A 57,671-nucleotide genomic window follows, 5' to 3' on the forward strand; every position below is an offset into this window, starting at 1 on the left:
GCCGGCTGGTCGATCATCATTTTCCCCGAAGGCACGCGCAGCCAGACCGGCGAAATCGGTCCGTTCAAGAGCGGCCTTTACTGGCTGTCACGCGAGTTCCCGGATGTGCGGCTCGTACCCGTGCATCTGTCGGATCTCGTGCGCGCGATGCCGAAAGGCAAGCTGCTGCCTGTACCGATCAACTGCCAGGTCTCGTTCGGCGACCCGGTGCCCGGCGCGGCGACTCTCAGCAAAGACGAATTCCTTGACGTGGCGCGCAATGCCGTCATCCAGCTTCAACATTCGGTACGGGGATAGCGATGCCACATGTTTTCTGGATCACGATCGTCGACATTCTCGTGCTGCTGTCGCTGTTCACGGTGGCTGGGATCGTGCTACGCGCAAAACTGGATGCCGGCAACGCGACGATCATCAACATGAATCAACGCATCTGGGCATGGTGGGTGATGATCGCGATCGTCACCGTCGCGCTTTGGCTCGGACCGTATGCGACGCTGTTTCTGTTTTTTATCTGTTCGTTTTTTGCGCTGCGCGAATTCATCACGCTGACGCCGACCAAGCCCGCCGACTACTGGGCACTCGTGCTCGCCTATTACGTCGCGCTGCCGGTGCAGTATCTGCTGGTCGCGTTTCACTGGTACGGCCTGTTCACGATCTTCATGCCGGTGTACGTGTTCTTCGTGCTGTCGGCGGCCAGCGCATTCGCTCAGGACACCACCGATTTCCTCGAACGCAACGCGAAGATCCAGTGGGCGCTGATGGTGTGTGTCTACTCGCTGAGTTACGCGCCGGCTCTGCTGTTGCTGCCGTTGCCTCACTACTTCGATAACAACGGGCCGTTGCTGCTGTTCTTCCTGCTGGTCGTGCAATCGAGCGACGTCTTCCAGTATGTCTGCGGCAAGCTGTGGGGCAAGCACAAGCTGTCGCCGCTCGTGAGCCCGTCGAAAACATGGGAAGGCCTGATCGGCGGCGGTCTGCTCGCGATTTGCCTCGGTACGCTGCTGCATGGGCTCACGCCGTTCAATCTGTGGCAGGCCGCGCTGATGTCGGCGGTCACGGTGATCGGCGGCTTTATTGGCGGTCTCGTGCTTTCCGCCGTCAAACGGTCGATGGGCGCAAAGGACTGGGGGGTCATGATCGCCGGTCACGGCGGCATGCTCGATCGGGTCGATTCGATCTGCTTTGCCGCGCCGATCTTTTTTCATCTGACGCGGTACTTTCTCGTACCAACGAGCTGAAATTGCACCATCGGGCATGGACCAACCCGCAACAACAAAACATGCACACCATTCTCGTGATCGGCGGATACGGCTTTTTTGGCGAACGCATCTGCGAGGCGCTCGCGCGGCTCGAAGGTGTCCGTCTTCTGATCGGCGGCCGCGACATTGCGCGGGCCAGGATTGTCACCACGCGGCTCGGTCTTGAGCCCTCGCACGGCATCGCCATCGACGCCCGCGCAACGGAGCTCGCGCAGCGCTTTCGCGACCTCGGCGTCGACTCCGTGATCCACACGGCCGGGCCCTTTCAACGGCAGGACTATGCGGTGGCTCGCGCATCGATTGCCGCCGGCGCGAATTACATCGACCTGGCCGACGGCCGCGATTTTGTCGCCGGCATCGAGCAACTGAACGCCGAGGCCAGCGAACGCGGTGTATTCGTGACAAGCGGTGCGAGTTCGCTGCCGGCGCTGTCGTCGGCCGTCGTCGATCGCTATCTAAGCCGGTTCTCGCGTCTCGATTCGATCCGTCATGGCATCGGCTCCGGCGCAAGGTCTCCGGGGCTCGCGACGATGCAGGGCGTATTCGGGTATTGCGGAAAGCCGTTTCGCCGGCTGGTGGACGGGCATTGGCAAACTGCTCGCGGCTGGCTCGATTTGCGGCGTTATCCATTCCCCGAGCCTGTCGGCAATCGCCTTCTCGGCAGTTGCGATGTCCCCGATCTGGATCTGTTCCCGCGCCGTTATCCCGATGTGCGTACCGTCACGTTTCACGCCGGCTTCGCCAGCGCGCCCGGACACCTGGTCGTGTGGATGGCGTCGCAACTGGTGCGTGTCGGCCTGATTTCCAGCATCCTGCCGCTCGCAGCACCTCTACATGCGATAAGTCGCTGGCTCGAACCCTTCGTCAGCGACAAAGGGGGAATGTTCGTGTCGCTGGAAGGAGTCGGCCTCGACGGCAAGCCACAAAAACTCGATTGGCATCTCGTCGCGGCAAGAAACCACGGTCCGTACATTCCATGCGGCGCGGCCATCGCGCTCGCGCGAAAACTGGTGCGCGGAGATAGCTTGCCTCGCGGCGCGATGCCCTGCGTCGGTCTGCTCACCGTTGAAGACTACCTCGCCACGTTGCAGGAGTTCGACATTCACGAAGTGCCTGCATGAATACCTATCTCGTCCTCAAATGCATTCACATCCTGAGTTCGACCATTCTGTTCGGTACCGGAATCGGCATCGCATTTTTCAAGTGGATCACTGACCGCAGCGGGGACGTCAGAGCGATCCGCGTCGTAACAGAACGCACTGTGCTGGCTGACTGGGTTTTCACGACCCCTGCCGTCATCCTGCAACCGCTGACTGGTCTCGGCCTCGCTTATCCCGCCGGCTACGCGGTGTTCAGCGGATGGATCTTCTACGCAATTTGCCTGTATCTGCTCGCGGGATGCTGCTGGCTTCCGGTCGTGTGGCTGCAGATACGAATGCGCGATATGGCGCGGATCGCCGATGCAGGAAGTACCGCGCTCCCACCACAGTACTGGCGATACGCGCGCGCCTGGTTCTGGCTGGGCGTGCCGGCCTTCAGCGCTCTCGTCGGCGTGTATTGGTTGATGGTGTCCAAGCCCACGCTATGAATTCGGCTCGCGGCATACGCGTGCGGCAGAGCAAAGCAAAACGCCCCAACGGTAACCCGTTGGGGCGTTTTTTTCAGTCGGATATCGCAGTGGTTCGCGGCAAGCTACAGCAACGAACCACGCGAATCGAACTTGCGCGGATGAACCCGATTAACGCTGTGCAATCGGCTTCGCTTCACGCAGCGTCTCGCCGATGAACAACTGGCGCGGACGGCCAATCTTCTGCTCGGGATCAGCGATCATTTCGTTCCATTGCGCGATCCAGCCGACCGTACGTGCCATCGCGAAGATACACGTGAACATCGACGTCGGGATGCCCAGTGCACGCTGCACGATACCCGAGTAGAAGTCGACGTTCGGGTACAGCTTACGCGACACGAAGTATTCGTCTTCGAGTGCGATCTTTTCGAGTGCCATTGCGAGCTTGAACAGCGGGTCGTCGTGCAGACCCAGTTCTTCGAGCACTTCGTGGCAGGTCTCGCGCATCAGCTTCGCACGCGGATCGTAGTTCTTGTACACGCGGTGACCGAAGCCCATCAGCTTCACGCCCGAGTTCTTGTCCTTGACCTGCTTGATGAACTCAGGAATGTTGTCGACCGAGCCGATTTCTTCCAGCATGTTCAGCGCGGCTTCGTTCGCACCACCGTGCGCCGGGCCCCACAGACATGCGATACCGGCCGCGATACACGCGAACGGATTCGCACCCGACGAACCGGCCAGACGCACGGTCGACGTCGATGCGTTCTGCTCGTGGTCGGCGTGCAGGATCAGGATGCGGTCGAGCGCGCGCACCAGCACGTCGTTGACCTCATACTCTTCGCACGGATTCGAGAACATCATGCGCATGAAGTTCGCGCTATACGACAGGTCGTTCTTCGGATACACGAACGGCTGGCCGATGCTGTACTTGTACGCCATTGCGACCAGCGTCGGCAGCTTCGCGATCATGCGGATCGCCGACACTTCGCGGTGACGCGGATTGGTGATGTCGAGCGAGTCGTGATAGAACGCGGACAGCGCGCCGACCGCGGCGACCAGAATCGCCATCGGGTGCGCATCGCGGCGGAAACCGCGGAAGAAGAACTGCATCTGCTCGTGCACCATCGTGTGCTTCGTGACGGTGTTCACGAACTCTTCCTTCTGCGCGGCATTCGGCAGTTCGCCGTTCAGCAGCAGATAGCAGGTTTCGAGGAAGTCGGCGTTCTGCGCGAGGTTGTCGATCGGGAAGCCGCGATACAGCAGCTCGCCCTTGTCGCCGTCGATGTAGGTGATCGCCGAATTGCACGACGCCGTCGACATGAAGCCCGGATCGTACGTGAACTTGCCGGTCTGGCCGTACAGTTTGCGAATGTCGATTACGTCCGGGCCAATCGTGCCCTTGTAAATCGGCATTTCGACGCTCGGCGAATTGTCGCTGAACGATAGCGTGGCTTTAACATCTGACGGGGTCATAGCACATCCTCAATCGAAGTATGGATACAGGGTTTCGATAATTGCACGCCTGCAACAACGGACTGGCGGCGCTCAAGCGTGGCGCAGCAACTCCAGGACCCGAATCACGTCCGGGTCGGCAAGATCGCCCTCTGGTTCCGTGCGCACGAGCAGCAGGTCCATCAGGTCGTTATCGCTCAGCTCGAGCAGACGTGTGAGAGCGCCCACGTCGGCATCGCTGAGGTCATGCTCATATCGGCTGAAAAAACGCTCGAAAATCAGATCGTTTTCCAGCAGGCCCCGCCGGGAGCGCCAACGAAGACGCGCGCGGCGGAGGGGGTCGGACTGATGCGATGTTTCGTTCATGTCAGTAGCGTCCGGCCACTCCCAGCGATTGGCCGCCCTCTCGGGAAACAGCCAACGCCGGGAGCACCGGGCTATTCATCCTAGACAGTGCGGCGAACCATCAATTCCTTGATCTTGCCGATAGCCTTGGTCGGGTTCAGGCCCTTCGGGCAAACGTCGACGCAATTCATGATCGTGTGGCAACGGAACAGACGGTACGGATCTTCCAGGTTATCGAGACGCTCACCGGTCGCCTGATCGCGGCTGTCGGCGATGAAGCGATAGGCTTGCAGCAGACCGGCCGGGCCGACGAACTTGTCCGGATTCCACCAGAAGCTCGGGCACGACGTCGAGCAGCTCGCGCACAGAATACATTCGTACAGGCCGTCGAGCTCGTCGCGCTCTTCCGGCGACTGCAGACGCTCTTTTTCCGGCGGCGGCGTGTCGTTGATCAGGTACGGCTTGATCGAGTGGTACTGGTTGAAGAACTGCGTGAAGTCGCAGATCAGGTCACGCACGACGGGCAGGCCCGGCAGCGGACGCAGCACGATCTTCTGCGGCAGGTCGTTCAGGTTCGTCAGGCACGCAAGACCGTTCTTGCCGTTGATGTTCATTGCGTCCGAACCGCACACGCCTTCGCGGCACGAGCGGCGGAACGACAAGGTTTCGTCCACTGCCTTGAGCTTGACGAGCGCGTCGAGCAGCATGCGCTCGTGCGAGTCGATATCGATCTCGTACGTCTGCATGCGCGGTGCCGCGTCCTTATCCGGGTCGTAGCGGTAAATTTCAAATGTACGCTTGGCCATTTCTGAATTCCTTTGACTTGTGCCTTAGAAGGTACGCGCTTTCGGCGGCACCGATTCGACGGTCAGCGGTTGCATGTGAACCGGCTTGTAGTCGAGGCGATCGCTTTCGCTGAACCACAGCGTATGGCGCAGCCAGTTTTCGTCGTCGCGATGTTCGAAGTCGTTGTGCGCGTGCGCGCCACGGCTTTCCTTGCGCGCTTCGGCGGAGACCATCGTGGCGCGCGCCACTTCGATCAGGTTCGCCACTTCGAGCGCTTCGACACGGGCCGTGTTGAAGACCTTCGACTTGTCCTTCAGATGGATGTTGTCGACGCGCGCAGCCACTTCGCGGATCGCTTCGACGCCTTCCGACAGCAGGGCCGACGTACGGAACACGCCAGCGTGCTTCTGCATCGTGCCGCGGATGTCGTTCGCGACCGATTGCGCGTACTCGCCCGACGACGAGTTGTCCAGCTTCGCCAGACGCGACAGCGCGAAGTCGGCGGCATCGGCCGGCAGCGGCTTGTGTTCTTTCAGTTCCTTCACGTGCTTGACGATGTGGTTGCCGGCTGCGCGGCCGAACACCACGAGGTCGAGCAGCGAGTTCGTGCCGAGACGGTTCGCGCCGTGCACCGACACGCACGAGCATTCGCCCACTGCGTAGAAACCGTTGACCACTTCTTCGTGGCCGCTCGGCGTACCGACGACCTGACCGTGGATATTGGTCGGGATACCGCCCATCTGGTAGTGAATGGTCGGGATAACCGGGATCGGCTCTTTAATGCAGTCGACGTTCGCGAACTTCAGCGCGATTTCGCGGATCGACGGCAGACGCTTCATGATCGTCTCGGCGCCGATGTGCGACAGGTCGAGCAGCACGTGATCCTTGTTCGGACCCACGCCGCGGCCTTCCTTGATTTCCTGGTCCATCGAACGCGAAACGAAGTCGCGCGGCGCCAGATCCTTCAGCGTCGGCGCGTAGCGCTCCATGAAACGCTCGCCGTTCGAGTTGCGCAGAATGCCGCCTTCGCCGCGCACGCCTTCGGTAATCAGCACGCCCGCGCCGGCCACGCCGGTCGGGTGGAATTGCCAGAATTCCATGTCCTGCAGCGCGACACCCGAGCGTGCCGCCATGCCGAGGCCGTCACCGGTGTTGATGAACGCGTTGGTGGATGCCGCGAAGATCCGGCCCGCGCCGCCCGTGGCGAACAGCGTGGTCTTGCCTTCGAGGATGTAGACGTCGCCGGTTTCCATTTCCAGCGCGGTCACGCCGAGCACGTCGCCGTCGGCGTCGCGGATCAGGTCCAGCGCCATCCATTCGACGAAGAACTGCGTCTTGGCCGCGACGTTCTGCTGATACAGCGTGTGCAGCAGCGCGTGACCGGTACGGTCAGCCGCCGCGCAGGCGCGTTGCACCGGCTTTTCGCCGTAGTTGGCGGTGTGGCCGCCGAACGGGCGCTGATAGATCGTGCCGTCCGCGTTACGGTCGAACGGCATGCCGAAGTGTTCGAGTTCGTAGACGGCGTTCGGTGCTTCACGGCACATGAACTCGATCGCGTCCTGGTCGCCGAGCCAGTCGGAGCCCTTGATCGTGTCGTAGAAGTGATAGTGCCAGTTGTCTTCGCTCATGTTGCCGAGCGAAGCGCCGATGCCGCCCTGGGCAGCCACCGTGTGCGAACGCGTCGGGAACACTTTGGACAGCACGCAGACCGACAGACCGGCGCGCGCGAGTTGCAGCGACGCGCGCATCCCCGAGCCGCCCGCGCCGACGATGACCACGTCGAAGCGGCGACGCGGCAGAGAATTCTTGATTGCAACCATTCTTTTATACTCTCCACAGAATCTGCGCGGCGTAGCCCGCACATGCGAGCAGCCAGACGATCGTCAGCGCCTGAAGGGCGAGGCGGGTGCCAACGGGCTTCACGTAGTCCATCCAGATGTCGCGAATACCGACCCACGCGTGATAGAACAGCGACAGAAGCGTGACGAACGTCGCGAGCTTCATCCACTGGGTTGCGAAGATCGCTGCCCAGCCGTCGTACGAGAAGTTGCGCCCGGCAAAGAACCACACGAGCAGGATCACCGTGTAGATCGCCATGATGCAGGCGGTGATGCGTTGCGCGAGCCAGTCGCGCAGACCGTAGTGCGCGCCGACGACGAGACGCTTCGAACCGATTCGGTTATTGGCTGACATTTTTTAGAATGCTCCGAACAGTTTTGCCGCGAATGCGATGGTGAGCAGCGACGACACGACGAACACGACGACGGAGGTCGACTTGCCCTTCTCCTTCGACACCGCATCGTGGTTGGTATCCATCACAAGGTGACGGACGCCGGCGCAGAAGTGGAACAGGAAAGCCCACGCCAGAACGAGCGTGATCAGCTTGACGATGATGTTGGAGAGGAAGGCCTTGAAAACTTCGAAGCTAAGTTCGGAAGTCAGGCTTTGATCGAAGAGGTACAGCAGGAACGGAAGGAAAACAAACAACAAGGCACCGCTAGCGCGATGCAAAATCGACACGCGCCCCGCTAGCGGGAGACGGTACGCCGTCAATATTTGCCCAATACCGATGTTCCGGAATTCCGGCCTCGGTTTTTTTACGGCTTCTGCCATGCTAGACCCCTACTATGTAGTCACACTAATCCGCAATTTTAGCGCCTTTTTATATCGCGCTGCAGCGAAAACCACTGCTGGTCCATTGCGGCACGAGCAATAAAGCACCATCTACCTGACGGGCACGCGTGTGGGACGCCGCGCCTCGTTTCAGCCCGATTCAGCTCAGATCGTTCTGATAGTAATACCCGGTTGTGACATACCAACCTCGTCGGACTTCGACAGGCCGATCCCCATAGGTATAGGACACGCGGTCGACCGACAGCAGCGGAAAACCCGCCGGCACCCGCAGCAGGTCCGCCACGGAGGGCTCCGCGGCAACCGCGCGGATCTTTTCCGTCGCGCGAATCATGCGGGTGCCGAATTCCGTCTCGAACATCGCGTAGAGAGGCCCCTTGTACTCCGACAGCCGCTCGAGCGTGAGCCCGCGGAACACGGCGCCGGGCAGCCAGATTTCGTCGAGCACGGTGACTTCGCCGTCGAACTGCAGCAGACGCTTGATCAGTACGACAGGATCGGCCGGCTTCAGATCGAGTTGCCGGGCGATCTCGGCCGATGCACGCAGCCGCCGGCATTCGAGCAGCTGGCTCACGTGCGGATGCTCGGCGCCGTCGTCGGCGAGCAGCCTCAGGAAGCGGAACTGCGCGCGCTCTTCATTGTGCGTTGCAACGAAAGTGCCCTTGCCCTGACGGCGCACCAGCAGATTATCGGCGGCAAGTTCGTCGATCGCCTTGCGCACCGTACCTTGGCTCACCTTGTAGCGTGCCGCCAGTTCGACTTCACTGGGAATGATCTCGCCCGGCTTCCATTCGCCGCTTTCGAGGCCTTGCGTGATCAGCCCTTTGATCTGCTGATATAAGGGGCTGAAAGTAGGCGACGCGGCAGGAGCGATGACGGATACACCTTCGCCCGCGGCCCCCTGGCCATTCGGATTCACAGGATTCGCCGGGTTCGAATTCATCCGCGCATTTCATCATAAAGGGCTGGGGCACGTCTAGGGTTTTCCCCGCAATAGATGTGTCTTATATAAGACATAAGATACTGTTGACTTTGTCTTTGCCGACTCCTACACTCCTTGTCGAGCAAGGGTTTGCGGGGTTTTTCGGGCACTGTTTGTTGCAGTGCCGCGACGCTCTGGCAGCCACTCTGCACCATGCCGCTTCTTCCGCAGTTCAGGTTTCGATTCGCCGCCATCCGTTGTATTCACTGGCCAGGACGCTTGCCGAAACGCGCTGTTTGCAGGAGTCGGCATCATGCAGCGGCGCCCTCGGCATCGCCGTCCCGTCCCGCTCGGCAGTACAGGTTTCCGGCATGGCGGTCTTGCCGCGGCGCGCCGCCCGGTTTCCGGCCTATACCGGACCGCACGCGAATCGTGCAGTGAATTCCGCCGTGTTTCATAACGCTACGCTGAACGCGCATATAGAATGGCGTTTTTCCTAGCGTCTAACGCATCGTCCTGGAGATTTCTCAATGGCTAAGCCCGCAAAGCGTGTTGCCGTCACCGGCGCCGCAGGTCAAATCGCTTACTCCCTGCTGTTCCGCATCGCCAATGGCGATCTGCTCGGCAAGGACCAGCCGGTGGTCCTGCAGCTGCTCGATCTGCCGCAAGCGCAAGCCGCCGTCAAAGGCGTCGTGATGGAACTGGATGATTGCGCATTCCCGCTGCTGTCGGGCGTCGTGATCACGGACGACCCGAAGGTCGCGTTCAAGGACGCCGACATCGCTCTGCTCGTCGGCGCGCGTCCGCGTTCGAAGGGTATGGAGCGTAAGGATCTGCTGTCGGCCAACGCCGAAATCTTCACGGTTCAGGGCAAGGCGCTGAACGAAGTCGCCAGCCGCGACGTGAAGGTGCTGGTGGTCGGCAACCCGGCCAACACGAACGCGTACATCGCGATGAAGTCGGCTCCGGATCTGCCGAAGAAGAACTTCACGGCCATGCTGCGTCTGGACCACAACCGCGCGCTGTCGCAACTGGCCGCCAAGTCGGGCAAGCCGGTCGCTTCGATCGAAAAGCTGGCCGTGTGGGGCAACCACTCGCCGACCATGTACCCGGACTTCCGCGTCGCCACGGCAGAAGGTCAGGACCTGACCAAGCTGATCAACGACGAAGAATGGAACCGCAACACGTTCATCCCGACCGTCGGCAAGCGCGGCGCGGCGATCATCGAAGCGCGCGGCCTGTCGTCGGCGGCTTCGGCAGCTAACGCTGCGATCGACCACGTGCGTGACTGGGTTCTGGGCACGAACGGCAAGTGGGTCACGATGGGCATTCCGTCGGACGGCTCGTACGGCATTCCGGAAGACATCATCTACGGCGTGCCGGTCACGTGCGAAAACGGCGAGTACAAGCGCGTCGAAGGTCTGGCAATCGACGCGTTCTCGCGCGAAAAGATGGACGGCACGCTGCAGGAACTGCTCGAAGAGCGCGACGGCGTTCAACATCTGCTGGGCTAAGCACTCGATGCGGAAGAACCGGAACTCCGAAGCGGTATCGCGGCGGGTTCCGGTTTTTTTCGTGCGAATTGCCAGGCGAATTGCGGTTGAAAGACGGCAATTCGCATCTGATCCGAACGTGTTTTGCCGTTGCCCGACGGCGCTCACGCAGAGCACGTCCGGATCCGGTTTTCTCTAATCCTCACCCACGCCCCACACGCCGAAGATGCGCGTTCTGACACCCGCCGAAGTGCTGTTTGACGGCGAAGCGCCGCCTGCTGTGCTGCCTGCCTGCGATCACTACGCCGGCAGCGAAAAGCTGATGCTGAAGTCGCTCGCGTTGCAGCAGCAACTCGGCCCGGTGTTCGACATCACGCTCGATTGCGAAGACGGCGCTCAGGTCGGCCGCGAGGCCGAACACGCGGAACTGGTCGCGTCGCTGCTGGGCAGCGAGCATGACCGCTTCGGCCGCGTCGGCGTGCGGATCCACGACTTTGCTCACGCGCACTGGCGCGACGACGTGCGCCTGATACTGCGCGCCGCGAAGCGAGCACCTGCTTACATCACGCTGCCGAAAATCCGCAACGTGCCCGATGCCGCCGAAATGATCGCGTTCATCGAGGCGACGCGGCGCGAGCTCGGCATCGCGCAACCGGTGCCGGTGCAACTGCTGGTCGAAACCCACGGTGCGCTCACGCGCGTGTTCGACCTCGCCGCACTGCCGGGCGTCGAAGCGCTGAGCTTCGGCCTGATGGATTTCGTGTCCGCGCACGACGGTGCGATTCCCGATACCGCGATGCGCTCGCCGGGCCAGTTCGACCATCCGCTGGTGCGGCGCGCGAAGCTCGAAATCTCGGCGGCCTGCCATGCTTACGGCAAGGTGCCGTCGCACAACGTCAGCACCGAAGTGCGCGACATGAGCGTGGTCGCGAACGACGCACAGCGCGCCCGCAACGAATTCGGCTATACGCGGATGTGGAGCATCCACCCGGCGCAGATCGAGGCGATCGTCGCCGCGTTCGCGCCGCGTGACGAAGAAATCACGACGGCCACCGAAATCCTGTTGGCCGCGCAGTCCGCGCAATGGGGGCCGACACGTTACGGCGATACGCTGCACGATCGTGCGAGTTATCGCTATTACTGGTCGGTGCTGCGTCGCGCGCAAGCTACGGGGCGCGCCGTACCGCGGGAAGCGGCGCCGCTCTTTGCGAAAGTAGGTACTAACGGACAGTCCGTGGCATGAACGGCGTGGGGCAAACGGCGGCCACAAACCCGCGGATGAGCCAGCACACAGGAGAAGGCGGAAGATGAGCGAGACGACGAAAGCCACTGGCGCAGCAGACGGCAACGAAACGCAAAGCGGCTTCAAACCGAAGAAATCCGTCGCGCTGTCCGGCGTGACCGCGGGCAACACCGCGCTGTGCACGGTCGGCAAGACCGGCAACGATCTGCATTACCGTGGCTACGACATTCTCGATATCGCCGGCGCGTGCGAATTCGAGGAAATCGCTTATCTGCTGGTGCACGGCAAGCTGCCGAACCAGGCCGAACTGGGCGCTTACAAAACCAAACTGAAAGCGCTGCGCGGCCTGCCCGCGAACGTGAAGGCCGTACTCGAATGGATCCCGGCCGCCGCGCACCCAATGGACGTGATGCGCACCGGCGTGTCCGCGCTCGGCACCGTGCTGCCCGAGAAGGACGACCACAATCTGCCTGGCGCGCGCGATATCGCCGACAAACTGATGGCTTCGCTCGGCTCGATGCTGCTGTACTGGTATCACTACTCGCACAACGGCAAGCGCATCGAGGTCGAAACCGACGACGATTCGATCGGCGGCCACTTCCTGCATCTGCTGCACGGCGTGGAGCCGTCGAAGTCGTGGGTCGACGCGATGCACGTGTCGCTGAACCTGTATGCCGAGCATGAATTCAACGCATCGACGTTCACCGGCCGCGTGATCGCGGGCACGGGCTCGGACATGTATTCGGCGATCACCGGCGCGATCGGCGCGCTGCGCGGCCCGAAGCACGGCGGCGCGAACGAGGTCGCGTTCGAGATCCAGTCGCGCTACCAGACGCCCGACGAAGCAGAAGCCGATATCCGTCGCCGCGTGGAAAACAAGGAAGTCGTGATCGGCTTCGGCCACCCGGTGTACACGATCTCCGATCCGCGCAACAAGGTGATCAAGGACGTCGCGAAGAAGCTGTCGAAGGACGCGGGCAACACGAAGCTGTTCTCGATCGCCGAACGTCTCGAATCGGTGATGTGGGACGCGAAGAAGATGTTTCCGAATCTGGACTGGTTCAGCGCGGTGTCGTATCACATGATGGGCGTCCCGACCGCGATGTTCACGCCGGTCTTCGTGATCGCGCGCACAGCCGGCTGGAGCGCGCACATCATCGAGCAGCGCATCGACAACAAGATCATCCGTCCGAGCGCGAATTACACCGGACCCGAGAATTTAAAGTTCGTGCCGCTAAATAGGAGAAAATAGCGGCGCTGCGCGCTCCATAGCGCGTGCAGTTCACCCCGCGCGGCCGCCGGACCGGTCGTCCGCGCACTGCTCACTGATTTCAGATAGAAAGGTTTTCTCCATGAAAAAGCTGATGATCGCCGCTGTGATCGGCGCCCTGTCCACGACGATGCTGTCCGTCGCGACTGACGCCGCCGCAGCGGACACGGCCACCACCACGACCGCGAAAAAGCCGGTTGCGAAGAAGGCTGTCGCCAAGCGTCCGGAACCGCGCCGCCTGATCAAGCGCAAGCCGAATCCGGCGAAGGAAGCGAAGGTCGATCCGGTTCCGGAAGGCTCGGAAAAGTGGTCCTGCAAGGATGGCCTTGCTTTCGAAATGAAAGGCGACATGAAGCGTGACCAGATCGTCACGGTTCACTGGGCGGACAAGAACTACAACCTGCCGCGTGAAACCACCACGACCGGCGCGGACCGTTTCCACGACGCCGCCACCGGTATGGATCTGGTCGTGATCCCGACCAAGGCCATGCTGTTCCAGGACAAGGACAGCTCGCGTCTCGCCGACGAGTGCAAGACGGCTGCGATGGAACAAGGCGCGCCGGCTGCAACGCAATCGAACGCGATCAACAAGACCAGCAACTGATCCCGCCATCAGGAACGCTCCCCGATGTCTGCTCCGATCTCCAACGTACGACCCGCCCCGGACTCCGTCCTGGTCGACATCGTCGACTACGTGCTGGATTACCGGATCGACAGCGCACTCGCGCTGGAAACCGCGCGTCATTGCCTGATCGACACGCTTGGTTGCGGACTCGAAGCGCTCACCTACCCGGCCTGCACCAAGCTGATGGGACCGATCGTGCCGGGCACGATCGTCCCCAACGGCGCGAAGGTGCCGGGCACGTCGTTCCAGCTGGACCCGGTTCAGGCCGCCTTCAACATCGGCGCGATGATCCGCTGGCTCGACTTCAATGACACCTGGCTCGCCGCCGAATGGGGCCATCCGTCGGATAACCTGGGCGCGATTCTCGCAACGGCCGACTGGCTTTCACGCACCGCCATCGCAGCAGGCAAAGCGCCGCTGACGATGCAAGACGTCCTGATCGCGATGATCAAGGCGCACGAAATTCAAGGCTGCATCGCGCTCGAGAACTCGTTCAACAAGGTCGGCCTCGATCACGTGCTGCTCGTCAAGCTCGCTTCGACCGCGGTGGCCGGCCAGATGATCGGCCTCACGCGCGACGAGCTGATCAACGCGGTATCGCAGGCGCTCGTCGATGGGCAGGCGCTGCGCACCTACCGCCATGCACCGAACACGGGCTCGCGCAAATCGTGGGCCGCCGGCGACGCGACCTCGCGCGCGGTCCGCCTCGCGCTGATTTCGAAGACCGGCGAGATGGGCTATCCGTCGGTGCTCACCGCGAAAACGTGGGGCTTCTACGACGTACTGTTCAACGGCAACGCGTTCCAGTTCCAGCGTCCGTACGGCTCGTACGTGATGGAAAACGTGTTGTTCAAGATTTCGTTTCCGGCCGAATTCCACGCGCAGACCGCTGCCGAAGCGGCGCTCGCACTGCATGCACAATTGAACGCGGCGGGCAAGCGCGTCGAAGACATTCGCCGCATCACGATTCGCACGCACGAAGCGGCAATCCGCATCATCGATAAAAAAGGCCCGCTGAACAATCCGGCCGATCGCGATCATTGCATCCAGTACATGATCGCGGTGCCGCTGATTCACGGCCGCCTGACCGCCGCCGATTACGAAGATTCAGTCGCGCAGGACGCACGTATCGACACGCTGCGCGCCAAGATGGAATGCGTCGAAGACCCGCAGTTCACGAAGGATTATCACGACCCGGAGAAGCGTTCGATCGCCAATGCACTGACGATCGAATTCAACGACGGGTCGACATTCGATGAAGTCGTAGTCGAATACCCGATCGGTCATAAGCGCCGTCGCGAGGACGGTATCCCGTTGCTGGTCGAGAAGTTCAGGACCAACCTCGCGCGGCGCTTTCCGGTCAAGCAGCAACTGGCGATTCTCGACGTGTCGCTCGATCAGGCGAGGCTCGAAGCAATGCCGGTCAATGAATACGTCGATCTGTACGTCATCTAGGTTAAGTACTGTAGTTCCGCGATCCAAACCAAGGAAAACACCATGGCCCACAACCTCCACAAAACGCTCAAGGAATTCGACAGCGGTTCCGGCAAAGGCAAGTTCTACTCCCTGCCGCAACTCGGCAAGGCACTGAACCTCAAGATCGACCGCCTGCCGGTTTCGATCCGTATCGTGCTGGAATCGGTGCTGCGTAACTACGACGGCAAGAAGATCGCCGAAGAACACATCACGCAACTCGCGAACTGGAAGCCGACCGCATCGCGCGTCGACGAAATCCCGTTCGTCGTGTCGCGCGTCGTGCTGCAGGACTTCACCGGCGTGCCGCTGCTCGCCGACATCGCTGCAATGCGCGGCGTCGCAAAGGCCGTCGGCAAGAACCCGAAGTCGATCGAGCCGCTGGTGCCGGTCGATCTCGTCGTCGACCACTCGGTGCAGATCGACCACTTCCGCGAGAAGGGCGCGCTCGACCTGAACATGAAGCTGGAATTCCAGCGCAATAACGAGCGCTACCAGTTCATGAAGTGGGGCATGCAGGCGTTCGACACGTTCAAGGTCGTGCCGCCGGGCGTCGGTATCGTTCACCAGGTGAACCTCGAATACCTCGCACGCGGCGTGCACAAGAAGGCTGACGGCGCGGACACCGTGTACTACCCGGATTCGCTGGTCGGCACCGACAGCCACACCACGATGATCAACGGCATCGGCGTGGTCGGCTGGGGCGTGGGCGGCATCGAAGCGGAAGCCGGCATGCTCGGCCAGCCGGTGTACTTCCTGACGCCGGACGTCGTCGGCGTGAACCTGAAGGGCAAGCTGCGCGAAGGCGTGACTGCGACCGACCTCGTGCTGACGATCACCGAACTGCTGCGTAAGGAAAAGGTTGTCGGCAAGTTCGTCGAGTTCTTCGGCGAAGGCACGCGTTCGCTGTCGGTGCCGGACCGCGCGACGATCGGCAACATGGCGCCGGAATACGGCGCGACGATGGGCTTCTTCCCGGTCGACGAAAAGACCATCGACTTCTTCCACGGCACGGGCCGCACGGACGCAGAAATCTCCGCGTTCGAAAACTACTTCAAGGCGCAGGAGCTGTTCGGCATCCCGGCCGATGGCGACATCGACTACACGAAGGTCGTCACGCTCGATCTGGGCACGGTCGCGCCGTCGCTGGCAGGTCCGAAGCGTCCGCAAGACCGCATCGAAATCGGCAATGTGAAGTCGACCTTCTCCGACCTGTTCTCGAAGCCGGTCGCTGAAAACGGTTTCGCGAAGAAGCCGGCGGACCTCGATGCAACCTACACGACGAGCAACGGCGTCGACGTGAAGAACGGCGACATCCTGATCGCCGCGATCACGTCGTGCACGAACACGTCGAACCCGAGCGTGCTGCTGGCCGCCGGTCTGCTCGCGAAGAAGGCTGTCGAAGCCGGCCTGACGGTCGCTCCGCACATCAAGACGTCGCTGGCTCCGGGATCGCGTATCGTCACCGAGTACCTGACGAAGACCGACCTGCTGAAGTACCTCGACAAGCTCGGCTTCACGCTGGCCGCTTACGGTTGCACGACCTGTATCGGTAACGCGGGCGATCTGACGCCGGAACTGAACGAAGCGATCACGAAGAACGACATCGTCGCGGCAGCGGTGCTGTCGGGCAACCGTAACTTCGAAGCGCGTATTCACCCGAACCTGCGCGCGAACTTCCTCGCGTCGCCGCCGCTGGTCGTCGCCTACGCGATCGCCGGCAACATCACGCGCGACCTGATGACCGAGCCGGTCGGCAAGGGCAAGGGCGGCAAGGACATCTACCTGGGCGACATCTGGCCGACCAGCGACGAAGTCAACGCGCTGCTGAAGTACGCGATGGATGCCGACGTGTTCCGCAAGAACTACTCGCAGCTCACGAAGAAGGGTGACCTGTGGAGCAAGATCGAGGGCGAGGAAGGTCAGGTCTACGACTGGCCGAAGTCGACCTACATCGCCGAGCCGCCGTTCTTCGGCAAGGACTTCTCGATGACGCCGGCCACCAGCATCGAACAGGTCAAGGGCGCGCGCGCACTGGGCATCTTCGGTGACTCGGTGACGACCGACCACATCAGCCCGGCGGGCTCGATCAAGGAAGACTCGCCGGCAGGCAAGTGGCTGAAGGAAAACGGCGTGCAGAAGGCCGACTTCAATAGCTACGGCTCGCGCCGCGGCAACCACGACGTGATGATGCGCGGCACGTTCGCGAACGTCCGCGTCAAGAACCTGATGATCCCGGCGAAGGCGGACGGCACGCGCGTTGAAGGCGGCCTGACGATTCATCAGCCGAGCGGCGAACAGCTGTCGATTTACGACGCAGCGATGAAGTACATCGACGCCGGCACGCCGACCGTCGTGTTCGCGGGCGAAGAGTACGGCACGGGCTCGTCGCGCGACTGGGCCGCGAAGGGCACGCAACTGCTGGGCGTGAAGGTCGTGGTCGCACGCAGCTTCGAGCGGATCCACCGTTCGAACCTGGTCGGCATGGGCGTTCTGCCGCTGCAGTTCAAGGGCTCGGACAGCATCCAGTCGCTCGGCATCACCGGCGAAGAAACGTACGACATCGAAGGCCTCGGCGACGACTTCAAGCCGCAACAGGACGTCACGCTGGTGATCCACGGCAAGGACGGCAGCGAGAAGCGCGTGCAGGTGCTGCTGCGTGTCGATACGCCGATCGAAGTCGACTACTACAAGCACGGCGGGATTCTGCCGTTCGTGCTGCGTTCGCTGCTGGCTGCTTAAGCCTGGCCGCAACGCAAGCGGCCTTGCTGCTTTGCAGGGGCTGCGTCCTGTGGAGGGCGCAGCCGACTTTGAAGCCCGACTTCGGTCGGGCTTTTTTTATGGTCGGCTCGATAAAGATGTCGAATCCGGCGGCCCCCCGAGTGCTTCGCGTGCGCAAGCGCCCGATTAGAAAGACCTGGCGCATGGACACGACGTATATTCGCGTCAAAGGCGGATGGCGATATCTTTATAGGGTCGTGGAGATGGAAGGCAGCGCCATCGACTTTCCGCAGCTCGCGCATCGGGACAAGACTGCAGCTCGGCGGTACTTTGAGAAATCAATCGCGCAAAATGGCGCGCCTGAACCGGTGATCATCGACAAAAGCGGTGCCCCTCGCACCGCGCTCGAAGAGATCAATGTCAATCGTGAAACATCCATCAATATCCGCCAGTCGAGATATCCCAACAATCTGGTCGAGCAGGACCATCGTGCGATCAAGCTACGAACAGGAATCGTATTGGGTCAAGACTTTTCATTGTGCCCGAATTCGCCTGGCGGGAATCGAACTGATGCACATGCTCGCGAAAGGAAAGATGACGTGCGCTCGGGAACCCCATCCGTCAGCCGCTGATCAATTTTTCGACCTCGCAATACAAGTTGGACTTGGCGTATCCATCTCGCTCGACCATCGATCCCTACCGCGACAAAGCCGCTCAAACCGGGGCGGTCGTTCGCGCTAGCGGACGTTCAACGTCCAAGCCAAATTTGCGCTAGATCCTAATTGTTTGATCAACTATCCGGGCCTTAGCGATTTCACAACTTTCAAGTTCCAGCAAAACAAGTACTTCACACATGACGCCAATTTTCCTCCACTGCAAGTACTTGATATAGCAGGTCTGTGCTGGTGGATAGTGAGTCGGGAGGCGATGCCATCGCTCATTATTCGTCAAAATCCAGAGAATTCCCTCAAGCACGCTGCGAGGATGCCTACGTGGGCGGCCGGAACGCTGCACCTCATCATGAGGAAAGAGATGAGCTATTTTTTGCCAAGCCTCGTCGGAAATATAAGTGCGCTCATTCATACAGTTGATCGGTGAGTCCAAGTTTAGAAAACCCGATGACGATGAACTTGCGATGTGTCGCTGTAGCAATATCGCAGCTTCCGCAACCTCAGCGACAAGTTATATCCAGATGCTTAAAAAAAACAGGATTTCGATCACCATAAGGGGCAAAACGATGGTCCAAATTAGTGTTCGCCAGAGACGATCACTGTCTGAAGAAACGGCAGATAGGCGGTCGTTCATCTGACGATGCTGGCGACGACCAGCAAGCATCGAACGAGTGCGCATACATTCAGATTTGGACCTTTCACGAGTATTCAGCACTTCTTCCATGTCACTATTCAAATGCGGATGAATATGGACGGACAGCCTCATGAAGAGCCAGCTCGAACAGGCTCTTAGCGCGAGACCAGTCGAGCAAACATTCGCTCAAAAACTTCGTCGATTCTCATTCGCAAAAACGATCACGTTCTCGCCTTCGCAATGCTGCTCATCGCGTCGACACGCGATCGCGCTCCGATCCTCGACAGGAATTCAGTATTTCACGGGGCTTGATGTTCGTCAAATATATTTGACATAGATCAATCTGTGAGCATTTAAAAATACGTAGCGCTTCGAGAAAATCCGTTGTGCGCGTGTAACTGGAACGGTTCTAGCGAGCCAAGCGGTCGCAGTCGAGATCCTTACTCCAGCCGATCTGCTTCCACTGACCCCGCGGCCCGTGCAAAGAGGTCGCCAATGATCGGATCACCGTAGCGATTCGGACATGAGTCAAACGAAAATCCGCGAGTCGGTGTTGTGGTGTGCAGACGAGATGACGCGATAACAGTTGATATCGTTGATTCAAATCAATCGTCATCCCCCTTCTGGCGAGCTTAATACAAAGAGTGGGCAGCACTCGCGTGCCCTTAGCCAGACGACCATTCGTCTGCAACGCGAAGGCTGCCACAAAGCTCTGAACGGAAGGAGAAGGAAATGACTCCCCGACCGCAGCAACCTTCGATAGTTCGCCTCAGGTACTCGCCCTATGTGATGAACTACCCAACCCGGTACGAATGCCGCATGACGCTTAGGCGTTCTGCGGTTTGTCAAATACATTTGACTTGAAGAAAGCGGCATGAAATACTGGCGGATTCAACCGGTCGATGCAACGATTTGGTTAAATCGCTCAGCCGGCGTATCGAAGTCTAGTGTTTTTCGGGGACGTTCGTTGAGCCGCCTGGCGACGGCATCCAGTCCGGCCTGTGAGTAAGCAGACAGATCAGTACCCTTGGGGAAGTATTGCCTCAGAAGCCCATTCGTATTTTCGTTCGAACCGCGTTGCCAGGGATGATGTGGGTCGCAGAAATAGACCTCAATGTCGGTTGCAACGCTAAAGCGGTGGTGCTCCGCCATTTCCGATCCCCTGTCCCACGTCAGCGATCTATAGAGTTCTCTCGGGAGTTTGCTGGCGTGTCGTATCAGCGCGTCGACCACAGCCGCAGAATCCTTGCTGGGCACTTTTACCAGCATCACGAATCGACTTTGACGTTCGACGAGAGTTGCAATCTGGCTCGTCGCGTTGCCATACAGCAAGTCACCTTCCCAGTGCCCAGGTATTGCGCGATCCTCCGCCGTCGCGGGGCGTTCACTGATCGACACGGCGTCGCGAATGTTCGTGCGACCCTCAGTTTTCAGTGTGTGATGACGGGATCGGCGCATGGTTCGAAAGCGTCGCAAGTGCTCAAGCAGTTCTTTTTTCAGGGCACCACGAGCTTGAATATAGAGGCTCCGGTAGATTGTCTCGTGCGACACCAGATAGTCCTTGTTGACCGCATAAGCATGCCTGAGCCAACCGGCAATCTGCTCAGGGGACCACTGCAACTTCAGCTTTGCAGCGACAACTCGCGCCAGCGTCTGGTTTCGCATAAGTTTGCAAACCTTCGGCCGTCGTGCCCGCTGCCACGCGATCGCATCCGCCTGGCTTGCCCGATAGCCCTGGCTGCCCCCGTTGCGCTGCAACTCACGACTTATAGTGGAAGGGGCGCGTCCCAGCCTGGCTGCTATTGACCGGATCGACAATCCGGACACCAGTGAACGGGAAATCTCCTCGCGCTCCGCGAGCGTCAATGCCTGTGGCGCACGGTGCCTTTGCGGCGGCTGGATGCCACCGTTCTCCGATAGTATTCGCTGAATCGAAGAATGGCCCCGATCAAACAGTTTGGCAATCTGATGAATCGTATCGCCCTTGCGCCATCGGTCCCACATCAGCGCTTTCTGGGTCTCGGAGTAATAAATTCTCGGTCGCTGTTTCATTTGCAACTCCTCCGCTGCTCACGCAGATTCTAGGTGTTGCATCGACCGGTTGAATCCGTCGTGCTTTGCGTTCATTCGTCAACAGACCAAGCATGTTGTTATTCAAAAGCGTGGCTCTTGAACGAACGGCGTCCCAAGCGGTATCGTCCCTGGGAGGCTTCGTTTGAGTGGAGCTCTTGCACGGTTCTGCCTTCCGCCTTCGCTGGCTGAGGAGAGGAAATTGATCTCCCGTTCTCAGCCTCTCGACGGCGAACAGTTTGCAGCCTGCCAAATCACATTCTTGCAGGATCTGTTCGGGTATCGCGAATATCTGCGGGGGCGCGCGCGCGAGACACCGACTATAGACGCGTTCCTTCCTGTCTTCGTGACACTACTCGAGACCATGGAGATAAACGCGCCCGAGGAAGCGCAGAACTGCGCACATCAACTGACGCGGATCATCCAGATTTTGTTTCCGGTCAAACAGGCAAGAGGTTCGCTCCTTAGCGACACGCTGGAAGATCCAGGCCAGACCGCTGCGGAGTAAGCCAAGCATTTCACGAGCTGGCCGCCCGTGTCTGGAACCTGGGCTGCGCTCGGCGCAAAGTCGAGTCCATTATCGCTACCGGTCCCGCCTTCACGAAACATTCTGCGCACTCGGGCTCGCAAGCCCGCGGATGGAATAATTGTCGAAATCGACGTGGACATGGTTGCTTCTGAAAACGCAGCGTCTTCGCATGCTTTTTTGTAAGGACCCCCTCAAGAAAAACGCCGCAGATGCGACATTTGACGATCTCCTGATCTGGATCGGCGTGATCCTTGCATTTTTTCTGTCCCTGATCCTCATGATAGCCGTCTTGTCAGTTTGGACATGATGCCTCGCCCTAATCGGATAAGCGCATATAGCCTATTGGCCAGATGTCGGAAAACAGCCGGATTCCGGTTGTAAGCTTCCCATCAAACGGGATCGTCGGCCCATCTGTGATATGAATATCGCCGGAATCAAAAAGAGTTCTGCTGCTTTTCGAATGCTTCGCTGCAAATGTGCGAAACTTGAGGCAATTGAAGCCACTTGTGCCATTTGATAACCGTGCGTGACTGGTATACATTGTTTGACAACGTCAAAGCGTTGGCCGGCCTAAGCAGCGACGCCCAGCTTGCAGAAGCACTCAATCTCACGCGTTCACAAATCTCCGCGTGGCGCACTGGCAAGAGCGATCTAGGCACCCTGGCGAAACTTCGCATGCTTGACGTGCTCGGCCAAGATGATGTCCGATCCGCCGTGCTGAGCCTTCTGCCGGATAGAGACCGCAGTTCGCTGATCAGTCAACACCTCGAACTGGCCGCGCGAGTAGCACGAGGTATTCAGCAACAAAACTCACCGTCACATCGATCTCAGACCTCGGAACGTTTCGCGGGCAGCAACTGGATGCTGGACTCGCTACCCGATTCAGAACTTGTACGCCTGCGAAAGCACCTCAGGCCTGTCGAGATGACGCTCGGCCAGGTCGTGTATCACCAGGGCGAGCGTATTGAGACCGTCTATCTGCCGACAACAGCGATCTTCGCGATCTTCCGTCTGACACCAGCGGGCGAGTCGCTCGGCGTTGCACTTGTGGCCAACGAAGGACTGATGGGTTTCTCTGCGTGCATGGGCGAGCCACATGCATCGAATCAAGTCGTGGTACAGAGCGCCGGCTTTGCATATCAGCTCAGCGTCGATGTGCTACGGCGTGAGCTTGCCAGTACGGTAGCTCTCCAGAGCCTGATCATGCGATACGCCCAGATGTTAATGACGCAAATGGCCCAGATCGCGGTATGCGCTCACCGTCACTCTCCCCGCGAGCAATTATGCAGATGGATGCTCCAGACACTTGATCACCTGGATTCGACAGAAATTCACGCGAGCAAAAAGGTCTTCCCGCGCATACTTGGCACGCATGGTGCACAAGCTGTCGAAGAACTCAAAAAAATGGACCAGGATGGCGTTGTTCGATATCGCCCGGGGGTTATCAAGGTGATCGATCATTCGTATATCAACGACAGCGCGTGCCAATGCTATGCCTCGTTGAAGAACGAATATAAGCGCCTCCTGATGCCGGCTTGACGATTCCCCTAGCTTTCCGTCTATACGTCAGAAGACAAAGAGAGCCGCACGTCAGCGTGCGACTGGGAACAGGTTCCGCATGCGGGCGGATTTGACGGATACAGTCAATCTCTTATTCGATCAGGTCTGATTTATCGCAGGTTTCTCGCTCGAGGTGACCGGCTACAGCCTATCCGCGGCAAACTCTCCGAAAACCCGCAAAGACTTTTTTCATTTTTTCATGTCCACCATCTACCTCACCCCCGCACCGCCCGCGCCGCATTCCTCCCCCTCAACCACTCCAGCGCCAGCAGCAAACAAGTCGAGAACACGATCAGAATCGTCGCCAGCGCCGCAATCGTCGGGCTAATGTTCTCGCGGATTCCGGTAAACATCTGCCGCGGCAACGTAGTCTGATCCGCGCCCGCGAGAAACAGCGTAACGACGACTTCATCGAACGAGGTCGCGAACGCGAACAACGCACCTGAAATCACCCCCGGCGCAATCACCGGCAACGTGATGCGGAAGAACGTCTTCACCGGATTCGCGCCGAGCGACAAACTCGCGCGCACAAGGTTGTAGTTGAAGCCCTGCAACGTGGCCGCAACCGTCGTCACGACGAACGGCACGCCGAGCGACGCATGCGCGAGAATCAGCCCGATATACGTATTCGCGAGCCCAAGCGGTGCGAAGAACAGATACATGCCGACGCCGACCACCACGACCGGCACGATCATCGGCGAAATCAGCACCGCCATCAGCAGCGCCTTGCCGCGAAAGTTCGCCTTCGTGAGACCGATCGCCGCGAGCGTGCCGAGCACGGTTGCAACTACCGTCGCCGACGGCGCGACGATAAAGCTGTTTTTCGCGGCCATCCGCCATTCTTCGGACGCGACGAGGTTCTGATACCAGCGCAGCGACCAGCCCGGAATCGGATACACGAGGAACGTGCTCGACGAAAACGACAGCGGCACGATCGCGAGCACCGGCAGGATCAGATACAGCAGCGTCAGCACGACCAGCGCGCGCATCGCGAAATACCACACGCGCTCGACCATCGACGTATGCGGTGCGAACAGGGGCCTGGCAAGTTTCATCGCGGTGTGCTCCGTCCGGTTCGGTTCATTTCTTCGGCTCGATCAAGTTCAACCAAAGCTCAACCCAGGCTCAGCGAAGAACGCGTAAAGCGTCCATAGATCGCGTACAGCACGAGCGTCGCGGCGAGCAGCAGACCGCCGAGCGCGCACGCCATCCCCCAGTTGATCGTCACGTTGGTGAAGTACGCGACGTAGTAGCTGACCATCTGATCATTCGGCCCGCCGAGCAGCGCGGGCGTGATGTAGTAGCCGATCGCGAGGATGAACACCAGCAGCGCGCCCGCGCCGACGCCGGGATAAGTCTGCGGCACGTACACACGCCAGAACGCAGCGAACGGATGGCTGCCGAGCGAGATCGCCGCGCGTTGATAGGTCGGCGGGATCGACTTCATCACGCTGTATAGCGGCAGGATCATGAACGGCAGCAGGATGTGCGTCATCGAGATATAGACGCCGGTGCGGTTGAACAGCAGCGCAAGCGGATCGTGCAGCAGGCCGCTTGCGATCAGCGCCTTGTTCACGAGCCCTTCGCTTTGCAGAATCACGATCCACGCGGCGACGCGCACGAGGATCGACGTCCAGAACGGAATCAGCACGAGGATCATCACCAGATTCGCGCGGCGCTCGGACAGCGTCGAAATCCAGTACGCGAGCGGATAGCCGAGCAGCAGCGTGAACAGCGTAACGGCCGCGCCGATCACGAACGTGCGGCTGAATACCTTCAGATAGATCTGTTGATCGGGATCGGTCTGCACGATGCGGCCGAACGCGTCCTGCTTGTGATCGAGCGCGGCGAGCAGATAGAACGGCGACAGCGTGCCCGCATTCTTCGCGATCGCCTGCCAGTACGCGACATCGTTCCAGCGCTCGTCGAGTTCGACGAATTTCGCGCGCGTCTGCTGCGGCGACAGATGCAGCGGCTGGTTGTTGTCGTCGACGAACGGCATCGCGTGCGCGGACTTCGCGACCAGCGAGCGATAGCCCGGAATCTCGACGTTCAGGCGTCGCGCGAGCGCGCCCATGCCGTCGCTGTCGGCGATCGCGGTCAGGTCGGTGGCGAGCGCAACAAACGCGGCGTCGGCAGGCGGCGACTTGCGATCCCAGCCTCTGAGCGCCTGCAGCGTATGCGGCAGCGCATTCGCGACTTCGGGATTCTGCGCGGCGCGCGTGAGCAGCGCGCCGATCGGCACGACGAAAATCAGCAGCAGGAAAATCGCGAGCGGCGCGATCAGCAGCAGCGCCATCGCGCGCTTTTTCGCCTCGGCGGCCTTCAGTTCGCGTTTGAGCCGGCTGCTTGATTCAGGCGTCGAATCGGTGGCGATCGTTATCGTAGTCACAGTGGTGTTCCTCGATACGGCGCGGCCCGCGTGATCGCGAGGCCGCGCCCTGTCACCAGGAGCCTATGAGTCGATTAGCAGAAGCCTCGACAGGCACCGGCTCCCTTCACTTCGACGCCCACGACGAAAAGCGCTGCTCCAGTTCATCGCCGTGATCGGTCCAGAACGACAGGTTCTGCAGCACCGCGTTCTTGCCGTTCTCCGGCGAGTTCGGCAGATTCGCGAGAATCTTCGGATCGAGCGACTTGATCGCCGCCACGTTCACCGGACCGTACGCGATGTGGTGCGCGTAGTCCTGTTGCGGCTTCGACGTCAGCGAATAGGCGATGTATTGCTCGGCGACCGCCTTGTTCGGCGAGCCCTTCGGAATCGCCCAGTAGTCGAGGTCGTAGATGCTGCCGTTCCACACGACCTTCAGGTTCTTGCCCTCGCGCTGCGCGGCGTCGATGCGGCCGTTATACGCGGTCGTCATCACGACGTCGCCCGCCACCAGAAACTGCGGCGGCTGCGCGCCCGCTTCCCACCACTGGATATTCGGCTTCAGCTCGTCGAGCTTCTTGAACGCGCGGTCCTGGCCTTCCTTGGTGGCGAGCACCTTGTAGACATCCTTCGGCGGCACGCCATCGGCCATCAGCGCGAATTCGAGGTTGTAGCGCGCGCCCTTGCGCATCGCGCGCTTGCCGGGGAATTTCTTGGTGTCCCAGAAATCGGCCCAGCCGGTCGGCGCGGTTTTCAGCTTGTCGCCGTTATAGGCGAGCGCAGTCGACCACACGAAGAAGCCGACACCGCAAGTTTGCGGCGCATCCGGAATCAGATCCGACTTCTTGCCGATCTTCGACCAGTCCAGCTTCTCGTACAGCCCCTCATCACAGCCCCGGCCGATGTCGCCCGATTCGACCTCCACCACGTCCCAGTTCACGTGCTTCGCCTCGACCATCGCCTTCACCTTGGCCTGCTCGCCGTTGTATTCGACGGCCGTCACCTTGTTGCCGGTGGCTGCTTCGAACGGCTGGTTGAACGCGGCCTTCTGCGCGTCGCCGTTCGCGCCGCCGAAGTTGACGACCGTTATTTCCGCCGCGTGAACCTGCGCGGCGCCCAGCGCGAGCGTGACAGCAGCAACGGCGATGGCGCAGCGCGATTTCCCGATCTTGTTCATGGTGTGGCTCTCCTTGGGTGATGTCCGTGATGTCTCGATGTAAGTCGTGCCGCACAGCGCGCGGTGCGTGAAGCGCCGCCCGCTGCCGGCTTTGTTATGCCGCTGAACTACCGCGCCGCCGCCTCGCGCGTGCGACGCTTCACTGCCCCGCCTGCCTCAAGCTGCCTCAAGCCCTGCGAACACGCGTAAATGCTCGGGTGCAAACTCCAGCGCGACCGGTGCACCGGGCGCGAAGGTATCGAGTACGTGGGTGCCGAGCGGCACCTTGACGAAGCACTCGTCCTGTTGCCGCACGCCGCAACGCATGCGCACGTGATCGCCGAAATAGATGAGCCCGCGCGCCTCGCCGGCGAGCGCATTGGCACCCGGCCGCGCGACGCCGTTGGCGAGCTTCATCCGCTCGGGCCGGATACACGCGACCGCCGGCGAGCCCGCGCGCGCGCCGCCGATGTTGCGGCCCGTCAGGCGCGTGCCGTCGCTCAGATGGAATTCGCAATACTCGCCGTCGACGTTCGCAATCGTGCCGCGCAGCCGGTTGCTATCGCCGATGAAGTTCGCGACGAACTCGTTGCACGGCGATTCGTACAGGCTGTCAACGGTATCGAGTTGTTGCACGATGCCCTTGTCGAATACCGCGACGCGGTCGGACATCGTCAGCGCTTCGCCCTGGTCGTGCGTGACGTAGACAAACGTGACGCCGAGCTTTTCGTGCAGCGACTTGAGTTCGTACTGCATGTGCTCGCGCAACTGTTTATCGAGCGCGCCGAGCGGCTCGTCCATCAGCACGAGCTTCGGCTCGAACACGAGCGCCCGCGCGAGCGCGATGCGCTGCTGCTGGCCGCCAGACAGTTGCGCCGGATAACGCTTCGCAAAGCTCTCCATGCGCACCATTTTCAGCGCGTTGTTCACGCGCTGCGCGCGTTCATCGGCGGGAAGCTTGCGCACGGTCAATGGATACGCAACGTTCTGTTCGACCGTCAGATGCGGAAACAGCGCGTAGTTCTGAAACACCATGCCGATGTTGCGCTTGTGCGGCGGCACGTTGTTCAGCAACTGGCCGTCGAGCCAGATCTCGCCGCCGGTCGGGAATTCGAAACCCGCCAGCATCATCAGACAGGTGGTCTTGCCCGAGCCGGACGGCCCGAGCAACGTCAGGAATTCGCCCTGGTAGATATCCAGATCGAGCTGTTTGACGACCAGCGTTTCGCCGTCGTAGGTCTTGCGCACGCCCCGAAAGCTGACGATCACGTCATCGGTTTTCATAGCTTCGTCTCCTCTGTCTGACAGCTTTCGCAGGCGAAATGAAATCGATCGCGTGGCTCACTATAGACCGTTACGGTTCTACAATATGGAGCCATTTCATTATTCCGGATGGAACCACTTGGACACCGTGATCCTGTCGGACTGGCTCGCCGCACGGCTCGATCGTGGCGCCGCCGAACCGGTCTACCGACAAACCCTGAGGCTTACGCAGCAGGCCATCCTGACGGGCCAGCTGCCGCCCGGCACCAAGCTGCCGAGTTCGCGCACGCTCGCCGAAGACCTCGGCATCGCGCGCAACACGGTGCTGCACGTTTACGACCAGCTGACAGCTGAAGGTTATGTGATTTCGACCACGGGCAGCGGTACTTATGTCGCCGATACCCGCCCGGATGCGGCCACGGTGAATGGCCGTCCGAAGCCGGTCGCGGCGGTCGCGGCGGTCCTGGTCCCGGAGCTGGCGAGCGCGTCCGTCGGTGATAACCCGCAGCCGGCGCGGCCCGACCGCGGCGACCTGTCCGCACGCGGGCGCCGCCTGGTCGCGCAGGCGGGTGTGTCCGCGAAGCAATGGGGTGCGTTCATGCCGGGCGTGCCCGATGTGTCCGAATTCCCGGCGCGCACATGGAGCCGCCTGCAGGCGCGGCTGTGGAAGGACGCCAATCCCGATCTGCTGACCTACGCGCCCGGCGGCGGCTACCGGCCGCTGCGGCGCGCGCTGTCGGACTACCTGCGCGTCGCGCGCTCGGTGAATTGCACGCCGGACCAGATCATCATCACGACCGGCATCCATCAGTCGATCGATCTCGCGGTGCGTCTGCTGACCGACGTCGGCGATCGCGCATGGGTCGAGGAGCCGTGCTATTGGGGGCTGCGCAGCGTGCTGCAGTCGTCGGGCGTCACGCTCGCGCCGGTGCCGGTCGACGGCGAAGGCCTCAATCCGCGCGATGAAGACCTGCAACAGCCGCCGCGGCTCGCGCTCGTCACACCATCGCATCAGTATCCGCTCGGCATGGTGATGAGCCTCGCGCGCCGCCGCACGCTGCTCGAATATGCGCGCCAGCACAACGTGTGGATCATCGAGGACGACTACGACAGCGAATTCCGCTACGGCAGCCGTCCGCTCGCATCACTGCAAGGACTCGACGAAGCAGGCCGGGTGATCTACGTGGGCAGTCTCGGCAAGATGCTGTTTCCGGGGCTGCGGATCGGCTACATGATCGCGCCGGAACACCTGGTGGATACGTTCAGGACCGGCGTCGCCGAGCTGTATCGCGAAGGCCAGTTGATGCAGCAGGCGGTGATGACCGAGTTCATCATGGATGGCCATCTGACCTCCCACGTGCGCCGCATGCGCGCGCTCTACGGCGAGCGGCGGCAGATGCTGATCGATGCGATTACCGCGCGCTTCGGCAGCGAACTGCCGGTGATGGGCGACGAAGCGGGCCTGCATCTCGTGCTCGGCCTGCCCGACTACTCGGACGATCGTGCGGTGACGTCCGCCGCGTCCGACGCCGGCGTGATCGTGCGTCCGCTCACCAGCTACTACAGCAACCCGGCGCAGCCGCGGCGCGGGCTGCTGCTCGGCTACGCGTGCGTGCCGAACGAAAAGATCGGCCCGGCGTTCGATACGCTCGCGCGGGTGATCGAGCGCACGGCGCTGAAGCCGGCGGTGGCGTAACGAAACGCCCCGCTCACTTCAGGCCGAAGTCCACCCGAGTCGTCGCGCCCTTGTCCTTGATGCCGTCGGCATTCAGCTTCGGCGCGACGATAAACACGCGGCTGCTGTCGATCTTGCCGTCCAGATACTGCTGCACGCTTTGCGCGCGCTGCTGCGCGAGCTGACGCAGGCTGGCTTCGTCGACCGGCGCGTTGGCTGCGAGCGCGCCCTTCATATCGTCATCGGGCAGCGTCTTGGTCATGCCGATGAAGTTGCGCGGCTTCTTGAAGTCGCCGGACTTGTAGGCCTTCGCCAGGTACTTGTCGTAATCCTTCTGATCGACCGTCACGGTAGAGAGATCGACGCTCTCGCCGTTGCCCACCACGTCCTTGATCTTTTGCTGCTTGACCAGCCGGTCCACGTACTGCGTGCGCAGCGCCGGTTCGTCGACCTTCGGATCGACGCGGCCGATCAGGTCCATGCGGATCGACGGCTTGTCCGTGAGCGCCTTCACGATCGTATCGAGCTTCTGTTTGTCGGCGTCGGTCAGCTCCGCCGAACCCGCGTCGAATTCGACATAGCCGAGTTCCTGACCGCCGCCGCCGAACGCGTTCGCGATCAGCGAGAACGGTGCGGTCACCGCCTTCTCGATCAGGTTGAGCACCGCATGCCAGATCAGGCCGCCGACGCTGAACTCGGGGTTCGACAGCGAACCCGACACCGGCAGATTCACGTCGATTTCACCGCGCGAATTTTTCAGCAGCGAGATCGCGAAACGCACCGGCAGCTTGGTCGCCGTGTCGTTGTCGACGTGATCGCCGAACGTGAGCTGATCGATGAACAGATGGTTGTTCGCGTTCAACTGGTCGTTGTCGAGCTTGTAGTGCAGATCGACGTTGAGCTTGCCCTTCGTGATCGGATAGCCCGCGTATTTCGCCGAATACGGCGTGAGGTTGGTCAGCTCGATGTCGTGCGCGGTCGCGGTCAGATCGAGCGCCGGCTTCGCGATCAGCGGATTGACGGTGCCACGGATCGTCAATGGGCCGTTGGCCGCAAGCTTCGCGGCGACGTCGACCGGCGCGGGCGTCGTCGATTCGGTGCCGAACGCACCCACGGTGCCCTGAATGTCGACGAGATTTGCCGTGTAGTTCGGCTTGATGAAGTTGTCCGTGTAGGTGACGCGGCCCTGTTGCAGCACCAGTTGCCCGAAGTGCAGCTTGACCGGGGATTGCGGTGGCGTCGCGGCGGTCGCAGCAGTCGCGGTTGCGGGCGCGGCCGGCTTGCCTGGTGCGGCAGATGCCGCAGCCGGTGCCGCCGGCGCCGCCGCTGCCGTTGCGGCAGGCGCTGACGCGGCCACCGCTTCAGACACCGCCTGAGGCGTCAGCGGGATCGGCTTGGCGCCGCTCTTGTCGCGCGTCAGCGATTGCGTCTGGCCGCCTTCATGCGCGACCACGTCCTTCAGGTTCAGCTTGCCCTGCGCGTCGAGCAGTACACGCCCATAGAACTTCGAGAACGTGACGCGGCCCGCGTCGACCACGGTGCCGTGTTCGTCGTAATCGGCCTTCAGGTTCGACAGCGCGAGCGAGCCCCAGCCGGCAAACGGGTCGGAGGTGGCCTTGTCGAGCATCCGCACGTCGACCAGCGCCACGTCGCCGTGATAGTTCGCCTTCAACGACTTCGCCTGCGTCACCGCAAGCTCGCCGTTCGCGTTGAGCAGCGCGCTCGCGATCACCGCGTTCAGCTTGCTGCCGAAGTACGGCTCGAAAGCCGCCGCGTCGAGCCGGTTCGCGTCGATCTTGACGGCGAGCTTCAGCGGCGTCGCGGTCACGTCGCCCTTCAGATTCAGCGTGCCTTTTTTGTTCAGCGTCGCTTGCAGATCGACCGGCAGCGGACGGCTCAGGTCGTCGCTGATCTGCTGCACCTTCAGTTGCAGCGGCGTGATGCTGAGCTTGACCGGCTGCGGCGTCGTGTTGTCGGTGAAATTGGCGGTTGCGTCCTTCAGCGTCAGCTCGCCGATCTTGTAGTGCCACGCCGGGCCTTCGGCCTGCGCTTTCTTCGCCGCATGGATCGCAGTGCGCTGCTGCGCCTCCTGGTGCGCGCCGGCCAGCGAACTCAGATTGATGCTGCCGTCCTTCAGACGCTGTGCGTCGACCGCGAGGCCGGTGGCATCGACGCTCGTCACATCGGCCGTGCGCGCCGCCACGTCCACCTGCTTGACCACGACGTTGCCCTGCGCGAGCGAGATCAGCGGCGTTTTGTCGCCGTGCGCGGCGAGCTTCAGCGACTGCAAACCAAGCTGCGTATCGGTGACCGTCAGCGCCATCGGCGACTTCGACCAGTTCGCGTCGATAGTCGTCGTCGCGGACAGCGCGCCGTCGAGCACCTGCGCGGACGTCGCCGAGTCGAGATACGGCTGCAATTGCGGCAGCTTCAGCGATTTCAGATCGAGCTTCGCGTTCGCGGTTTTCGCCGCGAGACCGACCGTGCCGTCGGCGGCGAGCGAGCCGGCATCGTCCTTGAAACTGGTATTCAGCGTGTAGTGCGCGGGCGCCGATGCGAGCGTCGAAAAATCGGTCAGCGTGACCGCGAGATTTTGCAGACCGACGTCGACCGGATGCGACGCTGCTTCGTCGTGCACGCTCACCGTGCCGTCATTGAGTGCGAAACGTTTGATCGCGAGGTCCAATGGCGGCGCGGCTTTTTCCGCGCCGGCGGTGGCGGTGGTGGCGGCTTTGGCGTTGGTATCCGCTTCGGCTTTCGCAGCCGATGCCGCGGCCGGCGCGCTTGCCGCGCTCGCCTCGGCAGTGGTGGATGCCGATGCCGATGCCGTTTCAGCCTTAGCCGACCCGGCCGGCGCCGACGCGAACATCTTCTCGACACTCAACACGCCATCCTTGTCGCGCGCGAGGCTCGCGCTCGGCGCATCGATGCGAATGTCGTCGAAGTGATAGAGGCTCTTCAGCGGCTCGAGCGACGCCGCCGCCACGTGCACCGCGCGCGCCGCGAAGAACGGCGCCTTGCCCTGATCCTGCACGTCGACATCGTTCAGATCGACGGTGCCCGCGACGCGCAGCGACGGCGTGTCGTTCGACACCACGAAATTGAGCTTCAGATCGGTGGACAGCTTGCCCGACTGCACGACCACCGGCAGCTTCGTCGGCACATAGGAAACCAGCTTCGGCACGTCGAGCGCGTCGAAACGCAGCGACACTTCCGATTCGCGCGACGCCGCGAACGGCTTGGTCTTGCCGTCGATCGCGAGTTGACTATTGCCGTCGATGCGCGCGCGCAGCAGCGGCTCGACGAAGATATCGGTTTTCGACGGCAGCGTCGCGATGAACGGAATACCGAGCTTCCATTGATCGATCACGTGGCTCGTGCCGAGCAGCCGGTCGTCGAACGTGATCTGGCCGTTCTCGACACGAATATTGGAGACGGAAAACTGCGTCGGCTTGCTATTGGGTTTGGCCGGCTGGTTCGCGAACTTCTCGACCAGATCGGTGAAATTGAAGTGCTGCGCGTCGTAGCGAACGATATGGAAACGCGGCGAATCGACCTGCACTTCATCGACGATCGGCGCGCCGCGAAACAGTGAACTCCACGACGGTTGAACGATGAGCCGCGAAATATCGACGAAGTCGCCCGCGCCGCCGCGCTCGCCGATATGCACGTTATCGGCTTCGAATCTGAGCGTGTAGGGATTGAGCGCGATGCGGCCGATCGATGCCGGGCGGTCGAGCTGCTTGCTTAACTGCTGGCTCGCGATATGGCGAATCAGCGGCGGCGCCGCGAAAAAGCCGAGCAGGCCGAACACGACGACGAGGATCAGCAGGCTTATCAGGACACGACGGGTACGACGCGACTGCGCGACTTCGCGCACAGTCTGCATGGAGGAGGCTAACGATGCTTTATTAAGGCTTGCCATGCTCGATGTGGATGAATGCGGCGGCAAGCCCGCCGCGAAGAACGTGAATCCCGCAAGCGGCAGTATAAGTCGCGAATCAGTTACGAAACAGTAATGTCAGGCAAGCCTTGAAGATCCGCGCTGCCGATCCAGCGCATTTTCAGCGTGCTTTTGCATCGCGGCGCAACGGCGCACAGGCGTCGAGCAACGCATCGGACGCGCGCCCGCGTGTTCTCGCAGACGCGCTTTCGCCGATGCGTTCGGTTCGCTTTTTTTGTTAGCGTTTGTTAATGGCGCGAATGGCGCGCGCGTTGCACGCGCGCCGCATCGAATTGCCGTACGCCGGCGCTACTGCCGCACGACCGCCGGCGGCTGCCAACTGCCGTCGGTGGCTTGCGGCTTCGGCGCATACAACCGCAGCACCAGTTGCATGTCGGCGCGCGGCGCCGGCAGCCAGTTGCCGGTTTTGCTGCGCGTCGACGACACGACCACGTCGAGCGAGCCGTCGCGATTGCGGCGCGCGCCGTAGCGATCGCCGACCGCAAGCCGCGCCGGCGTGCTTTCGATCAACGCGCCATCCGTCGTGTACGCGGTGATCGACCAGAAGCCGCGCACCGGCGGCAACTGATTCGCCGCGAAGTGGATCACGTAGCGGTTCGCGCCGTTCAGCGCATTGCCGTCGCTGTCCTGCGTGACGACCGCGCGAACCTCATCGTCCTTCGTCCCGATGCCCGGTTGCGTGCTCGCCGCATACGCGCGCAGCGCATAGTCGGGACCGTAGTTGCCGACGCCATCGCCGAACCAGTTCCAGCCGTTCGCGCTCAGCACGTTGGTTGGCGGCGTGCCGACGCGCTCGCGGCCGTCGGCGAGACCCGCCGCGAGCGCTTGCGGCTCCTTCGGCAGCTTGACCGGATTGCCCGGCGTGACGCCGAGGTCGGACAGGAATTTCAGCGCATGCGGGTCGGCCGGCGTCGGCGGACTGTCAGGCAGCGCATCGGCGAGACGGCCGAAAAAGCCGCTCGCGTCGAGCGCGGCGACCTGCTGGGCCGGCGTGCCGTTCGCACCTGCAGTCGCGTTTGCATTGCTACGCGGCGGCACGGCCGGCGCCGCGTCGCCCTCGTAGATGCTCAGCGGGGCGAGCCGGATAGCGCGTTGCAGTTTGCGGACCGCGGTCAGATCGCGCGCGGCGTTCGACTGGATCCGCACGCTCACCCATGCGTTGCGAGTCGGCACGTCGACACGTTTCACGCCCTTCGGCAAGTCACCCTGCCAGCCGGGTCCGACGAACGCGATCGTCTGCGCGCGCAAACCTTTCGCGCCGGTCGCGAACTGCGGACCCGTCGACCACACGACGTTGGTCCACATATCGAGCACGCGGGCGTCGACATAGCGGCCATGCGAATCGGGCAGCGACAGGATCACCGGTTCGTCGCCGACGTCGAGCCAGCCGGTCGAGTCGAGCGTATCGACGCTCGGCTGCGGCGGGTTGGTCGCGCCGATCGGCGGCAGCGCCTGCGCATGATGCAGCGTGTTGAACGGAGCCTGACCCGGGTCCGTGCCGACCGCCGCGTCGCGCGCGGTGCTCATCAGCACGAGCGGATAGCCGAATACATAGGAATCGGCGACTTCATCCTTGATCCAGCCGGTACTTTGTTGTGCCACGTATGGCGTCGACGCGCAGCCTGCCAGAACTGCGAGACCCGCGAACGACACGCAGGGCCGATAAAACGAAAAGAGCGCTTGGCGATTTTTTATCATTCTTCAGAGTGCGGAGCGTGCAGTCCTATAAGAGATGCCGGTGCGCAACGCCAGGGCAAATGCGAGGCCTCCCGAAGCCCTGCGCTGCCATTCCGCGGATTGCGATTCCGACAACATCGCGTTGTATCGTATCCTTGCTAACCAGGCAAGCACAAAGCAAGGATTTACGCCGGTTAGCGCGCACCGGGTTCACAAACGTCACAAACAGCGTGCTTGCCCTATCCACTTCGGCGGCTCGCGCGCGAGTACGCCATCGTTCACAAACGATTCTTTTCAATTCGCCCACACTCTTTCGTCGACCGTATCGGGAGCGCTTCAATGTATATGCCCACCCATTTCGAAGAGAATCGTCCAGAGGTTCTCCACCGCCTGATCGCCGAGCAGCCGTTCGGCGCGCTGATTACCCACGGTCCGAATGGACTCGATGCAAATCATGTGCCGTTCGAAGCGCAGCTCGTCGATGCCCAGGGCGACGCGGCGGCCGCCGGCGATGAATCGGCGCGCCTCGTGCTGCGCGCGCACGTCGCCCGCGCCAATCCGGTCTGGCGGGAAGCCGCGACGCATCCCGACGCGCTGGTGATCTTCCAGGGACCGGCCGCCTACATTTCGCCGACCTGGTATCCGAGCAAGCACGAAACCCACATGCAGGTGCCGACCTATAACTATATGGTCGTGCATGCACATGGCAGGATTGTGGTGCACGACGATGAAACGTTCCTGCGCGGGCTCGTCGCACGACTCACTCGCAAGATGGAAGCCGGTGAACCGGTGCCATGGAAGATGGGCGACGCGCCCGCCGACTTCATCTCGCAGATGCTCGGCGCGATCGTCGGTATCGAGATCGAGGTGACGCGGCTCGTCGGTAAATGGAAGCTCGGGCAGAACAAGGAAGCCGCCGACCGGCGCGGCGCGGCCGACACGCTGCTGGCGCGTGAAGGCGATCAGCAGCAGGCTGTCGGGCAGGCAATGCTGGATGCGCCGCTGGCGTTTTGAGGCTGGGGTTTTCAGGCTCGGCTTTCAGGCCGGGTTTTCAGGCGGGAGGCCCTCGGGATGCTTGATGCGGCGGCCGCGTAATCCGTCCTTGACCTTCCCATCATGGGAAGGTCAATACTGGATTTACGGTGCGGCCCCATGCCGCGATGAGCCTTGCCTACCATGACCGAACTTGCCAATCCGCATCGCCCCGCCGGCGCTGCCACTCCCTCCCCCTCCTCGCCTGCGCGCGTCGTCGAATTCGACATCGACGGCATGACTTGCGCGGCGTGTGTCACGCGTGTCGAAAAAGCGCTGGCGAAAGTGCCGGGCGTCGCGCGCGCGTCGGTGAATCTCGCGACTGAGCGCGCTCGAGTCGAAAGCGATGCCGCGGTCGAACCGGTACAACTTGCGGATGCGGTGCGTAAAGCGGGGTATGAAGCCACGCTCGTTGCGGATGCTGGTGCCGGCACTGCGGCACAGGTTGAGGCGCCTGTAGTAACGCCGCCAACCACCGAACTCGAACTCGCGATCGGCGGGATGACCTGCGCATCGTGCGCGATGCGCGTCGAAAAAGCGCTGGCGAAAGTGCCGGGCGTCGCGCGCGCGTCGGTGAATCTCGCAACCGAAACCGCCACCGTTCACTCATCCGCTGGTTCCGCCGACGTCGACGCGGGCGCGCTGATCGCGGCCGTTACCAAAGCGGGCTACGAGGCCACGCTGATCGCGCCGCCCGTGCCCGCCGACGCGCTCGACACGAGCGCTGCCGCGACCAGCGGCGACACGCCCGCCACCACGCCCGCCGATCGCAAGCAGGCCCAGGCCCGCCGCGAACTTGCTGCCGTCGTCGTCGCCGCCGTGCTGACGCTGCCGCTCGTCGCACCGATGTTCGGCGAATGGTTCGGCATCCACGCGATGCTGCCGGCATGGCCGCAGTTCGTGCTCGCGTCGATCGTGCAGTTCGCGTTCGGCGCGCGCTTCTATCGCGCCGCCTACCGCGCCGTGCGCGCCGGCGCCGGCAACATGGATCTGCTGGTCGCGCTCGGCACATCGGCGGCGTATGGCATCAGCGTCTACGAACTGGTGGTGCATCCGGGCGACATGATGCATCTGTACTTCGAGGCGTCGGCGGTCGTGATTACGCTGGTGCGTTTCGGCAAGTGGCTCGAAGCGCGCGCCAAGCGCCAGACTACCGATGCGATCCGCGCGCTCAACGCGCTGCGCCCGGAGCGCGCGCGCATCCGCGACGGCGCGGGCGAACGCGAAGTGCCGCTCGCGCAGGTGCGGGTCGGCACCATCGTGATCGTGCGGCCGGGCGAGCGTGTGCCGGTCGATGGCGCGGTACTCGAAGGCCGCACGCATATCGACGAATCGCTGATCACCGGCGAGAGTCTGCCGGTGCCGAAGCAGGCCGGCGACGCGGTCACGGCCGGCTCGATCAACGGCGAAGGCGCGCTGACGGTGACGACCACCGCGATCGGCACGGAGACGACGCTCGCGCGCATCATCCGCCTCGTCGAAAGCGCGCAGGCGGAGAAGGCGCCGATCCAGCGGCTCGTCGACCGGGTCAGCGAAATCTTCGTGCCGGCGATTCTCGCGATCGCCGCGCTGACGCTGATCGGCTGGCTGATCGCCGGCGCGGGCGGCGAAACCGCGATCCTGAACGCAGTCGCCGTGCTCGTGATCGCCTGCCCGTGCGCGCTCGGGCTCGCGACGCCGGCGGCGATCATGGCCGGCACCGGCGTCGCGGCGCGCCACGGCGTGCTGATCAAGGACGCCGAAGCGCTCGAAATCGCGCATCGCGTGTCGATCGTCGCGTTCGATAAAACCGGCACGCTGACGCTCGGTCAGCCTTCGGTGACGGCCTTCGAGCCGGTCGGCGGCATCGGCCGGGACGACGCGCTGGCGCTCGCCGCCGCGGTACAGCGGCAGAGCGATCATCCGTTGGCGCGGGCTGTCGTCGACGCGTATCAGCGCGCCGCCGCGGACAACGTCCTTGTCACCTCAGGCTCCGTTGAGGCCGCTCGAACCGAGGCTCCCCATGCAACGGCCTCCCGCGCCGTGGCCGGCCGGGGCGTTGAAGCCGATATCGACGGCCGCACGTTCGCGCTCGGCAGCACGCGCTGGCTGCACGAACTCGGCATCGCGTTGCCGGACGCGCTCGCGGCGCGTGCCCGGGAACTGGAAGCAGCCGGCAACACCGTGTCGTGGCTCATGACGCGCGCTCCGCAAGCACCGCAAGCGCTTGCGCTGATCGCATTCGGCGACACGGTCAAACCCACCGCGCGCGCGGCCGTCGAGCGGCTTGGGCGGATGGGCATCCGTAGCGTGCTGGTCACGGGCGACAATCGCGGCAGTGCGGCCAGCGTCGCGCGGGCGCTCGGCATCGACGAATTCCACGCGGAAGTGCTGCCCGACGACAAGGCTCGCGTGATTCGCGACCTGAAGATGCGCCACGCGGGCATCGTCGCGATGGCCGGCGACGGCATCAACGACGCGCCCGCGCTCGCCGCCGCCGACATCGGCATCGCGATGGCGACCGGCACCGACGTCGCGATGCACGCAGCCGGCGTCACGCTGATGCGCGGGGATCCGGCGCTCGTCGCGGATGCAATCGACATCTCGCGCAGGACGTGGCGCAAGATCCAGCAGAATCTGTTCTGGGCGTTCGTCTACAACCTGATCGGCATTCCGCTCGCCGCATTCGGGCTGCTGAACCCGATGCTCGCGGGCGCGGCGATGGCCTTTTCGAGCGTGAGCGTCGTGACGAATGCGTTGCTGCTGCGTACGTGGCGCGGCACGACGAGCCGCGCGGGGTAAGTGCGGCCGGCGGTTTGAACGGCGCGCATGCGGCGAACTCGGCGAACTCGGCGAACTCGTGGAGCATATTGAGCACGTGAACCGCCGCTTGCAGACGAGTTCGCCGACGAAACGCTTACGCCTTCGGCCGGAACATCTGGAACATCTCGCCGATCTGCGCGTAGTCGGCGCGATAACCGGCGCGCATGATCGGCTGCGCGGCCTGGGTGTCGAACAGGCCGTCCTTCAGATACGCCTCGTCGATATGCACGCCGACCACCTGGCCGAGCGACAGATAGTTGTCCATCGGCTTGCCGTCGACGTCGTGCAGACGCACGATCTGCAGCAGCTTGCATTCGAGCGCGGCCGGCGATTCGGCCACGTGCGGCACCGCGACGTTGCGGCCAGGCGCGGGCGTCAGTCCGGCCAGTTCGAATTCGTCGACGTGCGGTGCAACGGGCGCCGACGAGCGGTTCATCTGCTCGGCGAGCGGCCGGCTCGCGAGATTCCACACGAATTCGCCGGTCGCTTCGATGTTGGCGAGGCTGTCCTTGCGGCCCTCGCTCGAAAAACCGATGATCGGCGGAAACGTCGCGAACGCGCCGAAGAAGCTATAGGGCGCGAGATTGAGCGTGCCTTGCGCGTCGCGCGACGAAATCCAGCCGATCAGCCGCGGCGCGACGATCGCTTTGAACGGATCGTGCGGCAGACCGTGACCGGCGATGGGATCGTAGAAGTAATGAGACATGACGTGGCGTTCTGGTGGAAGGGAAAGCTCCAGAGCATAGCGCAGCGTCGGCTCAGCGGCGCTTGCACGCGCGAAAGCCGCGCGCCAAACGTCACGAAGCCGGTCTTTCCGCGAGGGAAAGACCGGCTTCGTCGACTCGCGCCGCTCTGCGCGGCGCCGTCACGCCCGCATTAGCCGTGGTCGTGATGCGGCTCGCGATGGTCGTCGTGGTGGTGCGGATCGTAGTCGTGCGGATGACGATGCATCCAGTCGTCATGCGCCCAATAGCGATGACCGTCCCAGTAACGATCGCCGTGCCAGCCGATGCTGACCGACAAACCTACCGGCATCATGTGCGGCTGACCGTACACGACCGGCGCCGGGCCGTTTTCGATGATGACCCGCTCCTGGGCCATTGCGCTGCCGGCCGCGAGCAATGCGCCGCCAGCGAGCAGAGTTGCGATAACCGAGCGCGATGCCTTGCTAAAGGTTTTCATGGTGAACCTCCCGTCAAAGTTTTATTCCAGGCAGCGTCCGTGGTCGTTCGAGCTTCGCGATTCGATCCGTTCGATTCGCCGACGGCCCGAACCAGACGCCGTACGCTTGAGAGCCACTTTAGCGGCCCGAAACTGGTGAAGACGTGAAGACTTGTAAGCGAGGATTTCATAGATGGGGACGGATGATGAAGCCCCGTTTTCGCTTTCGCGCCCCATTCTCCAAGCCTTGCAGCGGGAGATAGCCATGCGGCATCCCGTGCCGGAATGAAAGACCCGTTACATTCATTTCGGCTACGAAATATTTGGCAAGGACGATGCATCATCGATGTCAGCAGATCGTAAGCGTGGCGCGGCGGAGCGCGATTTCGCCTCGCATTGGCGACGCAAAAACAAAAGCCGCGATTCGCGTTTGCGAATAGCGGCTTTGATAGACATGCGCACCCGAAGTGCGCACCCCAGCGCGGTGTTTCGCGCCAGAGATGGTGAAGCTGGTCTTAGTCGGACAGCTTGATGCCAAACAGCGTGGCTTGCGCGCGGCGCATACGATCTGCTTCGCGGCTACGCGCTGCATACGAATAGTCCGAATCCAGCGGCAGATGGGGCGACGCAAACAGGTCGCTGACCTTTTGAAACAGGGCAAAGATGTAGCTCATGGCGACTCCTGGTTGGTGACTGCATTACTAGGGTTTTCCCTTGGTTGTGATTATAAGGGTTTTCCCTAGCGAATAGCTAGTGCAGTGCAGCAATTTTTCAAATTTGGCGGGGCGCCACGGCTGACAGGGTCGTGATGCGTTGCATCATGATTACGTCCCCGATTTAACAATCAGGGGCCATGTGGGCGGGTGGGAAGTCGTTGCGGGTCGTTGCATTGCGCGCCGGTTGGCGCGCAGTGCTTACGCGAAGGGATGACAACCCAAGACATTCGGGCTGTGCCATGCGGGGAAGTGTCCTCAAATGCGGCCCGGCGCGACGTGCCAGCGAGCGCGCCTGCGCGCCCGCACCGCGAGATAGCCGTCACTTCGAGCCGTACACTTTTGCCTTGTGGCCGTGCGGCTCGCGAGCGGCGTGTTTGCCATGCACCGGCGTCGGCGCTGCCGGCGCGGCGACGGCAGGCGTGGTCGCGGTCGGCGCGGGCGCGGCATTGGCCGGCGACACAGCCATCGCCGTATGCGCGTCGAGCAGACTGATCATCGCGGCCTGCTGGTTTTGCATCATTTGCTCGATGCGCTGCTGCTGCGCGGTGGTCTCGCGCGTCAGACGCATCAACAGCAAGGTCTGCGCGATGCCGATCGCCACCGTGACCAGCAGCGCACCGACCACGATCGACAGCATCCACTTCATGCGGCGCGTGTGATCGGTCGCGGCGCGGCGTTGATCGGCGATCACGCCGTACAGCGCATCGACCGTATCCGCAAACGCGGTGGCCCGCGCGCGATCGAGTTCCGGCTCGGCACGCTGCGCGGCAGCGGCCGCTTCGGCACGACGCGCTTCGCGCGAGGGCATGGCGAAGGGGGTGCGGGTGCCGGTAGATGCGGATGCCGCGGCTGAACGCTCGTTGTCCTGCCGCGCGTTTGTGAACTCCGACGCTGGCAATGCTGCCGCCGATGCGGCGGACGTCGTGGATGCCGCGCGCGTCTGAGCAGAGGCCTCGTCGGTGGACTCCTCAGGGGTGCCGGCGTCGGCTGCAGTCGCAACCGATGCCGTTTCTGGCGAAGCCATCGTCGCTTTCGCGAAGGTCGCGGCGAAACGCTGCGGCGGCTTGCCGCCGGCCGAAGCTGCTTCGGCCGCCTGGCGCAATGCGATCACGCTGCGTGCGACGGTAGCCGCCGCCATCGCCGACGTGAGCGGTACAGCCTGATCGCGCGTCGGTGACGTTGGCTTGTCGTTGGCGGCTGCGTCGACTGTCGATGCGGTCTCACCGCCGGCACCGTTCATCGCGCCATTCACCGCCGGCTCGCTCACGCGCGCATCCGCCGTATCGGCGAAGGCATCGGCATCAGCATCGACCGCGGCAAGTCCAGCAGCCGACACCGCCGGCTCGACATCGAATCCACTCAACTGCTCATTGACCGGCGCCGGCGCATCAACCTTCACCGCGCGCGGCACGCGCCGCGCCGCCTTGTCGAGCGACGCGCCGTCGTCCAGCGCGCCGACCGCCTGCAGCACCACTTCCGGCAGTTCGAAGCCATCCAGCGTGCCCTGGCGGACGTCGATGTTCATCGCTTCGAGCGTCGCGCGGGTAGGATCGTCGGGGAACATGTCGAGCGTGCTGTCGTCGCGCTCGGCGGCGCTCAGTTGCGCGAGACGCTGTGCCGAACGCGCCGCGCGCGCCAGCTTGTTTTCGGTTTCGGTGGAGACGCCGCCCTGACGCTGCTTCTTCGAAGCGGCGCGGGGCTTGGACTGCGGGGATGCTGCGGAATCTGTCATGGAGAAAAAAGCGGTCGTCGCCGCAAACGCAGGCGCCGGATAGCGCTCGCCATTGCCATTGGAATTTTTAGAGTTCGCATTGTCGCACGGCGGTCCGCCCGCGCCGAGGCCATCGCCCAACGATTCGCGACGATTTCGCCGCTCACGACGACGACGCGTCGTCCTGACGGAACTGCTTCACGCCGGGCAGTTGTCGCAAGCGCCCGCAGATCGCCTCGTACTCGAGATTCGACACGCGATGCAGCATGATCATCACCTCGTCGCATTCGGGCGCGTCGTCGCTTTGCTGCATCACGAACTGCTTGACGCGCGGGCTCGCGGCGCCGAGTTCGTCGTGCAGCGTGTGAAACGTCAGCGTGCCGCGCTCGATCACCATCGTCAGCTGACGCCGCTGCTTGACCGTGATGAAACGCCGCTCGAGCGGCTTGATGCCCGCGAGGATGATCAGAATGATGATGGTCGCGGCGATCGATGCCGTGTACAGCCCGCCGCCGACAGCCAGCCCGATCGCCGCGACCGACCACAGGCTCGCCGCGGTCGTCAGTCCGCGCACGATCTCGCCGCGCAGCAGGATCGAACCCGCGCCGAGAAAACCGATGCCCGATACGACCTGCGCAGCCATCCGCGACGGATCGAGCACGACGTGCTCGTCCCTCAGCACTTCGGCGAAACCGTACGCGGACACGATCATGATCAGCGTCGAGCCCACGCAGACCAGCATGTGCGTGCGCAGTCCGGCCGCCCACGAAAGCCGCTCGCGCTCGAAGCCGATTACACTGCCGAGCGCCGCGGCCAGCACGAGACGGGAAATGAGTTCGAGATTGCCCAACATCGTTGTTCCTCCTTATTTGAATGAGCTGGGGAGGTGGTCCGATCGTGCGTGTCAGCGCGAAGCGTTTGCTTTATGCTAAGCCGCACGCCGCCGCGGCCCTAGGCCGCCGCCCTGGACCACGACGCTGAATTGCGGCGTTGAATCACAACCTGAACCGCCGCCCCGACACACTGCGCCCGCCCCATCCGATCATGCCCAGCACGCCCCTTACGCCCGCTTCAACGACGACCGCCGCGAACTCGCTGCGCGAGCATTTCGCGAACGTGGTGCTGCCGATGTGGCACGGGCCCGGCTTCAACAGCGCGCTGACGCTGCCCTACGAAGCGCTCGGCGCCGACGATCATCAGCCGCAGCCCGTGCAGCGCTACCGTGCGATGGCGTGCGCGCGACAGTTGTTCACGTTCGCGCAGGCGGGCGACCTGGAGCACGCGCGAGTGCTGTTCGATTCGCTGATGCATACCTTTCAGGACACCGACCACGGTGGATGGTTCTATAGCGTCGACGCGCTCGGCGTGCCTCTCGACACGACCAAAGATCTGTACACGCACGCGTTCGTCGTGTTCGCGTGCGCCGAATACGCACGCCGCTCCGACAACCACGACGCGCTGAAGCTCGTGCACAACACGACGGCGCTGATCCAGTCGAACTTCGCGGCCGACGGCGATCTGTTCAACGCCGCACTGAACGTCGACTTCTCGACGGTCACGGGCACGCCGCTGCAAAACCCGCTGATGCACCTGACCGAGGCCTGGCTCGCCGCCTGCGAAACGACGCACGACACCGTCTTCAGCGCCGCGCTGCGCCGCCTCGCGGTCGCGATCGAGCGGCACTTCGTGCATGCGCCGAGCGGCTGCATCGCCGAACTGCCGATCGGTGCGAGCGACAACCGTCTGGAGCCGGGGCATCAGTTCGAGTGGTACTGGCTCGTCAAGCAGGCCGGTGCGCTATTCGACGGCACCGGGCTCGCCGACGCGCTCACGCGCGCCTTTACCTTCGCGCAGAAGCACGGCGTGGACCCGGACAGCGGCGGCGTGTGCGCGTCGCTGGACGAAGCCGGCGACGTCAAGGACGCGACCCAGCGGATGTGGGCGCAAACGGAATATCTGCGCGCGCTCGCCTGCCACGACGATCCGGCCGTGCGGGCGCAACTGCCGCGGCAAATCGAACTGTTCGAGCAACGCTTTCTGCATCCGCGCGGCTGGTTCGAATGCAAGACGGCGGACGGCCAGGTCGCGCGCGCGGACATGCCTTCGACCACGCCGTATCACCTCGCCACCGCGTACGCGGCGCTGCCGGCATCGTCCTGAGCGGCCCAGGCGATTCGATGAAGACGAGCGCATCCCGCATAGGCAGCCCGCCCTTCTCCCGCCAGTCCATACCGCTGGTATACCCTGGCTGCCCAACCTCCTCGCCGGGCCGTCCGATCGGTGAAAACGGCCAAAAAACTCAAAACCGGGGAATACCCGGATGCAGGTTGATTGGCGTCTGTCATAAAGACGTGATACAACTCTCCCCTCGCGTTTCGCCCTCACGTCGAGAAATAGCGAACGCGAATGCAACACACAACATTTATTGGATTAAAAATGGCAACAGGTACTGTTAAGTGGTTTAACGATGCGAAGGGTTTTGGTTTCATCACGCCGGACGACGGCGGCGAAGACCTGTTCGCACACTTCTCGGAAATCCAGGCATCGGGCTTCAAGTCCCTGCAGGAAAACCAGAAGGTGACGTTCGAAGTCAAGCAAGGCCCGAAGGGCAAGCAGGCTGCGAACATCCAGCCGGCCTAAGTACTTCAGGTACTTTGACCCGGACTTGGACGTCACTATAGGCGCCTGTTAAGGCTCCTGCGTCGAATGCAAAATGGCTCGCTCTCAGCGGGCCATTTTCTATTTCAGTGCCTTCTTTTTAAGCGTTACCGCCTGAAACGGCATGCGTTCCGGCTAATCCGGATTACAGATTCGGCGCTCGCATTGCGCCGGACTGTTGCGTGTGCAACACAGTTTCGGAAATTTCGAACACGGACACCGCCTGCTTCAATTGCTCCGTCTGCTGGTGCAGCGAAACGGCCGCCGCCGCGGCCTGCTCGACGAGCGCCGCGTTCTGTTGCGTCATCTCGTCCATCTGGACGACCGCCTGATTCACCTGCTCGATGCCGGTGCTCTGTTCGAGCGACGACGCGCTGATCTCCGCCATCATCTGCGTCACGCGCGAAATCGACGAGGACACGTGGCTCATCGCTTCGCCCGCGCGCTCGACCAGCGCCGAGCCGCCCTGAATCTCCGCGACCGACTCGCTGATCAACGTCTTGATCTCCTTCGCCGACTGCGCGCTGCGCTGCGCGAGCCCGCGCACCTCGCCCGCGACCACCGCGAAGCCGCGACCCTGCTCGCCCGCGCGCGCCGCCTCGACGGCCGCGTTCAGCGCGAGGATGTTGGTCTGGAACGCGATGCCGTCGATCACCGAGATGATCTCCGCGATCTTGTCCGAGCTTTGCGCGATGCCGCGCATCTTGTCGACCACCTGGTTGACGACTTCGCTGCCGCGCGAGGTTGCATCGAGCGCGGTGCCGGCCAGCTCGTTGGCTTCGCGTGCGTGATCGGCGTTCTGGCGCACGGTCGCCGTCAGTTCTTCCATGCTCGATGCGGTTTCTTCGAGCGACGCCGCCTGGCTTTCCGTGCGCGCCGACAGATCGGCGTTGCCGGTCGCGATTTCATCGGCGCCAAGGTAGATCGAGTCGGCGGATTCGCGCACGGCCTGTACGGTGCGCGCGACGCTCGCCTGCATCGTCGCGAGGCCGGAGTACAGGCGGCCAATTTCGTTGGTGCCGCGCGCGGCGATCGGCTGATCGAGACGCCCTTGCGCGATGCGCTCGAAGTGACGGCCGGCCTCTTCGAGCGGCCCGACCACGCCACGGCGCAACGCCGCGTAGACCGCGGCCGTGCCGGCCACCAGCACCAGCAGAATCACCACGCTGACGATACGAAACGCCGCCATACGCGCATCGATCGATGCCAGCGACGCGCGGCTCGCGGTGTTGCCGAACTGCGCGAAGTTGTTCGCTTCGGTCAGGTAAGCGTCCTGGAACGATTGGGTCGGCTGATCGAGGAAGGCCTGGATGTTGTTCGCGTCGAGAAACTGCGCCAGTTCGGTCAGCGCGGCGTGCAGCTTCTTGTAGCGCTCGGCGAGTGCGGCGGCCCGCGTGCTGTTTTCGTCGCTCGCTTTATCCGCGCTCATGAAGGCCGCGAACGATTGATCGGCGGCGGCGAGCTGTTCGCGCGCGTGCTGCACGATATCGGTGGGCTCCGTGCCGCCGCGCACCATCCGCGTGCCGGCGCGCGACAGGTTGATACGCGCGTCCATCAGGCGCTGCGTCGTCTGGTTGACCGCGTCGACTTGCGTGAGCGCGATACTCGACAGATCGTTCACGTCGTCGTGTGTACGCGTCAGCGACCAGAACCCGAGGCCCACCGTGACCAGCTGGAAAACGCAGAACGCGGCCAGAACGCATAGCAGGCCGGATGCGACCTTGATCTTGCTGAACATCGTGAACACCTGAAAGGCAAAGGAATGGCAGAACCTATACCAGGGTTAACGGCAGGCCGACGCAGCGCTTGAGGTCAATTTCCGTAAAAAGCCGCTTATATGCTGGTTTCATCGTCGATCGTCGCGATTGCATCCGTTTCGCACAACAATGTGGCGCGCGTCGCGCGGAATCACCTTGCGCAGCGCAGCGCCGCTTCCTAGAGTGGGTAGGACCGCACGGAGCACGCCGTCCGCCGCGGTCGTAGTCACACACGACGGGGCGTGGCACGAAGGAATCACAATGACTGATCTTCTCGACCGGGCACGCGGCGCGCTGCACGCCCAGCCGTTCAGCATGCTGCTAGGCGCGGACTTGATGCACACCGGCGGCAACGAACTCACCTTGTGTCTGCCGATCCGCGATGAACTCAGGCAACAGCATGGCTTCGTGCACGGCGGAGTCATCAGCTATCTCGCCGACAACGCGCTGACGTTCGCGGGCGCGCTGTCGCTCGGACCGAAAGTCGTGACCGGCGAATACAAGATCAACTATCTGCGTCCGGCGGTGAACGGCACGTTGATCGCGCGCGCGAGCGTGGTGTACGCGGGGCGGCATCAGGCGACCTGTCAGTGCAGCGTGTATGTGATGGATGGGAATCGGGAAAAGCTGGTGGCGGTTGCGCAGGGGACGGTTAACCGGATTGGAGGGGATGGGGAGGAAGCGGCGGGGTAGCTCCAGATGCCACGCCGCCCTCTAGGCCACTTTCCGCGCGGTGGTCCACGACCAGAGATCCGCGGGCGACAACGCTTTCGAGAACAAAAAGCCCTGCAGTTCATCACAACCGATCGTGCGTAGGATGCGCGCCTGGTGTTCGTTCTCGACACCTTCGGCGACCACCCGCAAGCCGAGTTCGTGGCCCAGTTCGATGATCGCGCGAATGATCGCGAGGTCCGCCGGAGCATCGAGCATGTCGAGCACGAACGCGCGATCGATCTTGAGCCGGTCGAGCGGGAAGCGGTTCAAATAGCTGAGGCTCGAATAGCCGGTGCCGAAATCGTCGAGCGACAGCTTGATCCCGAGCGCGCGAATTGCGTTGGTCGTCGCGAGATAGTTCTCCGCGTTGTCCATCAGCACGGTTTCGGTGATTTCGAGTTCGAGCCGTTTCGCGTCGACCCGATGCCGGGCGAGACTGTCCTTGAGCGTGCCGATCAGATCCGGATCGCGCAGCTGGATTGCCGACAGGTTGATCGACACACGAAGCGGCGGCAGCCTTGCCGCGTCCCATGCGGCGATCTGCCGGCACGCTTCATCGATCACCCACGCTCCGATTGGAATGATGAGTCGCGTATCTTCGGCGACCGGAATGAACTGCGCGGGCGACACGGAGCCGATCTGCGGGCTGTTCCAGCGCAGCAGCCCTTCCACCGAAACGAGCTGACCCGTGTGCGCATCGACGCACGGCTGGTATTCGAGCCGGAATTCGCGCCGCTCGATTGCAGCGCGCAGGCATGCTTCGAGTGTCAGCCGGTAGCGCGTACGTTCGGCCATGTCGGACGAGAAGAACTTGACGAGATTGCGTCCCGCGCCCTTTGCCTGGTACATCGCGGCGTCGGCGTTCTGCATCAGCGTTTCGATGTCCGAGCCGTCGTCCGGAAACAGCGCCACGCCGACACTGCACGACACCTGCAGCGTCACGCCGCCGACCTCGTGAGGTTGGCGCACGAGGGGCAGCAAACGATCTTCGATCGTGCGCGTGACGTCGGCCGCGTTGCTGACGCCGTTCAGGATCACCGTGAACTCGTCGCCGCCGAGACGGCTTACCGTGTCGTTGCTGCGCACCGCCTGCAAAAGGCGCCGCGACACCGAGCGCAGCAGGTTGTCGCCGACGTGATGTCCGAGTGAATCATTGATGTCCTTGAAGCGATCGAGATCGATGAACAGCACCGCGACGCGCTGCCCCGCGCGGCGCGCATTGCCGAGCACGACGCCAAGACGTTTGACGAACAGTTCGCGGTTCGGCAGCTCCGTCAACACGTCGTGCTCCGCGAGGAACTGGATGCGCGCCTCGCTCTTCTTGCGGTCGGTAATGTCGATCAGCGTGCAGATGTAGTGCGACAGGTTCGCGCGCCGGTCGCGCACCGCGCTCATCATCAACCAGGCCGGATAGTCGCTGCCGGCGCGCCGCCGGATGTGAGCTTCGCCGTGCCACGTGCTCAGGCGATTGACGGAATCGATCACCGCCGGAAGGATGTCGTCGTGCTCCTGCGTGCCGAAGATGAACGTGGGCTCCTCGCCCGTCACGTCGTCGGCGCGATACCCGGTTGCACGATAGAACGATGCGTTGGCGGTCACGAGCCGTCGTTGCGCATCGAGAATCAGGATCGCTTCGGATGACGCTTCGAACACCTTGCCCCATAACTCGAGACGCTGCTCCATCAGCTTGATCTGGTTGATCGGCGTGAAAGCGGTCAGCACGGCATCGCGTCCCTGAAAATCGAAGCGGCGCGCCGACAGCATCGCCCACGTGGGTTCGCCGGCGGCCTTCCAGTGCACCTCGAATTCGTCGACGGCGTCGCGGTCCGACAACTGCTGGAAGAAACGCGCGCGCACTTCCGAATCGAGACCGAAGGCCCATGGGTCGACCGTGCAGCCATTGAGCCAGTAAAGCGCGGGCTCGTTCGCGTGCAACACTTCATGGCCCGGGATCGCCGTGACGACCATCGGCACCGGCGTCGCCTCGACGAGCGCGTACTGCGCGGCCGACGCGCGAGCGGTCGCGGCGAGTTCCTTTTGCACGTCACGCTCGCGGTCGAGTTGCGCGAGCATGTCGTTGAAGCCGCTCACGAGCTGGCCGATTTCATCCTGGCTGTGCCAGCTGGCGCGCAGCGAGTGGTCACCGGTACGCCGCACCGTGTCCATCACGCGCGCGAGCCGGCGCAGCGGCCGCGAAATCTGCTGCGCGACGAAGTACACCATGCTCAGGATCGCGCAGAGCAGAAATAGCGCGGTGCCCAGGTGCAGCCACATCCGCTCGAAGAGACCGCGGACACGCTCGTGCAGCAGTCTTTCGAGCTGATTGCCGGTCACGCTCCACGCGTCGCTCACTCCTTTAATTAGGTTCTGCTGCGCGGCATCGAGAGCGGCCAGCGTGCCGGCATCCGCGCCGGCATCGACGACTGTGCCGGCCGCACGGCGATACGCATCGACCGTGGCCAGCATGTGCCCGATCGCGGGACCGATCGAAGCGCTCAGCGTGCCGTTCGCCGCGGATGCCTCCGCGTAGTCGGAACGCAGCTCCTGCAAGACAGCGTCGAGCTGGCCTTCCAGCACGAGGTAGCGGGTACGCATCTCATCGTGGCTCATCGATGCGGTGCGGCGATTCGAGCCGGCATCGTGCAGGTGTCGGCCGATCCGGTTGACGTCGCCGAGCAGTTCCGGATAGCGCAGGATCGACAGAGACATCGAGTAATAGCTGTCGAGATCCGGATCCAGAATCAGGTTCGACTGGTTGCCGACTCGCGTCACCAGTGCGCGCGCCGCTTCGAGACCGCTGTCCACCGTGGCGTCGTTCGCATGGGGCGCCGCCGTGTCTGCGAGCGCGCTCAACACGCGCGCATTGAGTTCGGCGCTTTTCATGTTGGCGCCATAGCGGCTCTCGGCGTCGGCGAGCTGGTTCGCCGTGCGTTTCAATTGAGCCGCCGTCGGCGGCTGCCCGGCTCCAGCGAGCGCGAAGTCGATGAGCACGTCCTGCATTGCCGCGACGTAGGCATTGCCGACCAGTTCCTTGTTGGAGAAGTCGATCGCGATGTACTTCTCGTGGATCAGGATGCCGCTGATATACAGCACCGCGCTCAGATCCAGCAGATAGATCAGCAGCAGCTTACGGCCGACGCGAAGACGCCCGAGTAACCGGAAGAACAGGTTGTGTTTCATAGACGTTGCGGTTCGCGCGCGATGCTTGCACCCCGGGTGTCGTAAGCCGGACGATTCACTGCGTTTTCTCCGTGCGGGGACGTTGGGTCTGACTTCAGCGCGAAGGCGCGAAAGACCCCTGCTCAATCTATCGGCGGGTTGATTTGTTTCTTGAGCTTTCGCTTAAAAGTCACCAAGACGGTGCTTGATATGCGACATTGCAGTGCAAATATCTTCATTGCAGCGATGTGCTGGTTTGCTTGCGCTGCGCATCGCTGCGTGCGAGGCCGCGTCGGCGAGCTGCGAATATTGCTGCGCAAACGCCGCGCCGCGCACGAGTTAGTGCTCAGCGCAGCGGGATTGAAGATCGACGGTATCCGGCTGCTACTGCCTTGCGTACTCGGCGAAAAGCCTGTGTTTCATCCATGCGTTCAAGCGCGCGCATTGCTGCGCGGCGAAGTCGAAAAGCTCGACGTTCGGCTGCGAGAGCTTAGTGAAACGCGGGAAGTGGTTGTGAGGCTTCTCAGTGCGGTCGACACCAATGAGACATTGCGGCTTTAATCATTGTGTGGATTTGAGCGGTGATGTATTGCCGCGGGGTGAGGCTCATCGGGTCGGCATGTATTGATGCGCGACCTGCGAGCGAATGCTTCGGATTGTCTTCAAGAGATATTTCCACGAATGAGCGCGATCCAGCGTGGTCGAGTCGTTCACAAATACTCCCGCCAAGAAAAAGAAATGTCATGAAGAGACGACGCCTTCTAAAGGGAGTTGCTGCCCTGCCCTTCTTCGCCGCCGGCACGGTCTTCGCCGACGCAACGCCTGCCGCGGCTGCAACAGGTCGCATCCGACCAGGCGATCCTGCCTGGCCGACAGCGAAGGAATGGGACGCGTTGAGTCGCGCGGTTGGCGGAAATCTGTTGCAACCGACGACGATCTGGCAGACCTGTGCGCAAGCGCCTGGTACGCCCAGTTGTCTTGCCCGCCTCAGCGAAGCACGAAATCCGATCGCACTCGGGGACGATCCAGGTGGCACGCAGATCTCAGGCTGGCTCGACGGATGGACACCCCGTGCGAGCGCTTACGCCGTAGCCGCGCGGTCTACCGCCGACGTGGTTGCGGGCGTCAACTTCGCGCGCCAACACAATTTGCGGCTGGTAGTGAAAGGCGGTGGTCATAGTTATCTCGGCGGTTCGAATGCACCGGATTCGCTTTTGATCTGGACGCGCGCGATGAACCGCATCGACCTGCATGATGCCTTCATTCCATCAGGCTGCTCGACGCCGCCGACGCCGGCGGTGACCGTGGAGGCGGGCTGCATGTGGATCGACGTCTACAACGCTGTCACCACCCAGGCAGGGCGATACGTTCAGGGCGGCGGCTGTGCGAGCGTGGGGGTTGCCGGTCTTGTCCTCGGCGGCGGTTTCGGATCATTCTCGAAGCGCTACGGATTGGCGGCCGCGAGCCTGCTCCAGGCCGAGATCGTTACCGCTGACGGCGTTGTCCGCACGGTCAACGCATCGCGGGAGCCTGATCTTTTCTGGGCGCTGAAAGGCGGAGGTGGCGGCAGTTTTGGCGTAGTGACCAGGATCACTTTGCAGACCCACGAACTGCCCGAGAACTTTGGCTGGGCCGAGTTCAAGGTCAAAGCGTCATCGCGGGACGCTTACCGGCAACTGGTTGGACGGCTCGTCGATCACTATGCCGGCCGCCTGCTCAACCCCCATTGGGGCGAGCAGCTTGTTTTTCACAACGACGAAGTCCACGTGGCGATGGTGTGTCAGGGCTTAAGCGACGAACAGGTCAAGTCGGTCTGGGCACCTTTCATCGATTGGGTACGAGCCTCGCCGGTCGATTTCACCTTTAATGAAGAACCTCACATCGGCGCCGGCCCGGCGCGCCGCTGGTGGGATCTGAAGGCCAACCCGGGATTGGTGCCGGACCCACGGACTGGAGCTGCCACGAACCACGGCTGGTGGCGAGGCGATGAAGATCAGGCGTCACTGTTCCTGCACGGCTACGAGTCGCAATGGTTGCCCGCGACTCTTCTCGAACGCGCGCAACGCGGTCGGCTTGCCGACGCGCTCATGGCTGCCGCCCAATTTCAGGCCGTGGAACTACATGTCAATAAGGGACTCGCAGGCGCACCGCCAGAGGTGAATGAGCAGGCTCGCCGGTGCGCGATGAATCCGAAAGTCGCCGACGCCTTTGCCTTAATGATCGTGGCTGCAGGTGGTCCCCCACCGTTTGCTGGCCTGCCGATCACGCCGCCCGACATGACGCAGGCGCATCGCAATGCCGAGAACGTCGCGAAGGCGGCGGCCGTTCTCAAAGAACTATCACCGGCAAGTGGCTCCTATATTTCGGAAACCGACTTTTTTCGCGAAGACTGGCGCGACGCGTTCTGGGGGAGCAATTATGCGCGGCTGAAAACGATTAAAGAGCGCTACGACCCGGATGGCTTCTTTTTCGTCCATCACGGGGTAGGTAGTGAGGATTGGAGTTCTGATGGTTTTGCGCTTGGGCAGTTGTGATTTTTAACGCGTTGTTGTTCCCGTTCGGATCACAGACTGCGCCAGGTCGCCTTGTGTCATTCGCGTAAATACTGCATGCGACAATCAAGTCATCCATCAAACCGATGGCATGCGGACACGAAGCGTGAAGCATGATTGCCCATTAACCAACCAGGCTTGCGGCGGCAGCAAGAAAAACTAACTATGACCACCATCCCCGACGACGTTCTTCACATCTCAGAGACAGAAGCATCTCGCCTGCTGCCTAACCTGCCGTCGCCGTTTGCTGTTCTATTCGAACGTGGCGATGTGTCGATTGAACTGTATGCGCCGCGAGGTGCAGACACGCAGTCGCCGCATACGCGCGATGAGCTTTACATCATCGCCTCAGGTTCGGGCACCTTCCGCCGCGCCGACCAGGTGTGTGAATTTACTATCGGCGATCTGCTCTTCGTACCAGCTCATGTGGATCATCGATTTGAGAGCTTCAGTGACGACTTCAGGACCTGGGTAATCTTTTTCGGTCCAGAAGGTGGCGTTCAAACGTGAACGTATGTCCGCGCTCAGGTAACGCGGATGTCTGGTCTCGCGTTTTTACACAGCCGCGGCCCATACTGCCCAACGTGGGCGACAGTGCGCCTCGATGAACGGCGAGACGCTAGATGGAAAAGTCTATCGACCGTTTATCGTGCCTGGACGACGACGAAGAAGATGAAGACGATGAAGAAGAAGACGAAGAAGTATTCGGCTGCAACGCTGACTGCTGCACCTGGTTCTGCACCTGCTGTTGTTGCTGCTGTTGTTGTTCCTTGACCTCCTTCTTCATCAGCTCTCTCACTTTTTCTTCTACTTTCTCGCGATCCGCCGGCGACATGTTTTGAAACTGCTGCGGGGTAATGCCAAGTTGCGCGAGGATCGAATCAAACATCCGTTGTCCCGGGGTTTCCTTCACGTAATTGGTCAATTGGTCGAGCAACGACTGGAACGATGGGGCGTTGCTGTTGCCTGCGCCACCTAATGAAGCGGAACCGGCAATATTGTCGCTGGACAACGAGTTGGGATTAGAAACTTGCATGACGAACAGACTCCGGTGTCGGGTTGAAATGCGTTGAATGTTTCAGATCTCTGGATTGTGCGCCTCATCGTTCCTACCAAATCCAGGAAAAGCCCGTGGTTTGCCCCCTATTTCCCGGTCATCATGATCCAGGTCATCGTTGGCGTCGCAGGTCTGGTCCAGTTCGACCGCTGCGTTGCCTATGTCGGATGAAGCTTTCAGATGCAATTACTGGAGCGTTGCTGTCGAATGCCTCCAATGGGTCGAACTGAGCGGAACGCAGTCGGACTCAGTACGGCCGGTTCCGGTCGGTGGTCGGCGCAATCGGGAGGACGCTCAAACGACCGCTCTACTCCTCTATATCGGTCATTTCCATTGAATTGATCGTCGGCGCGTTTTCGACCCAAGCGCCGCCGACAAAGGTAGCGGATTCCAATTGCGATACGGGTAACGGAGTGCGCCCGGTTTCAGCGCGCGATTGGTTGGATATGGGACCAAAGTCTCATTGCGATTGGCAGAAACGCTGAACACACTTAACAGTGACTTACGTAGGGCTGTCACCGCATCGGGTTCGTATGACTGAGGCGCATCGTCGCGCTGTTGATCGGCGGGTGGCTGGCGGTCAAGGCCGCCATCGAGCACGAACCGACTCTCACCATTCCAGGTGGCACGTCGAGGAGAACATGATGGGCAAGGACAAGTCAGACGAGAAGTCAGACTCGCAGCTGTCACCAGACGGGCTCAATCGTCGCCGTCTCCTCGGATCCGCCTCGCTTATTGCTGCGTCAGCGGCGCTTTCGCGATCCGCTGGCGCTAGCGCGGCCACGCCATCCTCTGGCGCCTCGCCTCAAGACGGCTCCGTCCTGCCAAGGCCCGAATCACCGTTTCACGGCAAAATCGAACGCCTGGCCAAGGATTCGACCCCCGACTTTCCGAAGGAATACACGGCGCCCGCCGGTTCGCCGAACGTTCTTTTGATCCTGACCGATGATGTCGGGTTTGGGGCAAGCAGCACTTTCGGCGGCCCGATCCAGACACCGAATTTCCAACGCCTTGCGGACAGCGGCCTCCGCTACAACATGTTTCACACCACCGCGCTTTGCTCACCCACGCGCGCGGCGCTGATTACCGGTCGCAACCACCATTCGGTGGCCAGCGGCGTCATCACCGAGTTCGCGACCGGCTATCCGGGCTACGATTCGCTCGTTCCGAAGAGTGCGGGCTCCATTGGCGAAGTTCTCAAGGAGAACGGATACAACACCTCATGGTTCGGCAAGATGCACAATGTGCCGGACTGGATGTCGAGTCAGGTCGGTCCATTCGATTTATGGCCGAACGGCCTGGGCTTCGAACACTTCTATGGATTCATCGGTGGCGACAGCGACCAATGGCATCCGGCACTATACGAAAACACCAAGCCGATTGAGCCGTATCTCGGCGACCCAACCTACATCCTCGATCGCGATCTTGCCGACAAGGCGATTGCATGGATGCGGATGCAGCACGCGCTCGCGCCAGGCAAGCCCTGGCTTCTTTACTACGCGACCGGCACCGCGCACGCCCCGCATCACGCGCCGAAAGACTGGATCGCGAAATACAAGGGCCAATTCGACCAAGGCTGGGACAAGGTGCGCGAGGAGACACTCGCCCGTCAGATCAAGCTCGGTGTTGCCCCGCCCGGTACGCAACTCAGCACGAGGCCGGAGCAACTCCCCGCGTGGGATTCCTTGTCGGATGATCAGAAGCGTCTCTACGCCCGAATGATGGAAGTCTATGCAGGCGCACTGTCACATGCCGACTACCACATCGGCCGTGTACTCGACGCCATTGAGGAATCCGGGCAGAAAGACAACACGCTGGTTATTTTCATCATGGGCGACAACGGCGCGAGTGCCGAGGGCACGCTTCAAGGTACGACCAATGAGGTGGGAACCGCCGCGAATGGTGTCACGGAAAGCATTCCGTTTCTGCTGTCGATGATCGACGAACTCGGCGGCCCCAAAACGTATAACCACTACCCGGTCGGTTGGGCACACGCGATGGATGCGCCCATGCAATGGACCAAACAGGTCGCCTCTCACTTCGGCGGCACTCGCAACGGCATGGTGATTTCGTGGCCGGCACGCATCAAGGATAAAGGCGGCCTGCGGTCACAGTTCTGCCATGTGATCGACATTGCGCCGACGATCTACGAGGCGGCGAAGATCACGCCGCCGGTCATGCTCGACGGCGTGAAGCAGAAGCCGATCGAAGGTGTGAGTCTCGTGTACACGTTCGATGCCGCCAAGGCGCCGACCCGGCATCCCGTGCAGTATTTCGAGCTGGTAGGCAACCGTGCGATCTATAAGGACGGCTGGATGGCAAGCACGACGCCGCTTCGCCTGCCATGGGTGACGATTGGGGCCGAGCCCAGCCCAGACGATTACAAATGGGAGCTGTACAACATCAACACGGATTTCAGCCAGGCCAATAATCTGGCCAGCAAGTACCCCGAGAAGCTGAAGGAACTTCAGCACGCCTTCGACGTGGAGGCCAAAAAGTACAATGTTTATCCGTTGGATTCTAGTTTCGCGTCACGCGCCGATCCTGCAATCCGGCCGAGTCTGACCCGCGGCCGTAGCGAGTTCACTTATTTTCCGGGCATGATCCGCATTCCAGAGGGCTCGGCTCCGGACTTCAAGAACAAATCATGGACGGCCGCTGCCGACGTGATGATCCCGGAGGGCGGCGCCAATGGGGTGCTGGCAACAATCGGCGGAAGGTACGGCGGTTGGGCGCTGCTCCTGCAGGACAGCAAGCCTCAATTCGCCTATGCGTTCTCGAATCAGCCCGATCACAAGTTCGTGGTGGTGTCCGATCAGCCGCTTGCGGCGGGCCATCACATCATCCGGGTCAAATTCGACTACGACGGCGGCGGCATTGGAAAGGGAGCAACGGCGACGCTGCTGGCGGACGAAAAGCAGCTTGGACAAGTCAAGATTCCGAAAACCATTGGAGTCAGAATTTCTCTCGACGAGACCTTCGACGTTGGAGAGGA

At 62.0% G+C, this 57,671-nt stretch carries 46 protein-coding genes and 1 pseudogene (2 of these 47 cut by a window edge); 23 read left to right on the forward strand and 24 right to left on the reverse strand.

The features are described from left to right. The 4 genes in view from L0U82_RS31855 to L0U82_RS31870 are tightly spaced (at most 41 nt apart) and all read left to right on the forward strand, a layout consistent with a single transcriptional unit that may run on beyond the window. Nucleotides 1-297 carry the 3' portion of a lysophospholipid acyltransferase family protein gene (locus L0U82_RS31855; protein ID WP_233837218.1) on the forward strand. Its footprint begins 321 nt before the window's first position, so only the last 297 of its 618 coding nucleotides appear in the window; its start codon lies beyond the left edge, outside the window; it ends in the stop codon at nt 295-297. A 2-nt stretch (nt 298-299) separates the two neighbouring features. Further along, entirely contained in the window at nt 300-1,238 is a 939-nt protein-coding gene (locus L0U82_RS31860; protein ID WP_233837219.1) for a phosphatidate cytidylyltransferase, read from the forward strand. Nucleotides 1,239-1,279: 41 nt separating this feature from the next. Continuing rightward, entirely contained in the window at nt 1,280-2,380 is a 1,101-nt protein-coding gene (locus L0U82_RS31865; RefSeq protein WP_233837220.1) for a saccharopine dehydrogenase family protein, read from the forward strand. Further along, the gene (locus L0U82_RS31870; protein WP_233837222.1) at nt 2,377-2,847 is read left to right on the forward strand and encodes a DUF2269 family protein; all 471 of its coding nucleotides are present in this window, start codon (nt 2,377-2,379) and stop codon (nt 2,845-2,847) included. The genes L0U82_RS31865 and L0U82_RS31870 overlap by 4 nt, the downstream gene beginning before the upstream one ends. 150 nt (nt 2,848-2,997) lie before the next feature. Here the strand turns inward: L0U82_RS31870 and gltA are convergent, their stop codons facing one another. From gltA to L0U82_RS31905, 7 genes are all read right to left on the reverse strand, one after another. Next, on the reverse strand, nt 2,998-4,299 hold the full coding sequence (gene gltA / locus L0U82_RS31875) for a citrate synthase (RefSeq protein WP_233837224.1): 1,302 nt from the start codon (nt 4,297-4,299) through the stop codon (nt 2,998-3,000). Nucleotides 4,300-4,371: 72 nt separating this feature from the next. Continuing rightward, the gene (locus L0U82_RS31880) at nt 4,372-4,644 is read right to left on the reverse strand and encodes an FAD assembly factor SdhE (RefSeq protein ID WP_233837226.1); all 273 of its coding nucleotides are present in this window, start codon (nt 4,642-4,644) and stop codon (nt 4,372-4,374) included. Nucleotides 4,645-4,724: 80 nt separating this feature from the next. Next, complete coding sequence (locus tag L0U82_RS31885) at nt 4,725-5,429, reverse strand: succinate dehydrogenase iron-sulfur subunit (RefSeq protein WP_233837228.1); 705 nt, start codon at nt 5,427-5,429, stop codon at nt 4,725-4,727. 24 nt (nt 5,430-5,453) lie between these two features. Then, nucleotides 5,454-7,229 (reverse strand): succinate dehydrogenase flavoprotein subunit, encoded by a 1,776-nt coding sequence (sdhA, locus tag L0U82_RS31890; protein ID WP_233837230.1) that lies wholly within the window; start codon nt 7,227-7,229, stop codon nt 5,454-5,456. 4 nt (nt 7,230-7,233) lie between these two features. Beyond that, nucleotides 7,234-7,602: a succinate dehydrogenase, hydrophobic membrane anchor protein gene (sdhD, locus tag L0U82_RS31895; RefSeq protein ID WP_233837231.1), complete on the reverse strand. Its 369-nt coding sequence runs from the start codon at nt 7,600-7,602 to the stop codon at nt 7,234-7,236. Nucleotides 7,603-7,605: 3 nt separating this feature from the next. Then, complete coding sequence (sdhC, locus tag L0U82_RS31900) at nt 7,606-8,022, reverse strand: succinate dehydrogenase, cytochrome b556 subunit (RefSeq protein ID WP_233837232.1); 417 nt, start codon at nt 8,020-8,022, stop codon at nt 7,606-7,608. Nucleotides 8,023-8,182: 160 nt separating this feature from the next. Further along, nucleotides 8,183-8,983, reverse strand: a complete 801-nt coding sequence (locus L0U82_RS31905; RefSeq protein WP_233837233.1) for a GntR family transcriptional regulator — start codon at nt 8,981-8,983, stop codon at nt 8,183-8,185. Nucleotides 8,984-9,492: 509 nt separating this feature from the next. On the opposite strand from L0U82_RS31905, the gene L0U82_RS31910 reads away from it, so the two are divergent. From L0U82_RS31910 to L0U82_RS31940, 7 genes and pseudogenes are all read left to right on the forward strand, one after another. After that, complete coding sequence (locus L0U82_RS31910; protein WP_233837234.1) at nt 9,493-10,476, forward strand: malate dehydrogenase; 984 nt, start codon at nt 9,493-9,495, stop codon at nt 10,474-10,476. A 205-nt stretch (nt 10,477-10,681) separates the two neighbouring features. Then, nucleotides 10,682-11,698: an HpcH/HpaI aldolase/citrate lyase family protein gene (locus L0U82_RS31915; RefSeq protein ID WP_233837235.1), complete on the forward strand. Its 1,017-nt coding sequence runs from the start codon at nt 10,682-10,684 to the stop codon at nt 11,696-11,698. A gap of 64 nt (nt 11,699-11,762) precedes the next feature. Further along, nucleotides 11,763-12,950: a bifunctional 2-methylcitrate synthase/citrate synthase gene (gene prpC / locus L0U82_RS31920; protein WP_233837236.1), complete on the forward strand. Its 1,188-nt coding sequence runs from the start codon at nt 11,763-11,765 to the stop codon at nt 12,948-12,950. Nucleotides 12,951-13,050: 100 nt separating this feature from the next. Beyond that, nucleotides 13,051-13,572: a hypothetical protein gene (locus tag L0U82_RS31925; RefSeq protein ID WP_233837238.1), complete on the forward strand. Its 522-nt coding sequence runs from the start codon at nt 13,051-13,053 to the stop codon at nt 13,570-13,572. A gap of 24 nt (nt 13,573-13,596) precedes the next feature. Then, the gene (locus tag L0U82_RS31930) at nt 13,597-15,048 is read left to right on the forward strand and encodes a bifunctional 2-methylcitrate dehydratase/aconitate hydratase (protein WP_233837239.1); all 1,452 of its coding nucleotides are present in this window, start codon (nt 13,597-13,599) and stop codon (nt 15,046-15,048) included. Nucleotides 15,049-15,090: 42 nt separating this feature from the next. Further along, the gene (gene acnA / locus L0U82_RS31935) at nt 15,091-17,808 is read left to right on the forward strand and encodes an aconitate hydratase AcnA (RefSeq protein WP_233837240.1); all 2,718 of its coding nucleotides are present in this window, start codon (nt 15,091-15,093) and stop codon (nt 17,806-17,808) included. Nucleotides 17,809-17,954: 146 nt separating this feature from the next. Beyond that, nucleotides 17,955-18,441, forward strand: a pseudogene (locus L0U82_RS31940) (DDE-type integrase/transposase/recombinase); the annotation flags it as partial. A 117-nt stretch (nt 18,442-18,558) separates the two neighbouring features. On the opposite strand, the gene L0U82_RS40025 reads toward L0U82_RS31940, so the two are convergent. From L0U82_RS40025 to L0U82_RS31950, 3 genes are all read right to left on the reverse strand, one after another. Further along, on the reverse strand, nt 18,559-18,870 hold the full coding sequence (locus L0U82_RS40025) for a transposase (protein ID WP_442793688.1): 312 nt from the start codon (nt 18,868-18,870) through the stop codon (nt 18,559-18,561). A 99-nt stretch (nt 18,871-18,969) separates the two neighbouring features. Next, nucleotides 18,970-19,182, reverse strand: a complete 213-nt coding sequence (locus L0U82_RS31945) for a hypothetical protein (RefSeq protein WP_233837241.1) — start codon at nt 19,180-19,182, stop codon at nt 18,970-18,972. Between the two features lie 801 nt (nt 19,183-19,983). Next, entirely contained in the window at nt 19,984-21,144 is a 1,161-nt protein-coding gene (locus L0U82_RS31950) for an IS30 family transposase (protein ID WP_233828879.1), read from the reverse strand. Between the two features lie 220 nt (nt 21,145-21,364). On the opposite strand from L0U82_RS31950, the gene L0U82_RS31955 reads away from it, so the two are divergent. Continuing rightward, entirely contained in the window at nt 21,365-21,670 is a 306-nt protein-coding gene (locus L0U82_RS31955) for a hypothetical protein (protein WP_233837242.1), read from the forward strand. Nucleotides 21,671-22,231: 561 nt separating this feature from the next. Then, nucleotides 22,232-23,230: a Crp/Fnr family transcriptional regulator gene (locus tag L0U82_RS31960; RefSeq protein WP_233837243.1), complete on the forward strand. Its 999-nt coding sequence runs from the start codon at nt 22,232-22,234 to the stop codon at nt 23,228-23,230. A 236-nt stretch (nt 23,231-23,466) separates the two neighbouring features. Here L0U82_RS31960 and L0U82_RS31965 read toward each other — a convergent pair whose 3' ends face one another. The 4 genes from L0U82_RS31965 to L0U82_RS31980 all read right to left on the reverse strand — a co-directional run bounded on the left by L0U82_RS31965 (nt 23,467) and on the right by L0U82_RS31980 (nt 28,062). Then, nucleotides 23,467-24,306: an ABC transporter permease gene (locus L0U82_RS31965; RefSeq protein ID WP_233837244.1), complete on the reverse strand. Its 840-nt coding sequence runs from the start codon at nt 24,304-24,306 to the stop codon at nt 23,467-23,469. A 59-nt stretch (nt 24,307-24,365) separates the two neighbouring features. Further along, complete coding sequence (locus L0U82_RS31970) at nt 24,366-25,643, reverse strand: ABC transporter permease (protein ID WP_233837246.1); 1,278 nt, start codon at nt 25,641-25,643, stop codon at nt 24,366-24,368. A 106-nt stretch (nt 25,644-25,749) separates the two neighbouring features. Continuing rightward, on the reverse strand, nt 25,750-26,799 hold the full coding sequence (locus L0U82_RS31975) for an ABC transporter substrate-binding protein (RefSeq protein ID WP_233837247.1): 1,050 nt from the start codon (nt 26,797-26,799) through the stop codon (nt 25,750-25,752). A gap of 156 nt (nt 26,800-26,955) precedes the next feature. Next, complete coding sequence (locus tag L0U82_RS31980; protein ID WP_233837248.1) at nt 26,956-28,062, reverse strand: ABC transporter ATP-binding protein; 1,107 nt, start codon at nt 28,060-28,062, stop codon at nt 26,956-26,958. 118 nt (nt 28,063-28,180) lie between these two features. Here L0U82_RS31980 and pdxR point away from each other — a divergent pair, with 118 nt between their 5' ends. After that, entirely contained in the window at nt 28,181-29,737 is a 1,557-nt protein-coding gene (gene pdxR, locus L0U82_RS31985) for a MocR-like pyridoxine biosynthesis transcription factor PdxR (protein WP_233837249.1), read from the forward strand. Between the two features lie 13 nt (nt 29,738-29,750). Here the strand turns inward: pdxR and L0U82_RS31990 are convergent, their stop codons facing one another. Next, the gene (locus L0U82_RS31990) at nt 29,751-33,641 is read right to left on the reverse strand and encodes a DUF748 domain-containing protein (protein WP_233837250.1); all 3,891 of its coding nucleotides are present in this window, start codon (nt 33,639-33,641) and stop codon (nt 29,751-29,753) included. 327 nt (nt 33,642-33,968) lie between these two features. Continuing rightward, nucleotides 33,969-35,378, reverse strand: a complete 1,410-nt coding sequence (locus L0U82_RS31995; protein ID WP_233837251.1) for a DUF1254 domain-containing protein — start codon at nt 35,376-35,378, stop codon at nt 33,969-33,971. 318 nt (nt 35,379-35,696) lie between these two features. Here L0U82_RS31995 and L0U82_RS32000 point away from each other — a divergent pair, with 318 nt between their 5' ends. Next, nucleotides 35,697-36,371, forward strand: coding sequence for an FMN-binding negative transcriptional regulator (locus L0U82_RS32000; RefSeq protein WP_233837252.1), 675 nt, complete (start codon nt 35,697-35,699; stop codon nt 36,369-36,371). A gap of 162 nt (nt 36,372-36,533) precedes the next feature. Continuing rightward, entirely contained in the window at nt 36,534-39,170 is a 2,637-nt protein-coding gene (locus tag L0U82_RS32005) for a heavy metal translocating P-type ATPase (protein ID WP_267929732.1), read from the forward strand. Nucleotides 39,171-39,285: 115 nt separating this feature from the next. On the opposite strand, the gene L0U82_RS32010 is transcribed toward L0U82_RS32005, so the two are convergent. From L0U82_RS32010 to L0U82_RS32030, 5 genes are all read right to left on the reverse strand, one after another. Further along, a complete protein-coding gene (locus L0U82_RS32010) occupies nt 39,286-39,897 on the reverse strand; it encodes a flavin reductase family protein (RefSeq protein ID WP_233837253.1) in 612 nt (203 codons plus the stop codon). Nucleotides 39,898-40,067: 170 nt separating this feature from the next. Continuing rightward, complete coding sequence (locus L0U82_RS32015; protein ID WP_233837254.1) at nt 40,068-40,373, reverse strand: hypothetical protein; 306 nt, start codon at nt 40,371-40,373, stop codon at nt 40,068-40,070. 494 nt (nt 40,374-40,867) lie between these two features. Further along, nucleotides 40,868-41,026 (reverse strand): hypothetical protein, encoded by a 159-nt coding sequence (locus L0U82_RS32020; protein WP_233837255.1) that lies wholly within the window; start codon nt 41,024-41,026, stop codon nt 40,868-40,870. A gap of 361 nt (nt 41,027-41,387) precedes the next feature. Continuing rightward, a complete protein-coding gene (locus tag L0U82_RS32025) occupies nt 41,388-42,800 on the reverse strand; it encodes a hypothetical protein (protein ID WP_233837256.1) in 1,413 nt (470 codons plus the stop codon). A gap of 142 nt (nt 42,801-42,942) precedes the next feature. Continuing rightward, nucleotides 42,943-43,632, reverse strand: a complete 690-nt coding sequence (locus L0U82_RS32030; protein WP_233837257.1) for an MgtC/SapB family protein — start codon at nt 43,630-43,632, stop codon at nt 42,943-42,945. 191 nt (nt 43,633-43,823) lie between these two features. Here L0U82_RS32030 and L0U82_RS32035 point away from each other — a divergent pair, with 191 nt between their 5' ends. Continuing rightward, complete coding sequence (locus L0U82_RS32035) at nt 43,824-44,939, forward strand: AGE family epimerase/isomerase (protein WP_233837258.1); 1,116 nt, start codon at nt 43,824-43,826, stop codon at nt 44,937-44,939. A gap of 276 nt (nt 44,940-45,215) precedes the next feature. After that, nucleotides 45,216-45,419, forward strand: coding sequence for a cold-shock protein (locus L0U82_RS32040; RefSeq protein WP_233837260.1), 204 nt, complete (start codon nt 45,216-45,218; stop codon nt 45,417-45,419). A gap of 163 nt (nt 45,420-45,582) precedes the next feature. Here the strand turns inward: L0U82_RS32040 and L0U82_RS32045 are convergent, their stop codons facing one another. Then, the gene (locus L0U82_RS32045) at nt 45,583-47,175 is read right to left on the reverse strand and encodes a methyl-accepting chemotaxis protein (RefSeq protein ID WP_233837261.1); all 1,593 of its coding nucleotides are present in this window, start codon (nt 47,173-47,175) and stop codon (nt 45,583-45,585) included. Between the two features lie 280 nt (nt 47,176-47,455). Here L0U82_RS32045 and L0U82_RS32050 point away from each other — a divergent pair, with 280 nt between their 5' ends. Beyond that, a complete protein-coding gene (locus L0U82_RS32050) occupies nt 47,456-47,887 on the forward strand; it encodes a PaaI family thioesterase (protein ID WP_233837262.1) in 432 nt (143 codons plus the stop codon). Nucleotides 47,888-47,908: 21 nt separating this feature from the next. Here L0U82_RS32050 and L0U82_RS32055 read toward each other — a convergent pair whose 3' ends face one another. Further along, entirely contained in the window at nt 47,909-51,088 is a 3,180-nt protein-coding gene (locus L0U82_RS32055) for an EAL domain-containing protein (protein ID WP_233837263.1), read from the reverse strand. A gap of 150 nt (nt 51,089-51,238) precedes the next feature. Between L0U82_RS32055 and L0U82_RS32060 the strand changes: the two genes are divergently transcribed. The 3 genes from L0U82_RS32060 (at nt 51,239) to L0U82_RS32070 (ending at nt 54,129) form a co-directional block, all read left to right on the forward strand. Beyond that, the gene (locus tag L0U82_RS32060; protein WP_233837264.1) at nt 51,239-51,628 is read left to right on the forward strand and encodes a hypothetical protein; all 390 of its coding nucleotides are present in this window, start codon (nt 51,239-51,241) and stop codon (nt 51,626-51,628) included. 182 nt (nt 51,629-51,810) lie between these two features. Then, on the forward strand, nt 51,811-53,601 hold the full coding sequence (locus tag L0U82_RS32065) for an FAD-binding oxidoreductase (protein ID WP_233837265.1): 1,791 nt from the start codon (nt 51,811-51,813) through the stop codon (nt 53,599-53,601). A 183-nt stretch (nt 53,602-53,784) separates the two neighbouring features. After that, the gene (locus L0U82_RS32070) at nt 53,785-54,129 is read left to right on the forward strand and encodes a cupin domain-containing protein (RefSeq protein WP_233837266.1); all 345 of its coding nucleotides are present in this window, start codon (nt 53,785-53,787) and stop codon (nt 54,127-54,129) included. Between the two features lie 109 nt (nt 54,130-54,238). Here the strand turns inward: L0U82_RS32070 and L0U82_RS32075 are convergent, their stop codons facing one another. Further along, the gene (locus L0U82_RS32075) at nt 54,239-54,655 is read right to left on the reverse strand and encodes a hypothetical protein (RefSeq protein ID WP_233837268.1); all 417 of its coding nucleotides are present in this window, start codon (nt 54,653-54,655) and stop codon (nt 54,239-54,241) included. A 662-nt stretch (nt 54,656-55,317) separates the two neighbouring features. On the opposite strand from L0U82_RS32075, the gene L0U82_RS32080 reads away from it, so the two are divergent. After that, nucleotides 55,318-57,671: the 5' portion of an arylsulfatase gene (locus tag L0U82_RS32080; protein ID WP_233837270.1), read on the forward strand. 163 nt of this gene lie beyond the right edge of the window; the window shows 2,354 of its 2,517 coding nt (coding positions 1-2,354); its start codon is at nt 55,318-55,320; the stop codon falls past the right edge of the window.

This window comes from Paraburkholderia sp. ZP32-5 (genome assembly GCF_021390495.1).
GTDB lineage: Bacteria > Pseudomonadota > Gammaproteobacteria > Burkholderiales > Burkholderiaceae > Paraburkholderia.

What these genes read in the sequence shown, in the direction of transcription:
- L0U82_RS31950 (WP_233828879.1), bottom strand. Translation starts at nt 21,144, where the DNA reads ATGAAACAGCGACCGAGAATTTATTACTCCGAGACCCAGAAAGCGCTG.
- L0U82_RS31915 (WP_233837235.1), top strand. Translation starts at nt 10,682, where the DNA reads ATGCGCGTTCTGACACCCGCCGAAGTGCTGTTTGACGGCGAAGCGCCG.
- acnA (WP_233837240.1), top strand. Translation starts at nt 15,091, where the DNA reads ATGGCCCACAACCTCCACAAAACGCTCAAGGAATTCGACAGCGGTTCC.
- L0U82_RS31880 (WP_233837226.1), bottom strand. Translation starts at nt 4,644, where the DNA reads ATGAACGAAACATCGCATCAGTCCGACCCCCTCCGCCGCGCGCGTCTT.
- L0U82_RS32045 (WP_233837261.1), bottom strand. Translation starts at nt 47,175, where the DNA reads ATGTTCAGCAAGATCAAGGTCGCATCCGGCCTGCTATGCGTTCTGGCC.
- L0U82_RS32070 (WP_233837266.1), top strand. Translation starts at nt 53,785, where the DNA reads ATGACCACCATCCCCGACGACGTTCTTCACATCTCAGAGACAGAAGCA.
- L0U82_RS32055 (WP_233837263.1), bottom strand. Translation starts at nt 51,088, where the DNA reads ATGAAACACAACCTGTTCTTCCGGTTACTCGGGCGTCTTCGCGTCGGC.
- sdhD (WP_233837231.1), bottom strand. Translation starts at nt 7,602, where the DNA reads ATGTCAGCCAATAACCGAATCGGTTCGAAGCGTCTCGTCGTCGGCGCG.
- L0U82_RS32075 (WP_233837268.1), bottom strand. Translation starts at nt 54,655, where the DNA reads ATGCAAGTTTCTAATCCCAACTCGTTGTCCAGCGACAATATTGCCGGT.
- L0U82_RS31945 (WP_233837241.1), bottom strand. Translation starts at nt 19,182, where the DNA reads ATGGAAGAAGTGCTGAATACTCGTGAAAGGTCCAAATCTGAATGTATG.
- L0U82_RS32065 (WP_233837265.1), top strand. Translation starts at nt 51,811, where the DNA reads ATGAAGAGACGACGCCTTCTAAAGGGAGTTGCTGCCCTGCCCTTCTTC.
- L0U82_RS31965 (WP_233837244.1), bottom strand. Translation starts at nt 24,306, where the DNA reads ATGAAACTTGCCAGGCCCCTGTTCGCACCGCATACGTCGATGGTCGAG.
- L0U82_RS31885 (WP_233837228.1), bottom strand. Translation starts at nt 5,429, where the DNA reads ATGGCCAAGCGTACATTTGAAATTTACCGCTACGACCCGGATAAGGAC.
- L0U82_RS31860 (WP_233837219.1), top strand. Translation starts at nt 300, where the DNA reads ATGCCACATGTTTTCTGGATCACGATCGTCGACATTCTCGTGCTGCTG.
- L0U82_RS32050 (WP_233837262.1), top strand. Translation starts at nt 47,456, where the DNA reads ATGACTGATCTTCTCGACCGGGCACGCGGCGCGCTGCACGCCCAGCCG.
- L0U82_RS31865 (WP_233837220.1), top strand. Translation starts at nt 1,280, where the DNA reads ATGCACACCATTCTCGTGATCGGCGGATACGGCTTTTTTGGCGAACGC.
- L0U82_RS31930 (WP_233837239.1), top strand. Translation starts at nt 13,597, where the DNA reads ATGTCTGCTCCGATCTCCAACGTACGACCCGCCCCGGACTCCGTCCTG.
- L0U82_RS32035 (WP_233837258.1), top strand. Translation starts at nt 43,824, where the DNA reads ATGCCCAGCACGCCCCTTACGCCCGCTTCAACGACGACCGCCGCGAAC.
- L0U82_RS31905 (WP_233837233.1), bottom strand. Translation starts at nt 8,983, where the DNA reads ATGAATTCGAACCCGGCGAATCCTGTGAATCCGAATGGCCAGGGGGCC.
- L0U82_RS31870 (WP_233837222.1), top strand. Translation starts at nt 2,377, where the DNA reads ATGAATACCTATCTCGTCCTCAAATGCATTCACATCCTGAGTTCGACC.
- L0U82_RS31990 (WP_233837250.1), bottom strand. Translation starts at nt 33,641, where the DNA reads ATGGCAAGCCTTAATAAAGCATCGTTAGCCTCCTCCATGCAGACTGTG.
- prpC (WP_233837236.1), top strand. Translation starts at nt 11,763, where the DNA reads ATGAGCGAGACGACGAAAGCCACTGGCGCAGCAGACGGCAACGAAACG.
- L0U82_RS31980 (WP_233837248.1), bottom strand. Translation starts at nt 28,062, where the DNA reads ATGAAAACCGATGACGTGATCGTCAGCTTTCGGGGCGTGCGCAAGACC.
- L0U82_RS40025 (WP_442793688.1), bottom strand. Translation starts at nt 18,870, where the DNA reads ATGAATGAGCGCACTTATATTTCCGACGAGGCTTGGCAAAAAATAGCT.
- L0U82_RS31975 (WP_233837247.1), bottom strand. Translation starts at nt 26,799, where the DNA reads ATGAACAAGATCGGGAAATCGCGCTGCGCCATCGCCGTTGCTGCTGTC.
- L0U82_RS32005 (WP_267929732.1), top strand. Translation starts at nt 36,534, where the DNA reads ATGACCGAACTTGCCAATCCGCATCGCCCCGCCGGCGCTGCCACTCCC.
- L0U82_RS32000 (WP_233837252.1), top strand. Translation starts at nt 35,697, where the DNA reads ATGTATATGCCCACCCATTTCGAAGAGAATCGTCCAGAGGTTCTCCAC.
- L0U82_RS32030 (WP_233837257.1), bottom strand. Translation starts at nt 43,632, where the DNA reads ATGTTGGGCAATCTCGAACTCATTTCCCGTCTCGTGCTGGCCGCGGCG.
- L0U82_RS32010 (WP_233837253.1), bottom strand. Translation starts at nt 39,897, where the DNA reads ATGTCTCATTACTTCTACGATCCCATCGCCGGTCACGGTCTGCCGCAC.
- L0U82_RS31995 (WP_233837251.1), bottom strand. Translation starts at nt 35,378, where the DNA reads ATGATAAAAAATCGCCAAGCGCTCTTTTCGTTTTATCGGCCCTGCGTG.
- L0U82_RS32015 (WP_233837254.1), bottom strand. Translation starts at nt 40,373, where the DNA reads ATGAAAACCTTTAGCAAGGCATCGCGCTCGGTTATCGCAACTCTGCTC.
- gltA (WP_233837224.1), bottom strand. Translation starts at nt 4,299, where the DNA reads ATGACCCCGTCAGATGTTAAAGCCACGCTATCGTTCAGCGACAATTCG.
- L0U82_RS31910 (WP_233837234.1), top strand. Translation starts at nt 9,493, where the DNA reads ATGGCTAAGCCCGCAAAGCGTGTTGCCGTCACCGGCGCCGCAGGTCAA.
- L0U82_RS32040 (WP_233837260.1), top strand. Translation starts at nt 45,216, where the DNA reads ATGGCAACAGGTACTGTTAAGTGGTTTAACGATGCGAAGGGTTTTGGT.
- L0U82_RS31925 (WP_233837238.1), top strand. Translation starts at nt 13,051, where the DNA reads ATGAAAAAGCTGATGATCGCCGCTGTGATCGGCGCCCTGTCCACGACG.
- L0U82_RS32020 (WP_233837255.1), bottom strand. Translation starts at nt 41,026, where the DNA reads ATGAGCTACATCTTTGCCCTGTTTCAAAAGGTCAGCGACCTGTTTGCG.
- L0U82_RS32025 (WP_233837256.1), bottom strand. Translation starts at nt 42,800, where the DNA reads ATGACAGATTCCGCAGCATCCCCGCAGTCCAAGCCCCGCGCCGCTTCG.
- sdhC (WP_233837232.1), bottom strand. Translation starts at nt 8,022, where the DNA reads ATGGCAGAAGCCGTAAAAAAACCGAGGCCGGAATTCCGGAACATCGGT.
- sdhA (WP_233837230.1), bottom strand. Translation starts at nt 7,229, where the DNA reads ATGGTTGCAATCAAGAATTCTCTGCCGCGTCGCCGCTTCGACGTGGTC.